The sequence below is a fragment of the Micromonospora sp. NPDC047644 genome (assembly GCF_040704315.1).
In the GTDB taxonomy this organism is placed as follows: domain Bacteria; phylum Actinomycetota; class Actinomycetes; order Mycobacteriales; family Micromonosporaceae; genus Micromonospora.
Genome location: NZ_JBEYSY010000016.1, coordinates 57,250 through 114,159 on the forward strand (window position 1 = coordinate 57,250; position 56,910 = coordinate 114,159).

Genomic DNA, 56,910 nt, shown 5'->3' on the forward strand with positions numbered 1-56,910 from the left:
GTGGCTGTTCAACGCGTTGCCGGACGGGCTCTCGACCGGCCTGTTCGGGCGCAGCGACTGGACCGGCTACGGCTGGTTCAACTCGCCGCTGCTGTTCTTCGCCATCCTCACCCTGGTGGTGGTCTGGCACTCGTTCCCGTTCATCGCGGTGAGTGTGCTGGCCGGTCTCAAGAGCGTGCCGAGCGAGTTGCACGAGGCGGCCCGGGTGGACGGCGCCAGCCCGTGGCGGGTCTTCTGGAAGATCACGTTCCCGCTGCTGCGGCCGGTCTTCGGGATCCTGATCGTGCTCTCCACCATCTGGGACTTCAAGGTCTTCACCCAGCAGTTCGTGCTGGCCGGCGGCACCCAGGACCGGCCGACGTTCATGCTCGCCATCTACTCGTACGCCGAAGCCTTCTCCCCGCCGCCCAAGTACGGGCTCGGCGCTGCCATCGCGGTGATCCTCACGCTGATCCTGCTCGTGGTCACCGGCTTCTACGTGCGGATGGTGCTCAGGCAGGAGGACGAGTCGTGAAGAAAATCGCCCTCAACGGCGCCGGGCTGCTGGTCGCGCTCTTCGCGGCGTTCCCGGTCTACTGGATGATCTCCACCTCGCTGAAGCCGAGCAACGAGATCTTCTCGGCCACCCCGCAACCGGTGCCGACCCATCCGACGTTGGCGCACTACCGGGAGATCCTGACCGGCAACCTGATCCCCGGCGTCAGCTTCCTGGACTTCTTCCTCAACAGCGCGCTGGTCGCCGTCTCCACTGTGGTGCTCAGCGGCCTGGTGGCGTTGCTCGCCGCGACCGCGGTGGCCCGGTTCCGCTTCAAGCTGCGGACCAGCTTCCTCATCATGCTGCTGGTGGTGCAGATGATCCCGCTGGAAGCGCTGGTCATCCCGCTGTTCCTGATGATCCAGCGGCTCGGGCTCTACAACACCCTGCCCAGCCTGATCCTCACGTATCTCGGATTCTCGCTGCCGTTCGCGGTCTGGATGCTGCGCGGCTTCGTCGCCGCGGTGCCGAAGGAACTGGAGGAGGCGGCGGCGATCGACGGGGCCAGCCGGGCCCAGATCTTCCGCCGGGTGCTCTTTCCGCTGGTCGCGCCCGGCCTGGTGGCGACCAGCATCTTCTCCTTCATCACCGCGTGGAACGAGCTGATCTTCGCGTTGACGTTCATCAACGACCAGGGCAGCTACACCCTGCCGGTGGCGATGACCTTCTTCTTCGGTCGGGACGACACCAACTGGGGGCCGGTGATGGCGGCGTCCACCCTGTTCACCCTGCCGGTCATCATCTTCTTCCTGCTGGTGCAACGCAGGATGGTCTCCGGCCTGGTCGCCGGCGCCGTCAAGGGCTGACCCGCCGGCCGCGGACGACTGCCGGGGCCGGTGGTCAGTCCCCGGGCAGGACGGTGAGCCCCGACCGGGCGACGATGTGCTGTAACGCCGCCACGTGCCCGTCGAACGCTGCCCGACCGGCACTGCTCAGGGCCACCGAGGTGCGCGGGCGCTTGCCCACGAAGCTCTTGCGGATCTCGACGTACCCGGCCTGCTCCAGCGTGCTGAGCTGCTTGGACAGCGCCGAGTCGGACAGCCCGATCTGCTCCCGCAGGTAGCGGAACTCCGCCCACTCGGTGGCCGCGAGCAGGCTCACCAGGGACAGTCGCGTCGGCGCGTGGATCAGTTCGTCGAATCGGGAAAGGCTCACTGGCCGCCGCCGAGCGGTCGAGTGATCATCACCTGGCGAAGGTAACGCATCAGGGGCGGCCCGGTGGCGGTCATTGCGCCGGCTGCGGTGATCGCGCCGGTCGTCGCGGGCCAGGCCAGGCCGGCTGCTTCGGCGGCGAAGCCGGTGCTGATGCTGAGCGCGACCAGGACGGACACGTAGGCGGCGATGATGATCGCGCCGTGTGCGCCGATGAGGCTGCTGTGGACCTGGGCGCGATGCCGCACCACGACTCGGCCCACGACAGCGGCCAGACCGATCGCGTACGCCACCGAGCCCGCCGCGACCACCCACGGCCGGTCAGTCTCCACGGCTGCGGTGAAGGCGACTATGAGCCCGCCCAACGCGGGCCAGTACCAGTGCGGAACAAGGGAGGTGCTGACCACCTGGTCGCGGCGGGCGTGGATCTCGGCGAGCGCGTCGGCGGCTGACGCTGGAGTGATGCCAGGCTCGGTCATGACTGCTCCTGAGAGGAAGGCGAGTACTTTCCTGTCAGGCAAGTAGAGCACAACACTTGCCTGACAGGAAAGTACTTTCTTTTTCCGCCGAGAGGTGACCCCTCCCGGCTTCGACGCGCCGTTAGGCTGGTCGCCATGACGGGCAGGGTGGCAGCGGTGAACCTCGGCATCGTGACCGAGGCGGGGTGGGCCGGCGACGCGAGCGGTCGCAGCGGCATCGACAAGCGGCCGGTGGACGGCCCGGTGTCGGTGCTCACCGGCGGCCTCAGCGGCGACTTCATCGGCGAGCGGGCCCATCACGGAGGTCCCGACCAGGCGGTCTACGCCTACGCGGAGGAGGACGCCGCGTGGTGGGCGACCGAGCTGGGGCGGGAGATCGGGCCCGGAGGCTTCGGTGAGAACCTGACGACGTACGCGGTCGACCTCACCGGCGCGGTGATCGGTGAGCGGTGGCAGGTCGGGTCTGCCGTGCTCCAGGTCACCAAGCCGCGCACCCCCTGCACCACCTTCGCGGGGTTCTGGGGCGTACCGGATCTGATCAAGCGGTTCACCGTCCGGGCGTCGCCCGGGGCCTACCTGCGGGTGCTGCACGAGGGAGAGGTCGGCGCGGGCGACCCGGTCGAGGTGGTGGACCGGCCGGCGCACGGCGTGACCATCGGCGAGGTGTTCCGGGCGACCAGCCTGGAGCCGGAGTTGCTGCCTCGGTTGCTCGACGCCGAGGAGCTGCCGGAGCCGATCCGGGAGAAGGCCCGGCGACGTCTCGCCGCCCGGGGCTAGCCGACCCGGCCGCCGCCGACCGTCGTCCTCGACGTACGGAAAGGGCCCCCTGTCATCGCTACCCGCGTGACAAGGGGCCCTTCCGCATCACGTCAGCGGAGCCAGGGGATGTTGCGGTCGAGCAGACCGCGCTCCTTGAGCTCCTTGCGCAGCGGGATCTCGTCGTCGACGTACCCGTCCCAGTTGATGCCCCAGTAGTTGGCGGTGTGGGTGCCCTCACCGATCAGCTGGCGCTGCACCGGAGTGCGGTTGCGGTACCACTCGCCGTTCACGTCGGGGTGCAGCTCGTCCAGCGGACGGATCCACCGGTAGGTGTAGCCGACGAAGAGCATCTTGCGGGTGATGGTCGACAGGTTCGTCGACCGCGAGTGCCACTGCCGGCGGTCGAAGATGAAGGCGTCGCCCGGGTTGGCGGTGATCTCCACCGTGCCCTCCGGGTCGGGGTTCTGCACGGTCAGGTCCGCCGGCCGGGGCAGCGAGTTCTTCAGGTGGCTACCCGGGATGACCTTGGTGGCGCCACGGCCGGTCTCGGAGAGGTCCGACAGCACGTACGCGACCTTCAGCGAGAACATCGGCCGAGGCAGGTTCGGGTCCATCGTCTCCGGGTCGGAGTTCTGCCGGTACCCGTCCTGGTGCCAACCCCAGTACGGCTTCTCCGGCTCGGCGGCCGGCGGGGTGACGTCCAGGTGGTTGTGGTGCGTGTAGATGTTCCAGCCGGCCAGCCCCCACATGTACGGGAAGGCGATCGGGTGGGTCAGCAGCTCACCGAAGAGCTCGTCACGCTCCAGGAAGCCCAGCAGGTGCAGGGTGCCGTCCTTCTTGGTGGTGCCCTTGGCCTGCTCCTCCGCGTAGACGCGGTCGACAGCCGCCTCCAGCGCCGCCCGGTGGTCCTCCGTCAGGACGTTGCGCAGCAGGAGGAAGCCCTGCTCGTGGAACTCCTTGCGGTCAGTGTCGCTGATCGGTTCGTAACCGGTCCGGTCGCCGTAATCGAACACCGCGTCGTACCCCTCCCCATGAGGTGAAACCTTTTCTGGCACAGGCCGCCGATCGTAACGCGGCGGTCCAGGCGTCGGGGAGGGCGTGGTGCGGGATTGGGCCACGGCGGGACCCCATGCAGCGAGAGAAACGCACAGAGTGAGATTTGCGTGATCAATAGTGCGGTTGAGCCTGCATTGCCCGATTGTGCGGTGACTGCCGGTTAAGAGATCCGGGTCGGTCAACCCTCGTTGAACACCTCGGCGACCACCTGGCCGGCCGGGTTCTGTTTCGTGTCCACCCGGCCCCACGAGCCGCCGCGGGCGGTCCACTCCAGGTCGCCGAAGCGGACCCGCTTCACGCCGTGGTCCTGAGCGTGCGAGACCAGCCAGTGCGCGTACCGCCAGCCGTCGCGCTGGTCGCCCGGAGTCACCGCCAACCCGGTCTGGTCGGTCGGGTCGGTGCCCTTGAGCCCCCAGTCCAGCACCAGGTTGCGGGTCAACTGCGCGACCGCTTCCGCACCGTGCATCGCCGGGGTGCGCCCCACCGTGCAGGCGACCGCGCCGCTGGCGTCGCCGAGCAGGGCCCGGCTGAGCACCTCGGAGTCGTCGGCCCACTTCTGGTACGCCTCAGGGAACGCCGAGCGCTGCACCCGCTGGGCGGCGTCGGTGACGCGCATCTTCTCCCAGCCACGCACCTTCTTGAGGGCCGCGTAGAACCGGTTCGCCGCGTACCGAGGGTCGCGGATCTGTGCGGGGGTGCCCCAGCCCTGGCTCGGCCGCTGCTGGAACAGGCCGACCGAGTCGCGGTCGCCGTCGGCGAGGTTGCGCAGCCCGGACTCCTGGTACGCGGTGGCGAGCGCGACCACGACGGCCCGCTCGGGCATTCCGCGCTTCGCGCCGATCGCCGCGATGGTCGCCGCGTTGGCCATCTGGTCGGCGTCCAGCGCGACACGTCCGTCGGCCTGCACCGTGCACTTGCGTGCCACCAGCGGCAACCTGAGGTTGTCGCCGACCTGTCGTACCACGAGCCACATCGCGATCACGGCGACGAGGATGAGCACCACTCCACCCGCCACGGTTGCCCGAGTTCGCACCCACACCCCCAGATCGACAGTCCGACAAGCGTACGTCCCCGCAGGCCCCTTCCGGGTCGTCCGAGCGGTTCGGGCCCGGCTTGGCCGGCTCCGACCGGTTCGGGGCCGGCTCCGCTGCCGCGTACCGGTTGGCGACGTTCCCGCTCCGGTCGCGATCTCACCTGCCACGCCGTTGCGACGCGCAGGGCTGTCGGGCGCGTCACCGGGTACGCGCTATCGGGAAGCGATTGACCGGTCAAGGGCTTAACTCATTTGACATGTCAATCCGACCTACCGCCGCGAAGCCGGGCGCGTTGGTCACCCAGACAAGGAGGAGTTCCATGGGAACGCTCGATGGCAAGGTCGTGCTGATCACTGGCACCGGCGGGGGCCTGGGCCGCGTCGCGGCGCTGACCTTCGCCCGAGAGGGCGCGAAGGTCGTCGGGGCCGACCTCCAGGTCGCCGGTAACGACGAAACCGTCGAACTCGTCCGGCGCGCGGGCGGCGAGATGACCGGCATCGCGCCGGTCGACCTCACCGACCCCGAGCAGGTACGCAAGCTCGTCGACGACGCTGCGGCCGCCTATGGCGGGCTCGACGTGGTCTACAACAACGCCGCCGCGCTGCGCTTCGGCCCGATGCCCGACTTCTCCGTGCAGGACTGGCGCTACACCATCACCGGAGAACTCGACATTCCGTACTTCGTGTCGAAGTTCGCCTGGCCGCACCTGGTCCAGCGCGGTGGTGGCGTCATCATCAGCGCCGCCTCCATGGCCGGGATGATCGGCGGCCACGTCCCGCCGATGGTCGGCCACACCGCCGCGAACGCCGGCATCATCGGCATGACGCGACAGCTCGCCCTCGAAGGCGCGCCGCACGGCATCCGCGCGGTGGCGATCAGCCCCGGGCCGACCCTCACCCCGGCCAGCGAACGCGACCTCGGTGACAACCAGGAGGCCCGCGACGCGATCACGGCCAAGACGCTGCTCAAGCGCTTCGCGCGCCCCGAGGAGGTCGTCGAGCTGGTGGTCTTCCTCGCGTCCGACCGGGCGTCGTACATCACCGGGGCGAACTACCCGGTCGACGGCGGCGCGACCGCCTGGTGACCCGAACCCCGCTGACCGGACCGGAGACCGGGGCGTCGCCAACCGAAGGCGGCGCCCTAGGGCCTGTCGCCGTCCAGGGCGGGCACCCAGCGGGCCGGCCGACGTTCACGGAACGCGGAGACCCCCTCGCGCCCCTCGTCGGAGAGGAAGTAGCCCGTCGAGACGGCGGAGAGCCGGGCCAGATCGGCCCGCAATTCGGCGGTGCCCGGTCGCCGCAGCAGCTCCTTCGCGCCGGCCAGCGCACCGGGCGCGCCGCGCACCAGTGAGTCGCAGTAGCCCCGTACCGCGTCGTCCAACCCGTCCGCCGGGACGGAGGCCGTCACCAGGCCGACCTCGGCGGCCCGGCGGCCGTCGAAGGTGTCCCCGGTCAGGTACAGCTCGGCGGCGGCGCGCGGGTGCAGCCGGGGCAGCACGGTCGCCGAGATCACCGCCGGGATCACCCCGATGCGGACCTCGGTGAACGCGAAGGTCGCCTCGTCGGCGCAGACCGCCAGGTCGGCGGCGGCGATCAGGCCCAGCCCGCCGGCCCGCGCCGGCCCGCCGACCCGGGCCAGCACCGGCTTCGGGCACTCCCAGAGCGCCGCCAGCACGTCACCCAGCATTCCGGCCGGCACCGTCCCGCTGGCGTACGCCGCGGCGGTCTCCTTCAGGTCCGCGCCGGAGCAGAACACCGGGCCGGTGTGGTCGAGCACGATCACTCGCACCGCCTCGTCGGCGACCGCATCCGCCAGCCCGACCAGCAACTGGGTCATCAGGGCGGTGGAGAGGGCGTTGCGGTTGTGCGGGCTGTCGAGGGTGAGGGTGGTCACCCCACGGGCCGTGGCGACCCGCACGAGGACGTCGGGAGAGGTCATGCCGGGCACACTAGTGGCCATGCCCGGCGTCCTTCCAGATGGTGAGACCGTCCCCGTCGACGGATCGTTGCCCGCCACCGCCACCGAGGCGGTCGGCGCGCGCGGCTTCGGCGTGTACGTGCACGTGCCGTTCTGCGCCAGTCGCTGCGGATACTGCGACTTCAACACCTACACCGCCGCCGAGCTGGGCGGCGGCGCGAGCCGCGAGGGGTACGCGGACACGGTGCTGGCCGAGCTGAGGCTCGCCGCCCGGGTGCTCGGCGACACTCCGCCGCCCCGGGTCGACACCGTCTTCGTCGGCGGCGGCACGCCCACCCTGCTCCCCGCCGACGACCTGGCCCGCATCCTCGACGGCATCGACAGCACCTGGGGGCTGGCCGCCGACGCCGAGGTGACCACCGAGGCCAACCCCGAATCGGTCACCCCGGAATCGTTGAAGCTGCTGCGGGCCGCCGGCTACACCCGGATCTCGCTGGGCATGCAGTCCGCCTCCCCGGGGGTCCTGGCGATCCTCGATCGCAAGCACAGCGCCGGCCGGGCCACCGCCGCCGCCCTGGAGGCGCGCGACGCCGGGTTCGAGCACGTCAACCTGGACCTGATCTACGGCACCCCGGGGGAGCGGCCCGAGGACTTCGCCGCCTCGCTGGAGCAGGTCGTCGCCGCCGGGGCGGACCACGTCAGCGCGTACGCCCTGATCGTCGAGGACGGCACCCGGCTCGCCGCCCGGATGCGGCGCGGCGAGCTGGCGTACCCCAGTGACGACGTGGCCGCGGACCGCTACCTGGCCGCGGAGGCCGCGCTCGACGCGGCCGGGCTCTCCTGGTACGAGGTCTCCAACTGGGCCCGCACCGAGGAGGCCCGCTGCCGGCACAACCTGCTCTACTGGACCGGCGCGGACTGGTGGGGGCTGGGGCCGGGGGCGCACAGCCACGTCGGCGGGGTCCGCTGGTGGAACGTGAAGCACCCCTCGGCGTACGCCAAGCGGTTGGCCGCCGGGGAGTCTCCCGGCCTGGCCCGGGAGGTGCTCACCGTCGACGAGGCGCACATGGAGGACGTGATGCTCCGGCTGCGGTTGGCCAGCGGTCTCCCGCTGGAGGTGCTCGACGCGGCCGGGCGGGCCGGCGCCGAGCGGGCCCTGGCCGGCGGCCTGCTGGCAGCCGACCAGTACGCCGCCGGCCGGGCGGTGCTCACCCTGCGGGGGCGGCTGCTCGCCGACGCGGTCGTCCGCGATCTGCTGCCCTGAGCGGCCCGCCACCCGACCGGGACGGCGGTGAATCGGGCCGGCCGGGGGAGCGGCCGGCCCGGTTCACTTGATGAAGTTGGCGGTCATCGGGTAGCGGTACGGGGTGCCCTCGTTGGCTTTGATGCCGGCGATGATCCCGAACAGGATCTGGATCACCACGACGGCGATGCTGGGCAGGAAGAGCAGGCACCAGCTCACGAAGAGCAGCACGAACGCGATGATCGACCAGAGGATCTGGAAGTTCAGGGCGGCCAGGGCGTGCGCCCGGACGGTCGGCGACTGCTGGCCGCGGGCCAGGTAGGCGACCAGCGGTGCGACGAAGCCCAGCGGACCGAAGCTGACCAGCGCGCCGAGCGCGCCGCCGAAGTGCGCGACCAGCGACCAGGTCTTGTCCTCGTTGTTGGCGTAGCCACCGCCGGGGCCGCCGTAGGCCCCACCGGCCGGGTAGCCGCCGGGCGGGGGATAGCCCCCCGGCGGGGGATAGCCGCCTGCCGGAGGGTAGCCGCCTGACGGCGGTTGGTCACCGGTGGGCGGCGGATAGCCACCGGCCGGGGGATAGCCGGCCGGGCCGGGCGCCCCGGACAGTGGTGCGGTGGGCGGCTCGGCCGACGGGTACGGCCCGGGGGAGGTGGGCTCCGGCGGGTAGTTGCCGGGGTCGCCCGACCCGGGAGGGCGAGGAGGTTCAGTCATGGATGTCACGGTAGGTGCCGGTGGCAACGCCGCACCAGAGCGACTTCGCCTCGTCGTGCGGGCCGTTCGGCTCGACGGGGTGTCGTGGGCCGCACCGAAGGGTGTCCGTTGATCATCGCGTCGGCGGGCCCGCCGACGTAGACTGGCACTCGTTACAGTCGAGTGCCAGGACGGCCCGGCCGGCCCGGAGCGCCGGCGGCCGACGTGCGACAGGAGGTGCGGAGGATGGGTCTCGACGACCGGAAACTCGCCGTGCTCCGCGCCATCGTCGAAGACTACGTCTCCACCCAGGAGCCGGTCGGCAGCAAGGCGCTGGTCGAGCGGCACCAGCTCGGGGTCTCCCCGGCCACGGTCCGCAACGACATGGCCGTGCTGGAGGAGGAGGGCTACATCCGGCAGCCGCACACCAGTGCCGGCCGGGTGCCCACCGACCGCGGCTACCGCCTCTTCGTCGACCGGTTGTCCCGGGTCAAGCCGCTCAGCCCGGCCGAACGCCGGGCCATCGAGCGTTTCCTGGTCGGCGCGGTCGACCTCGACGACGTGGTGCACCGCACGGTGCGGTTGCTCGCCCAACTGACCCGACAGGTCGCCGTCGTGCAGTACCCGTCGCTGGCCCGCTCCTCGGTGCGTCACCTGGAGCTGGTGCCGATCTCCACCACCCGGTTGATGCTCGTCATGATCGCCGACACCGGGCGGGTGGAGCAGCGACTCGTGGAGCTGCCCGGCCCGGTGCCCGCCGACGACGTCACCGACCTGCGCCGACTGATCAACGAGAAGCTCGCCAACGCCCGGCTGTCCGAGACGCCCCCACTGGTGCAGGCGCTGGTCGAGGAAGCGCCGACCGGCCTGCGTCCGACCATGACCACGCTCGCCACCGTCCTGCTGGAGACGCTCGTCGAGCGGCACGAGGAGCGGATCGCGCTCGCCGGCACCGCGAACCTCACCCGCGGCGGCCTGCTCGACTTCCAGGGCTCCCTGCGGCCGATCCTCGAAGCTCTGGAGGAGGAGGTCGTGCTGCTCAAGCTCATCGGTGAGACCGAGCCGAGCACGACCCGGGTGCTGATCGGCGACGAGAACGAGTTCGACAACCTGCGAGCCGCCTCGGTGGTCAGCACCGGGTACGGCCCGGGCACCACCATCCTGGGCGGCCTGGGGGTGCTGGGGCCCACCCGGATGGACTACCCCGGCAACATCGCCACGGTGCGCGCCGTGGCACGCTACGTGGGCGAGTTGCTGGCCCAAAACTGATTGGTCAGGGCCGACGCGGCCGGCTGCGGCCGCCGACCGGCGCAACGCGAGACGAACATGAGGACACGGAACGCAGTGGCCAGGGACTACTACGGCATTCTCGGTGTGAGCCGGGAAGCCTCCGATGACGAGATCAAGCGCGCCTACCGCAAGCTGGCGCGCCAGTTCCACCCGGACGTCAATCCGGACCCGGAGGCTCAGGAGAAGTTCAAGGACATCAACGCCGCGTACGAGGTCCTCTCGGACGACCGGAAGCGGCAGATCGTCGACCTGGGTGGTGACCCGCTCGCCCCCGGTGGCGGCGGCGCCGGCGGCCCGGGTGGCCCCGGAGGTGCCGGCCCGTTCGTCGGTTTCCAGGACATCATGGACGCGTTCTTCGGCGGTGCCGGAGGTGGTGCCCGTGGCCCACGGCCGCGTACCCGCCCGGGGGCCGACGCGATCCTGCGGCTCGAACTCGACCTGCACGAGACGGCCTTCGGCGTGGAGGCCCCGATCACCGTCGACACCGCTGTGCTCTGCACCACCTGCTCCGGTGCCGGCACCGCCGCCGGCACGCACCTGGCGACCTGCGAGGCGTGTGGTGGTCGGGGCGAGGTGCAGTCGGTGCAGCGCACCTTCCTCGGCCAGGTGGTCTCCGCCCGGCCGTGCACCGTGTGCCAGGGCTACGGCACCACCGTCCCGCACCCCTGCCCCACCTGCGCCGGCGACGGCCGGGTGCGGACCCGCCGTTCGCTGACCGTCAAGATCCCGGCCGGGGTCGAGGACGGCATGCGGATCCGGCTGGCCCAGCAGGGCGAGGTGGGCCCCGGCGGCGGCACCGCCGGCGACCTCTACGTGGAGATCCACGAGCGTCCGCACGACGTGTACTCCCGCAAGGGCGACGACCTGCACTGCCGGGTCACGGTGCCGATGACCGCTGCGGCGCTGGGCACCCGGCTGACCATCAAGACGCTGGACAGCGAGGAGACCGTCGACGTCAAGGCCGGCACGCAGCCGGCCAGCACCCTGCGACTGCGCGCCCGGGGCGTGCCGCACCTGCGCGGCACCGGCCGGGGCGACCTCTACGTCCACCTGGACGTGCGGACGCCGACCAAGCTCGACCCGGACCAGGAGAAGATGCTGCGCGACTTCGCCAAGACCCGGGGCGAGGAGGTCGCCGAGCTGTCCAAGCAGGGCGGCTTCTTCTCCCGGATGCGCGACGCGTTCAACGGGCACGCCTGAGGTGTCCGCACCGCTGTTCCTGGTGGAGGCGCTGCCCACCGGCGACGCGCTGACCCTGGACGGCCCGGAGGGGCACCACGCCGCCACCGTGCAGCGGTTGCGCGTCGGCGAGGAGTTGCTGCTCGCCGACGGCCGGGGTGGCACGGCCGCCGCCGTGGTCACGGCCGTCGGCCGGGGCACCCTGGAGGTCACCGTCACCTCCCGGGGGTACGCGGACGCGCCCGTACCCCGACTGGTGACGGTGCAGGGCATCGCCAAGGGCGACCGGGGTGAGCTGGCCGTGCAGGCGATGACCGAGGTCGGGGTGGACGAGATCGTGCCCTGGGCGGCGTCGCGTTCGGTGACCCAGTGGCGCGGCGACCGGGGCGTACGCGCCCGGGAGAAGTGGGTGACCACCGCCCGGGAGGCGGCCAAGCAGGCCCGCCGGCCGTGGCTGCCGGTGGTGGCCGGCGCGCCGGACGAGTCCACCGTCACCGTCGCCCGTCGGATCGCCGGTGCCGCCGCCGGGTTCGTGCTGCACGAGGAGGCCGACGACCGGCTCACCACCGCCGAGCTGCCCTCCATCGGCGAGATCGTGCTGGTGATCGGCCCGGAAGGTGGCATCGCCCCGGCCGAGTTGACCGCGTTCGTCGAGGCCGGCGGGCGGCCCGTACGCCTCGGACCGGCCGTGCTGCGCACCTCCACCGCCGGGGTGGCGGCGCTCAGCGTGCTCGCCGCCCGCCTCGGCCGCTGGTGACCGTCAGGGCCTCGGGAACACCGGTACGACCTCTTCCTCCGGCCCCAGGTCCAGCCCGGCGTTTCCGATGATCTGCGGGTCCGGTGTGCCGACCACCGCGGGGTCCTTGCCGGCGTAGTCGAAGCGGTTCAGCACGTGCCGCATCGCCTCGAGCCGGGCCCGCTTCTTGTCGTTGCTCTTCACCACCGTCCACGGCGCGTCGGCCGTGTCGGTCCAGAAGAACATCGCCTCCTTGGCCTCGGTGTAGTCGTCCCACCGGTCGAGTGAGGCGATGTCCATCGGGGACAGCTTCCACTGCCTGACCGGGTCGACCTGGCGGATCGCGAACCGGGTGCGCTGCTCGTTCTGGGAGACGGAGAACCAGAACTTGACCAGCCGGATGCCCGAGCGCACCAGCATCCGTTCCAGCTCCGGGGCCTGCCGCAGGAACTCCAGGTACTCCTTGCGGCTGCAGAAGCCCATCACCCGCTCCACGCCGGCCCTGTTGTACCAGGAACGGTCGAACAGCACGATCTCGCCGGCCGCCGGCAGGTGTGCCAGCCAACGTTGGAAGTACCACTGGGCGGCTTCCCGCTCGTCCGGCTTGGCGAGCGCCACCACCGACGCGCCACGCGGGTTGAGGTGCTCCATGAAGCGTTTGATGGTGCCGCCCTTGCCGGCCGCGTCCCGACCCTCGAAGAGGATCACCAAACGCTCACCGGACTCCTTGATCCAGTCTTGGAGTTTCAGCAGCTCGATCTGGAGCAGCCGCTTGTCACGGTCGTACTCGTCGCGGTCCAGCCGCTCGTCGTACGGGTAGTCCTCGCGCCAGGTCTCGACGGGGGTGCCGTCGGGGCGGAGCAGGACAGGGTCGTCGTCGTGGCCATTGGCCACCCGGTAGTCGGCGGTGAGGTCCAGCAGCGCGGAGTCGGCCATGTCGGTGGGACTTACCCTCCCGCGAACCGCCAACCACCTCCCCGGTCGGGTGATCTGCGGACGGGGTGGACCTCAGCTGCGCAGGTAGGAAGCGCCGTTGAGATCGACGATCGTGCCGGAGGCCCACTCGGCCTGCGGTGAGGCGAGCCAGTGCACGGCGGCGGCGATCTCCTCCGGTCGGCCCACCCGGTCGAACGGGCTCTGCGCCCGGATCGCCGCCCCCTGCTCGCCGTGCAGGTACTCGGTGACCATGTCCGTCGCCACGAAGCCCGGCGCGACGGTGGCGATCGTGATGCCGTAGGGCGCCAGCGCCACGGCGAGGGACTGGCCCAGCGCGTTGAGCCCCGCCTTGCTGGCCCCGTACGCCGGCTGGTGCGGCTCACCGCGGAACGCGCCACGGGACGAGACGTTGACGATCCGCCCGCCGCGTCCGCGCATGTGCTGGGCAGCGCACCAGATGGCGTTGCCGGCGCCGGTCAGGTTGGTCTCCACCACCTGCCGCCAGCGCTGCTGCCACTCCTCGTACGAGGCGCCGAAGATCGGGTGCGGGTCGTCGCGGTCGCCGTACGTCCCGGCGTTGTTGACCAGCACGTCCAACCCGCCGAGCAGGTCGGCGGCCCGGTCGACCATGACCCGGACCGCGTCCGGATCGGTGAGGTCGGCGCGGACCACCACGTGCCCGGTGCCCGGCAGCTGCGCGCGCAGCTCCTCGGCCGCGTCGGCGGAGTCGCGGTGGTGGATGGCCACCCGGTCGCCGCCGGCCGCGAACGCCTCCGCCACCGCGCGGCCGATCCCGCGCGAGGCCCCGGTCACGAGTACCGCCCGATCCGTCATGCCGGTCATCCTGCCTCAGCGAGCCTTGCCCGCGAGCAGGCTGGTGGCGGTCGCCGCGCCGGAGCGTCCCCGGCCCGTCGGTCCCTACACTGCTCCGATGGGATCCGACTGCCTGTTCTGCCGCATCGTCGCCGGGGAGATCCCGGCCACAGTGGTCCGGGAGACCGACACCACGCTCGCCTTCCGCGACATCGACCCGAAGGCGCCGGTGCACGTCCTGGTCATTCCGAAGGAGCACTACGCCGACGTCGCCACGCTCGCCCAGGGCGACCCGGCGCTGGCCGCCGACGTGCTGGCGACGTCCGCCGCCGTGGCCGAGGACGAGGGGCTGCTCGGCGACGGTTTCCGGCTGATGTTCAACACCGGCGCGTACGGCGGGCAGGAGGTGTTCCACGTGCACGCGCACCTGCTCGGTGGTGCGCCGCTCGGCCCGATGCTCGCCCGGGACCTGGCGTGACCCCAGCGGCGGCACCTGGCTCTGGGGTGGATGAGCACCTGGCCCGGCTGGTCCGGCGGGTGCAGGCCGAAGCGCGGGTGCCGGCGGTCTCCGCGGCGCTGCACCGGGCCGACCGACCGCTCTGGAGCTGCACCGTCGGCGAAACCGGCACCGACAGTCCGCTGGGCGCGGGCACCCAGTTCCGGATCGGCTCGATCACCAAGACGTTCACCGCGGTGCTGGTCCTGCAGTGCCGCGACGACGGGCTGCTGGACCTGGACGACCCGGTGGGCCGGCACCTGGACCTCCCGGCGCACGGCGAGCTGACCGTACGCCGGTTGCTGTCGCACACCGGTGGCCTGCAACGCGAGCCGTTCGGCGATGTGTGGGACAGCCTGCGCGCACCGGACGACGACCAACTGGTCGCCGAGCTGGACCGGGCCGAGCGGGTGCTGCCGACCGGCCGGCGGTTCCACTACTCCAACCTGGGCATGGCCGTACTCGGCCAACTCGTCGCCCGGCTCCGGGGCGGCAGCTGGGCGCAGGCGCTCACCGAACGGATCCTGACCCCGCTGGGGCTGACCGACACCACGGTGACCCCGCGCCCGACGGCGGCCACCGGGTTCCTGGTCGACGCGTACTCCGACGAGGCGCACCCGGAACCGCCGACCGACTTCGGCGCGGTCGGCCCGGCCGCCCAGCTCTGGAGCACCGCCACCGACATGGCCCGCTGGGCGGCGTTCCTGGCCGACCCGGCGGCGCTGGACCCGGCCGGCGCGGTCCTCGCTCCGGCCACCCTCGACGAGATGCGCTGGCCGCTGACCACCACCGACGAGACGCTCTGGGGCGCGGGCTTCGGGCTCGGGCTGATTCTGGTCCCGCAGGGGGAGCGGGTGATGCACGTGGGGCACGACGGGGCGATGCCCGGCTTCCTCGCCGGGGCGTACGGCCGCCGTGGCGGTGACGGCACGCCCGCGGCGATGGGCGCGGCCGTGCTCGGCTCGTCCGGCACGGCGACCGACCTGTTCGACCTGTCGCACCGGCTGCTGGCCGCGGCGGTCGAGCGCGACCCGGCCGAGATCGAGCCCTGGCGACCCGGCGCACCCGCGCCGGCGGCCCTGCGGGGTGCGCTCGGCCACTGGTGGGGCGAGGGCTCCGAGTACGTCTTCTCGTGGCACGACGGCACCCTGCGGGCGCGCGGGGTCGGTGACCCGAGCGGACGTCCGCCGGCGATCTTCACCCCGCTGCCGGACCAGCCGGACGTGTTCCGGGTGGTCTCCGGTCGGGAGGTCGGGGAGCTGCTGCGGCTGACCCGGGACGGGGCCGGCGCGGTGGTCCGGATGCACTGGGCGACGTACCGGTTCACCCGCCACCAGGAGACCTTCGACCGGTACGACTTCCGGGCCGGGAGTTGATCGCGGCCAGCGGAAATGGGCGCGATGCGGCCCGCGTTGAACCGATACGATGGGTGTAACGTCCGCACGCCAGGCCAGCAGGCCGGCGCCGAGATCGAGAGCAGGTGGCGCAGGGCCCTTCGGCCCAACCTATGACCGGCACCCCACCTCCCGGCCCGCCCCGGGTGCAGACCAGGATCACCGTGCCCGACCCGAAGATCATGGTCAATCTGCTCGGCGCAGGCGACGAGATCCTCAGACTCGTCGAACGCTCGGTCACCAGTGACGTGCACGTCCGCGGCAACGAGATCACCATCACCGGTGACCCCGCGGACAACGCCCTCGCCGAGCGGGTCTTCAGCGAGCTCCTCGAACTCATCGAGAAAGGCGAGACCCTGACCACTGACGCCGTCCGGCGTACCGTCGGCATGCTCGAGCAGGGCAGCGCCGAGCGGCCCGCCGAGGTCCTGACCCTCAACATCCTCTCCCGACGCGGGCGCACCATCCGCCCCAAGACGCTCGGGCAGAAGAAGTACGTCGACGCGATCGACACCCACACCATCGTCTTCGGCATCGGCCCCGCCGGCACCGGGAAGACCTACCTGGCGATGGCGAAGGCCGTCCAGGCGTTGCAGGCCAAGCAGGTCAACCGGATCATCCTCACCCGTCCGGCGGTCGAGGCGGGCGAGCGGCTGGGCTTCCTGCCCGGCACGCTCAACGAGAAGATCGATCCGTACCTGCGCCCGCTCTACGACGCGCTGCACGAGATGCTCGACCCGGAGACCATTCCTAAGCTGATGGCCCAGGGGACGATCGAGGTCGCCCCGCTGGCGTACATGCGGGGCCGTACGCTCTCCGACGCGTTCATCATCCTGGACGAGGCGCAGAACACCACGCCCGAGCAGATGAAGATGTTCCTCACCCGGCTCGGCTTCAACTCCAAGATCGTCGTGACCGGTGACATCACCCAGGTGGACCTTCCCGGCGGGACGAGCAGCGGGCTGCGGGTGGTTCGGGAGATCCTGGAAAACGTCGAAGACGTGCACTTCTCCCAGTTGTCCAGCTCCGACGTGGTCCGCCACCGGCTGGTCGGGGAGATCGTCGACGCGTACGCCCGCTGGGACGCCGAGCGGGAGAACCAGCAGGCGCAGGGCGTTCACGCCGTGCCTGGGCGACCCGCCCAGGGCGGCCGGGCCGGCCGCCGCCGCTAAAGCAGAGGAAAGCAGTTGTCCATCGAGATCGCCAACGAGTCCGGTGTCGACGTCGACACCGACGCCGTGCTCGCCGTCGCCCGGCACGCCCTCGACGAGATGGGGGTCAACCCCCTCGCCGAGCTGTCAGTGCTGCTGGTCGACATCGACTACATGACCGAGCTGAACCACCGCTGGATGGGTGGCGACGGCCCGACCGACGTGCTCGCCTTCCCCATGGACGAGGGCAGCGTCGACCACGGCCCGGGTGAGTCCGCACCGGCCGGCGGCGAGCCCGCCCTGCTCGGCGACATCGTGCTCTGCCCGGAGGTGGCGGCCAAGCAGGCGGCGACCGCCGGGCATGCGCCGGCCGACGAGCTGCACCTGCTCACCGTGCACGGGGTGCTGCACCTGCTCGGTTACGACCACGCCGAGCCGGAGGAGGAGCGGGAGATGTTCGCGCTCCAGGCTCGGCTGCTGGCGAGCTGGCGGTCGACCCGCACCCAGTGATGTCCACTCCTCCGTTACTCGCGGCCGGCGCCACCGCCGGCCTTCCCGACTTTCAGCTGATCGTCTTCGCCGCCGGTCTGGTGGTGCTGGCCGGCCTGATCGCGATGACCGAGGCGGCCCTCGCCGCGGTCTCACCGGCCCGAGCCGCCGAGCTGGCCCGCGACGGCGTGCGTGGCGCCCGTACCCTCCAGGTCGTGGCCGGCGACGTCGTCCGGCACCTCAACCTGCTCCTGCTGTTGCGGCTGCTCGCCGAGCTGACCGCCACCACACTGGTGGCGCTCGTGGCGGTGGACAGCTTCGGCGCCGGCTGGCGGGCCGCGCTGGTGACCGCCGGCGCGATGACAGTGGTCAGCTTCGTGGTGGTGGGCGTCGCCCCGCGCACCATCGGCCGGCAGCACGCCTACGCCGTGGGTCGTGCGGTGGCACCGCTGGTCCGCTGGCTGGGCCGGGCGCTCAACCCGCTCGCGTCGCTGCTGATCCTGATCGGCAACGCGGTCACCCCGGGGCGCGGCTTCCGGGAAGGTCCGTTCGCCACCCAGGTGGAGCTGCGGGAGCTGGTCGACCTGGCCGAGCAGCGCGGCGTGGTCGAGCACGGCGAACGCCAGATGATCCACTCCGTCTTCGCGCTCGGCGACACCATCGCCCGTGAGGTGATGGTGCCGCGGACCGAGATGGTGTGGATCGAGGAGGGCAAGACGCTCGCGCAGGCGCTGGTGCTCTTCCTCCGCTCCGGCTTCTCCCGCATCCCGGTGATCGGCGAGAGCGTCGACGACGTGCTGGGGGTGCTCTACCTCAAGGACCTGATCCGGCGCTCCCGTGGCGGGGACCCGAGGGCCGAGCAGCTGCCGGTGGCCGAGCTGATGCGCCCGGCGACCTTCGTACCGGAGTCCAAGCCGGTCGACGACCTGCTGTCCGAGATGCAGGCGGCCCGCAACCACCTGGTCATCGTGGTCGACGAGTACGGCGGCACCGGCGGTCTGGTCACCATCGAGGACATCCTCGAGGAGATCGTCGGTGAGATCACCGACGAGTACGATGTCGAGCGCCCGCCCGTCGAACGCCTGGCGGACTCCTCGGTGCGGGTGACCGCTCGCCTACCGGTGGAGAATCTCGGCGAGTTGTTCGACACCGACCTGCCCACCGACGAGGTGGAGACGGTCGGCGGTCTGCTCGCCCAGTCGCTGGGGCGGGTGCCGATCCCGGGGGCCGAGGTCGAGGTCGCCGGTCTCCGCCTGGTCGCCGAGGGCACCACCGGCCGGCGCAACCGGATCGACACCGTCCTGGTCAGTCGGGTGGAGCCGGGCGACGAACAGGACACCGCGGGGCGCGGCGAGCACGCCGGCCCCGGAGACGACACGGACAACCATCGAGACGACGAGAGGCAATCCGCCGATGCCTGACACTCCCGCCGCGCCTGCCGCCCGGCCCACCCCCACCGCGTCGGGCGCGCTGAGCGCCGAGGACGGCAAGCTCGTCGTCCTGGCCCGGGGAGCCCGCGCGCGGGTCGGTGCCGTTGAGGGCGCCGCGGTCCGCGACCAGGACGGCCGGACGTACGCGGCGGCCAGCGTCGCGCTGCCGTCGCTGACGCTCACCGCGTTGCAGCTGGCGGTGGCGTCGGCCGTGGCGGCCGGGGCGAGTCGGTTGGAGGCGGCGGTGGTGGTGACCGAGGCGTCGACGCTGGACGGTGCCGGGCACGCGGCGGTACGAGACCTCGCGGCGGACGCGCCGGTCCACGTGGCCGCTCCGGACGGCACGATCCTCGGCACGGTGACCCAGTGAGCCCGGTGCAGGATCCGCAGGCGCGTCCGTACCGGGCGGGGTTCGGCTGTTTCGTCGGTCGCCCCAACGCCGGCAAGTCGACGTTGACCAACGCCATCGTCGGCACCAAGATCGCCATCACCTCCAACAAACCGCAGACCACCCGGCACGTCATCCGGGCGGTGCTGCACCGACCGGAGTCGCAGCTGGTCCTCGTCGACACGCCGGGCCTGCACCGCCCCCGTACGCTGCTCGGCGAACGTCTCAACGACCTGGTCCGGTCCACCTGGACCGAGGTCGACGTGATCGGCCTCTGCATCCCGGCGAACGAGCCGGTCGGGCGCGGCGACAAGTTCATCACCGGCGAGCTGGCCGAGTTGAAGGCGACAGTGCTGGCGGTGGTCACCAAGACCGACCTGGTGAACAAGCGCCAACTGGCGGAGCAGTTGCTGGCGGTCAGCAAGATGGGGGAGTTCGCCGAGATCGTGCCGGTGAGCGCGGTCTCCGGGCACCAGGTGGACACCCTCGTCGACGTGATGACCACGTACCTGCCGCCGTCGCCGCAGCTCTACCCGGACGACATGCTCACCGACGATCCCGAGCAGGTGCTGGTCGCCGAGCTGATCCGGGAGGCCGCCCTGGAGGGGGTCCGCGACGAGCTGCCGCACTCCATCGCCGTGGTGGTGGAGGAGATGATCCCCGAGGGTCAGGTCATGAAGATCTACGCCGACCTGTACGTGGAGCGGCCCAGCCAGAAGGCCATCGTGCTCGGGCACAAGGCGAGTCGGCTCAAGGAGGTCGGCACCACCGCCCGCAAGCAGATCGAGGAGCTGCTCGGCGGTCGGGTCTACCTCGACCTGCACGTGCGGGTCGCGAAGGACTGGCAGCGCGACCCGAGGCAACTGCGCAAGCTGGGCTTCTGACCCACCTCGTCGGCGGTGCCCGACCGGCGGGACAGCGGTCGTTTGGTACGGGCGCCACGCAGGGTAGGAGAGTCGTGCCCCGCGTCCCCGACCGAGATGCAGGCTGATGCGCAACAGGTACCTCGACCTCCTCCGTGCCCTGGCCATCGTTCGAGTGGTCGTCTACCACGTCACCGGATGGGCGACCCTCACCCTCGTCTTCCCCGCCATGTCGGTGATGTTCGCGCTGGCCGGCTCGCTGATGGCCGCGTCGCTGACCCGGGTCGGCCCGGCGGCGGTCGGGCGTCGGCTGCGTCGGCTGCTGCCGTCGCTGTGGGTGCTCGCGGTGGTCTTCGTGCCGGCCATGCTGTTCAGCGGATTGTCGCTGAGCCCTCGGGTGTTGCTGTGGCTGTTCCCGATCGCCGACCCGCCGGCCAACCACTGGGGCGCGCTGGCGCTGAGCACCATCTGGTACCTGCGCGACTATCTCTGGTTCGTACTCGCCTCGCCGGTCGCGTTCTGGCTCTTCCGGCGTGCCCCGCTGCTGACACTGCTCACCCCGTACCTCCTGCTGGTGACCATCGAGGTGGGGATCTACCCGGCACCGCCGGTGCTGCGCGACTTCGGGCTCTACTTCGGCGCGTGGCTGCTCGGCTTCGCCCACCACACCGGGATGCTGCGCCGACTCTCCGGCCGGCTGCTCTACCCGGTGGCGCTCGCCCTCGCCGTCGCCGGCGGCGCCTGGATCGTCGAGCATCCCGGGCCGCGTGGGTACGACCTGAACGACAACCCCCTGGGCAACGCCCTCTGGTCGGCCGCGTTCATCCTGATCGTGCTGGGCCGGGCGCCGGCCGGGGTGGCCTGGCTGAGCCGGAGCCGACCGGCCGACCGGGCGGTGACGGTGCTCAACCGGCGGGCGCTCACCGTCTACCTCTGGCACATGCCGTTCGTGGTGGCGCTCACCCCACTGGTCGACGTGGTGGGCTGGTCCCACCAGGATCCGGTGGGCCTGGCCATCCGGGTGCTGCTGGTCTTCGCCCTGGTCGGGCTGGTCACCCTGGCCGTCGGGTGGGTCGAGGACGTCGCCGCCCGCCGCCGCCCGGAGCTGATCCCCGGTGGCCCGGGGCCGTCCGCCGACGCGGCAGCCCGTCCGGGCGCCGAAGCCGGGGCGACCGACGCACGAGCGGTGGTGCCGGCCCAGCGGACGGCCGGGGAGGCGGCCGACGTCGAGATCAACGCTCGCTGATCGTGAGGTTGCCGCTGTTGGCCGAACCGTCGAGCACCAGGGACGCCGCCGGGTTGTCGGCGACGGTGACGGTCTCGTCGCCGGAGTCGGCGTTGGACCGGACCCGGTAGCTGCCCTGCGGCACCACCAGCGTGACGTCACCGCTGGAGGCGTGGACCCGGGCCGAGGCGGGCTTGTCCAGCTCCACGTTGACATTGCCCGAGCTGGCCTCGGCGTCGACAGTGCCGCCCAGCCGGCGTGCGGTGATGTCTCCCGACGAGGCGCGCAGCCGTACCGCCGCGGCGGCCTCGTTCACCTCGATGTTGCCCGACCGGGCCTCCACGCCGACCGCGCCCGACGCACCGGAGATCCGCACGTCACCCGAGCTGACCTGTAGCTCCACGGTGCCGACCCGGCTCAGCTCGACGTTGCCGGAGCTGGTCTCGCCCTGCACCGCCACGCCGTCGGGCACCGTCACCTCGTAGGAGATGCTGCATCGCGAGCCACAGTTGGTGTCCAGCACCAACTCGCTGCCCTTGATCTCGTAGCGGGTGTTGTCCGGTTCGCCACCCTGGTAGCGAACGACTCGCTTGATCCGCACCTCGGACGCCGTGCCGGTGCCGCGGACCACCACGTCGCCCGAACCCCCGGAGACCCGGACCGTGGTGATCCGGACCGCCTCGGTGTTGTCGTAGTCGAGCCGGCGGAACGACAGGTTGTCGCACCCGGCGAGCACGATGAGGGTGGTGGTGAGCCCCAGTGCGACGGGAGCGGCGACGCGCCGACGGCGGCGGGCGGGGGTGGTCAGGTGCAGGGCCATGGCCAGCACGCTACGGCCGGGCACGTGGCCGCCGCATCGGGGTTCAACCGCGCTTGCACCCCGAACCAACCCTGATTTCACACCCCGAGGGAGAATGGCCCGATGGCCGGGTATCGCCGACAGCTCTACCGCGACGACGCGGTGGTGCTGCGTGTGCAGAAGCTCGGCGAGTCCGACCGGATCATCACCCTGCTCACCCGCCGGCACGGCCGGCTACGCGCGGTGGCAAGAGGGATCCGCCGCACCACCAGCAAGTTCGGTGCCCGGCTGGAGCCGTTCGGCCACGTCGACCTCCAGCTCGCCGGCGACCCGAAGGGCAACCACGGCAGTTCACTGCACACCGTGAGCCAGGTCGAGGGCATCGACCTGTACGGCAAACGGTTCCTGGGCGACTATCCGCGCTACACGGCGGCCAGCGCGATCGCCGAGACCGCCGAGCGGCTGACCCCGGTGGAGCGGGAGCCGTCGCTGCGGCTGTTCCAGCTCACCATCGGCGCGCTGAAGGCGCTGTCCCGGGGCGAGCACGCCACCACCCTGGTGCTCGACGCGTACCTGCTGCGCGGGATGTCCCTGGCCGGCTGGGCGCCGGCGCTGGTCGCCTGCGCGGTCTGCGGCACGCCCGGGCGGCACCGGGCGTTCTCGGTTCCGGCCGGCGGCGCGGTCTGTCCGGACTGTCGGCCCCCTGGGGCGGCTCATCCCGCCCCGGCCACCATCGATCTGATGTCCGCGCTGACCTCCGGCGACTGGATGATCGCCGACGCCACCGACGCCGCCGTACGTCGGGAGTGCAGTGGGTTGGTCGCGGCTCACCTGCAGTGGCACCTGGAGCGCGCGCTACGCTCGCTGCCGCTGGTCGACCGGGGTCCCTCGGCGGCCGGCACGGCCCCTCCGCCGGAAGGCACCGGGGCCGTGGTGCTCCGGCCACGCGGCGACGTCGAGGCCGGGGCGGACGGCGCGAACAGGGAGTGACCGAGTGATCCGATCGAAGAAGGCCGGCCGGCGCGAGCCGACCCCGCCGGTGCCACACCCGTCCGGGGCCCGACCGCCGGCGCTGCCCACCGACGCGGTGCCCCAGCACGTGGCGGTGGTGATGGACGGCAACGGCCGCTGGGCCAAGGACCGCGGGCTGCCCCGCACCAAGGGGCACGAGGCGGGGGAGCACAGCCTTTTCGACACCATCGAGGGCGCCATCGAGATGGGCATCCCGTACCTGTCGGCGTACGCGTTCTCCACCGAGAACTGGCGGCGTTCGCCCGACGAGGTCCGGTTCCTGATGGGGTTCAACCGGGACGTGATCCGTCGCCGCCGTGACCAACTGGTCGACCTGGGCGTACGGGTGGTGTGGTCGGGCCGACCCGGTCGGCTGTGGAAGAGCGTCATCACCGAGTTGCAGACCGCCGAGGAGATGTCCCGCGACAACTCGACGCTGACTCTGCAGTTCTGCGTCAACTACGGCGGGCAGGCCGAGATCGGTGACGCCGCCGCGGCGATCGCACGGGACGTGGCGGCCGGCCGACTGGATCCGGCGAAGGTCACCGAGAAGACCGTGGCGAAGTACCTCTACCACCCGGAGATCCCGGAGGTCGACCTGTTCCTGCGCCCTTCCGGTGAGGAACGGATCTCCAACTTCCTGCTCTGGCAGACCGCGTACGCCGAGTTGGTCTTCCTGGACACGCTCTGGCCCGACTTCGACCGCCGCCACCTCTGGTACGCGTGCGAGCTCTACGCCCAGCGGGACCGACGCTTCGGCGGCGCGCTGCCCAACCCGGTCGCCCCGGTTATCTGAGCCGACGCGCTTACCCGCACGTCACTCTGGGTATCAGAGACGTCAGAAGCCACTGACGGAGGTGAACCCACATGATCCAGAAGCGCATTGCCCAGTGGGCGGTGATGGCGGTCGCGGTGCCGCTGGCCGCGGCCGGTGCCCGCCGACTCAGCCACACCCTGGAGGCCCGGCGTGGTCCCTCCGGGGCGACCCGGCTGCTGACCAAGGGTGCGGACCTGATCCGCCCGCAGAAGGCCAAGCGCCGCCGCTTCTTCTGACCGTCCCCACCCGTCCCCGGCGCCGCCCGCACGCCCGTGCGGGCGGCGCCATCCCATCTGTGCCCCGTGCGGCTGTTTCGGGGTGCCGTGCAGGAGCGCCGGGTAGGGTCCGGAGGTGGTGGGACGACGGCGGTTGGGGGCCAGATGCGGGATCTCCGCTTCAAGATGATCATGGCGTTGAACGCCGCCGACCTGGGCGACCCGATCTGCGAGCAGGTGGCCGAGATCTGCGCCGAGATCGCCGAGCAGCACTGCGCCGAATTCGGCCACACGCCCCAGCTGCGCACCGGTGAGATCGCCGAACTGGCCAGCGGCGAGCCGGCCCTGACCTGGGCGCCGTCCACCCCCGACGCCGGGCAGCGTGCCTGGTGACCGCACCGGCCCCCGCCGTCGACATCCGCCGTGCCGATGATCGCTTCGCCACCCGGATCTCCTGGCTGGACTCCAAGCACTCCTTCTCGTTCTCCCGGCACTACGACCCGGCCAACACCCACCATGGCCTGCTGCTGGTCAACAACGACGACGTGGTCCGACCGGGCGCCGGCTTCGAGACGCACCCGCACCAGGACATGGAGATCGTGACCTGGGTGCTGCGCGGTTCCCTGGTGCACCAGGACTCCACCGGGCACTCCGGGGTGATCTACCCGGGTCTGGCCCAACGGATGAGCGCCGGCACCGGCATCCTGCACTCGGAGAAGAACGACGCCTGGCGGCTCAACAACCAGGAGCCGCACACCGACCCGGTGCACTTCGTGCAGATGTGGGTGCTCCCCGACGAGCAGGGCGTAGACCCCGGCTACGAGCAGTTGGAGATCGAGGACGAGCTGCTCCGCGGCGGCCTGGTGCCGATCGCCTCCGGGATGGACCGCTACGACGGCGCGTCCGCGATCCGGATCCGCAACCGGTACGCGACCCTGCACGCCGCCCGTCTCGCCCCCGGCGACGAGGTCACCATCCCGGACGCGCCCTACGTGCACCTCTACGTGCCCAACGGCACCGTGACCCTGGAGGGCAGTGGTCCGCTCGGCAGCGGTGACGCCGCCCGGCTCACCATGACCGGCGGCCGGCGGGTGAGCGCCGACGAACCCGCCGAGATCCTCGTCTGGGAGATGCACGCCACGGTCGCCTGACCGCTACCGGTTCGCACCTGCCGTCTCCCTAGATCACGCTCGAACATGGATGTAGTGGCCTCCCACCTCTGGAAGGCCACTACATCATGGATCGAGCACGATCATGCGGTGGTGCGGTGGTGCTGCGCGACTACGCCGGCGACTCGGTGCGGTCGGCGGCCCAGGTGGTGTGGAACGAACCCTCGCGGTCCACCCGCTGGTAGGTGTGCGCGCCGAAGTTGTCCCGCAGACCCTGGATCAGCGCCGCGGGCAGCCGCTCCGCGCGCAACGCGTCGAAGTACGCCAGCGACGACGAGAACGCGGGCGTCGGCACGCCGGCCCGGGTCGCGTCGGCCACCACCCGCCGCCAGCTCGGCACGCCAGCGCTGACCGCCTCGGCGAAGTACGGCGCCACCAGCAGCGTCGGCAGGTCGGGCTGCTCGTCGTACGCCTCACGGATCCGGTTGAGGAAGCGGGCCCGGATGATGCAGCCGCCCCGCCAGATCGTCGCGGTGCCGCCAAGGTCGATGTCCCAGTTGTATTCCTGGCTGCCCGCGCGGATGTGGTCGAAGCCCTGCGCGTACGCGACGATCTTGGAGGCGAGCAGCGCCCGGCGGACGTCCTCGACGAAGGTCTCCCGGTCGGTCACCTGCCACTTCTCACCCGCGTCGGGGAACGCCCGGCGGGCCGCCTCGCGCTGGTCGACGTGCCCCGACAGCGAACGGGCGAAGGTCGCCTCGGCGATCCCGGTGATCGGGATGCCCAGGTCCAGGGCACTCTGCACGGTCCACCGACCGGTGCCCTTCTGCTCGGCCCGGTCCTGCACGATGTCCACGAACGACCGGCCGGTCGCCGCGTCGGTGTGCGCGAGCACGTCGGCGGTGATCTCGATGAGGAACGACTCCAGCTCGCCGTTGTTCCACTCCCGGAAGATCTCCGCGATCTCCGCCGGCGTCGCGTCCAGACCGGCCCGGAGCAGGTCATACGCCTCCGCGATGAGCTGCATGTCGGCGTACTCGATGCCGTTGTGCACCATCTTGACGAAGTGCCCGGCACCGTCCGGCCCGACGTGCGTGCAGCACGGCACGCCGTCCACCTGGGCGGCGATCTTCTCGAACATCGGCCCGAGCTTCGCGTACGACTCGGCGGAGCCGCCCGGCATGATGCTCGGCCCGCGCAGCGCGCCCTCCTCGCCGCCGGAGACGCCGGTGCCGCTGAAGTGCAACCCCTGGGCCCGCAGCGCCTCCTCACGGCGACGGGTGTCGGCGAAGTGGGCGTTGCCACAGTCGACGATGATGTCGCCCTCGTCGAGCAGCGGCACCAACTCGTCGATCACCGCGTCGGTGGGCGCGCCGGCCTTCACCATCACGATGACCGCGCGGGGTCGTTCCAGTGACGCCACGAAATCGGCCATCGTCTCGCCCGGCAGGAACGTGCCCTCGTCGCCGTGCTCGGCAACCAGGCTGCGGGTGCGCTCCGGCGAGCGGTTGTGCACTGCCACCGTGAAGCCGTTGCGGGCCAGGTTGCGGGCCACATTGCGACCCATCACCGCCAGCCCGGTCACACCGATCTGTGCCCTCGCCTGATCAGCCATTCGTGCCGCCACCTCTCGTCACACCACTATCAGCGCTTGGAAACTTACCGTGATGTGAGCCGATACGGACCAGTGATCGACGTCCCGTTACTGCACGTAATGTGGACGTTGCCCCTGGCGGCTGGGCCTCTCGGCGCTGGTCGGTGAGTCCCGCGCAGGGAAACGTGTCGTCATTTCGCGCCGCGCGCGTCAGCCTTCGGCGAGACGGGCTTCGATTCGGGCGATCTTCCCGGTCAGCGCGTCGGTGACCCCGGGCCGGACATCGGCCTTGAGCACCACACTCACCCGAGGCGCCCGCGCGGCGACCACGTCGACCGCCTGCTTCACCACCGCCATCACCTCGTCCCACTCGCCCTCGACGGTGGTGAACATGGCATCGGTCCGGTTGGGCAGCCCGGACGCACGAACCACCCGCACCGCCTCAGCGACCAGGTCACCCACGGAGTCGTCACCGCCGAGCGGGGTGATCGAGAACGCGATCAGCATCTGCCGATCGTGCCAGTAAAACCGGATGCGCGCCGGTCGGGCGGTGGCTACGGTACGAACATGCGTAACTGACGCCCCACTTCCGAGCCGGCCCGCCGTCCCGCGTCGCGGTCCGTGCGCTCCCGGGCGTCCCGCATTCCCTCCCCGCCGTTCGGTGGCGATGGCCCTGCCTGGCCCGGTGAGCAGTCCCTTCCCCACTCGACCGTCGCGCAACGACGGTCACCAGCCGATCCGACCGACCGCCGCAGCGCGGGACCGGCCGTGCCGGTCGGCATTGAAGGAGACCCGGATGCCTGCCAGGCGTAACCCGAAGAAGACCCGTACCCCCGAAGCGACGCCCCTCGGCGTCGACCCGGCGGCCGGCCCGCTGCCAACCACCATCCCGGCCCTCGACCTCGCGGTCGAACCAGCCCTGCCGGCGCCGCTCGTGGAGCCGGCGCTGCGGGCTGGGCCCGCGCTGCCGGCGCTGCTCGTGGAGCCGGCGCTGCCGGCCGCCCTGGCGGAGTCGCCGCTGCCGCCGGCATTGGTGGAGCCGGCGCTGCCGGCCGCCCTGGTGGAGGTGGCACTGCGGGCTGAGTCGACGTTGCCGGCCGCCCTGGACGAGGTGGCGCTGCCGGACGAGGTGCCGGCAGTGGTCGATGTGCCGGCGGTCGTCGACGCGCCCGCCGTTAGTGATCTACCGAAGCCGAGCGGCCGACCGAAAGCACCGACGGCCGGGCCGCCACAGGGCGGCGGCAACCGCTCCGGCGCCGGCCGCAGCCAGCAGGCCGGCCAGGCCCGCCGCTACGCCTTCCGCCGAAGCTGACCCCCCACACCCGCCCACCCCGCCCTACCCCGCTCCGCCCCGCTCCACCCCACGCCGCCCCGCTCCGCTCCGCCCCGCTCCACCCCACGCCGCCCCGCTCCGCTCCGCCCCGCCCCGCCCCGCGATCTTGCACTTTCTGTCCTCGCATAACCGGCATAAATAGACGAATCAACGACAGAATTCGCAAGATCGGCGGGGGATGCGCGTGGGCGTCCGGGCGGCGACAACAACATCAGGGATGTAGTGGCTTCGCTGGCGATGGAGGCCACTACATCCCTGATGTTGTGCGGATCTTGCCGGCGGGCAAGGGGCAGCGGGCAAGGGTCGACGGGCCGCCGGCAGCGGGCGGTGAGCACCGGGGTCGGCGGGTCGTCGGGTCGGCGGGCAGGGGGCGGTTTGCTGTCGGCGGTGGGCGGTGGGCGGTGGGCGGTGGGCGGTGGGCGGTGGGCGGCGGGCCGCTTGCCGGGAGACGGCGGGCTGCTTGCCGGGAGACGGCGGGCTGCTTGCCGGCAGACGGTGGGCTGCTTGCCGGCAGACGGTGGGCTGCTTGCCGGCAGACGGCGGGCGGCTTGCCGGCGGCGGGCAGCAGCCGGCGATGAGGGGCGGGCGTGGCGCGGGTCTCAGCTGATGAGGGGGCGGAAGGTGCCCAGGACGACGCTCGTGGTCAGGGCGGCCGCGGCGAGTACGGCAGCTCCGGCGATGAGGAGGACGTCGGCGCGGGTGAAGTGCTGCTGGCGGGCGACGGTACGGGGTGTGCCGGCGTCGAAGCCGCGGGCGTCCATCGCCACCGCCAGTCGGGTGCCGCGGCGGATGGCCCCGACCAGCAGCGTGAACGCGGTGGAGGCGAAGAGTCGCAGCTTCGCCACCGGGTTGCGTCCCGCGTCGACGCCCCGGGCGCGTCGCGCCATGCTGATCATCTGCCACTCCTGACCGAGCAGCGGCACCAGCCGGAACGCGGCCAGCGCACCGATGGCGAACCGGGCCGGCGCCTTCGCGTTCTGGATCAACGCGTCGGCCAGGTCGGTGGGGTCGGTGGTCGCGAAGACGATCACACCGGGCAGGGCCACCGCGAACACCCGCAGCACCAGGCCGAGCGCGGTGAGCAGGACGCCGGTGCTCACCAGCACCGGTCCCACGTCCAGCAGGACCCGGCCGGACCGGTCGGCGGCGAACAGCACCAGGGTGACCAGGATGCCGACGGCGCTGAGCAGCAGCGGCAGGGCCCGCCGGGCCAGCACCCGGTAGCGGATGCCGAACAGCGGCAGGACGGCCAGTTCGAGGGCGATGGCGATCGCCGGGGCCACCGGGTCCAGGGTCGCCAGCAGGGTGAACGAGAAGAGCAGTGCGGCGGCGACCTTCGCCACCGGGTTGCGGCGGGCCAGCGGCGCATTCGGCGCGGCGACCGGCTCGATGCTGATCATCGGTGGTCGTCCGGGGTTCGGTGCAGGGTGACGGTGCGGTCGGCGAGCGCGCTGACGAAGTCCGCGTCGTGGGTGACGGTGACCACGGCGTGCCCGGCGTCGCGCAGGTCGGCGAAGAGGTCGACCAGCTCCCGCCAGGTTCGCCGGTCCTGACCGAAGGTGGGTTCGTCGCAGATCAGCAGGCGTGGCGCGGTGGCGAGGGCGGTCGCCACGCTCAGCCGCCGCGCCTCACCACCCGAGAGGGTGTACGGGTTGGCGGCGGCGAGTCGGGCCAGCCGTAGCCGTTCCAGCAGCCCGGCCACGGACTCCTTGACGGCGGCCTCGGGTTGACCGGTGCGGCGCGGGCCCAGCGCCAGCTCGTCGAAGACGGTGCTGGTGACGAACTGGTGCTCCGGGTCCTGGAAGACCGACCCGATGCGTCGGGCCAGCGCGGGTGCCCGCCACCGGTGCGGAGGAGTGCGGTGGTCCGCGCCGGCCAACTCGGCGGTCGCGGTGACCTGCCCGCTACCCGGCCGGAGCAGACCGCCGAGCAGCAACGCCAGCGTGGACTTGCCGGCACCGTTCGGTCCGCGTACGGCGAGTGCCTCGCCGGCGCGTACCGCCAGGTCGGTAAGGCCCAGCCGGGGCGGCAGGCCGAGCCGGTCGGCGGTGAGCAACAGCTCTCCGGGCCCGGCGGTGGCCGGTCGGGGCGCGATGGGGTGACCGGGCACCCAGACCCCCTCGGCGGCCAGGGCGGCGCCGTGGGCGGCGAAGACCGCCTCGGGCGGGCCGTCCGCGCGGACGCCGCCACCCGGTTCCAGGACGACCACCCGGTCGACAAGTGGCAGTGCCTCGGCGACCCGGTGCTCGACCAGGATCAGCGTGGTGTCGGCGTCCAGCGCGCCGGCCACCGCGTGCCGGACCAGCTCGGCCCCGGCCGGGTCGAGGTTGGCCGTCGGCTCGTCGAGCAGCAGCAGAGCGGGGCGCAGGGCCAGCGCGCCGGCCAGCGCGAGGCGTTGCTGCTCGCCGCCGGAGAGCGCGGCGGTGTGGCGATCCCTGGAGTACGGGAAGCCGACCCGGTGCAGCGCCTCGTCGACCCGGGGCCAGATCTCGTCGGCCGGTACGCCCCGGTTCTCCAGCCCGAACGCGACGTCGTCGCCGCAGCGCGCCATCACCAGTTGGGTCTCCGGGTCCTGGAAGACGAGGCCGACCCGTTCCCGCCCCTTGCGGGGGTCGAGCCCGTCGATCTCGACGGTGCCCTCCTGCTCGCCCGAGTCCTCCGCCAGCAGCCCCGCCAGAGCGCTGAGCAGGGTGCTCTTGCCGGCCCCGGACGGCCCGAGAAGCAGAACTCGCTCCCCAGCCTCAATCCGCAGGTCAACTCCCCGCACGGCCCAGGCGCGCCGCCCAGCGTGCCGCCACCCGAACCCCCGCAGCAGTACCCCGCCCACCAAACCACCCCCTCCAGCCGCGCGCCCCCGCTCCACCCTGCACGGTCGATCATGAGGTTGACGGTGGTTGTGGAGATCCATCCGCCCGTCAACCTCATGATCGACGCGAGGTGGTGGGGGTCAGATCAGGGCTCGGTTGCGGCCGGCCGGGAAGCGGTCCAGGACGCCGGTGTTGGCCAGGGCCTGGGTGAGCAGCCAGCCGCCCAGGCCGGCGATCACCGTGGCGCTGACGATGGTGAGCAGCGCGTACGGGATGCGGTAGTCGGTCAGCGCGTAGTCGACGTTCCAGACGAAGAAGTCGAACAGCGCCGCGCTGAGGCCGGTAAGGGCGCCCGCGAACACCGCGGTCGGCAGGCGGAACGACCGGTACCGGAAGGCGGCGAACGCCAGCTCGGCCCCGATGCCCTGCACGATGCCCTGCGGAATGACCGTGCCGGCCCACTGGCTGCCCAGCAGCGCGGACAGGACCGCGGCCACGGTCTCGCAGTAGAGCGCGGCACCGGGCTTGCGGATGACCAGCCCCCCGATCACCGCCGGCATCAGCCAGACGCCGTAGAGCAGCGTCTGCGCCGGTGGGAAGAAGGCGAACGCGCCCTCGGTGGCGCTCCAGACCAGGCCCCAGGCCCAGAAGATGACGCCGAAGGCGACCGCGATCACCGAGGCGACCACGATGTCGATGGTGCGCCAACGGTGTGTGTCGGTGGTGGATGTCATGTGGTGCTCCCAGTTCGTGAGTGCGAACCAGGAGAAGACGCACGCCGCGTCCGGTGGCACCGGACTGCGGCGCGGCTGGAGGTCGACCGAACTCCCTGCGCTGGCATTACCCAGATCAGGTTCGAGGGTCTGCGGGCGTGCCCGCACTCTCAGCGCTGTGCGCTCCCCTGTCGGATATGAAGTTGTCTCGCTGACGCTAACACCGACCAGGGGCGCGGGCCCAGCAGGGCATCCGCCTGACCTGCGGGAGCGAGTGGCCGATCGCCGGCTGGGTACGCTTCCGATCATGCGGGTTGACGCGCGAGGCTTCACGTTCGAGGTGACCGTCGGTGGTCCGACGGACGGCGTACCCGTCCTGCTGCTGCACGGTTTCCCGCAGCACAGCGGCGAGTGGGACGACGTGGTGCCGGCGCTGCACGAGGGCGGGCTGCGCACGTACGCGCTGGACCAGCGCGGTTACTCACCCGGCGCGCGGCCCACGGTGGTGGCCGACTACCGGATCCCCGAACTCGTCACCGACGTGGTGGCGGTGCTCGACGCGCTCGGTCTGGACGCCGTGCACCTGGTCGGCCACGACTGGGGCGCGATCGTGGCCTGGGCGGTTGCCGCCCGGCACCCCGAGCGGGTCCACACGCTGACCGCCGTGTCCGTACCGCATCCGGCGGCCATGGCGCACGCCCTGAGCACCGACGCCCAACAGAAGGCCCGCTCGTCGTACATCACCCTGTTCCGCAAGCCCGACAAGGCGGAGAAGGTCCTGCTGGCGTGGCATGCCACCGCGCTGCGCAAGCTGCTCGGCGGGGTGGGCGACACGTCCCGGGTGAACCGGTACGCCGACCCGATGCGTGAGCCGGGTGCGCTGACGGCCGCGCTGAACTGGTACCGGGCGATGTCCCGCGCCGACCTGGCCGGCGTCGGCCCGGTCGCGGTGCCCACCACGTACGTCTGGAGTGACCGGGACGTCGCCATCGGCCGGACCGCCGCCGAGGCGTGCGCGCCCAACGTCACCGGCGACTACCGCTTCGTGCAGCTGCCCGGGGTGAGTCACTGGATCCCGGACGCCGCGCCGGCCCCGCTCGCCGAGGCGATCCTGGCCCGAGCCGGCGGGACGGCCTGAGCACTGGACAGCAGCGGGCTGGCTGGCCCGCGATCGAACGACGGAGGACGTATGACGGTGAGTGCCGAGGACTATCTGGCCGTGGTGACCGAGACGATCGGCCGGGTGGCCGACAGCCAGCGGGAGGCGGTGGGGCGGGCCGCCGACCTGATCGCCGAGGCTGTCCGCGCCGACGGCGTGGTGCACGCGTTCGGCACCGGGCACTCGGAGGCCCTCGCCATGGAGATCGCCGGACGGGCGGGCGGTCTGGTACCGACCAACCGGATCGCGCTACGCGACCTGGTGCTGCTCGGCGGTGAACCGGCCGACCGGCTGGGCCCACTGCTGGAACGGGACCCGGCCGTCGCGCACCGCCTCTACGAGCTGGCCCCGGTGCGCCCCACCGATGTCTTCGTGCTCGCCTCGAACTCCGGGGTCAACGGCGCGATGGTGGAGTTCGCCACGCTGGTGAAGGAGCACGGGCACGGGTTGGTGGCCATCACCTCGGCGCGGCACTCCGGCCAAATGGCCTCCCGGCACCCGTCCGGGCGCAAGCTGAGCGAGATCGCCGACGTGGTGCTCGACAACGGCGCGCCGTACGGCGACGCGACGCTGCCCCTGCCCGGTGGTGGCGCGGTCGGCGCGGTCTCCTCGATCACCGCGGCGCTGCTGGCGCAGCAGGTGACAGTGGAGGTGGTGGCGCGGTTGCTGGCGGCGGGGGAGCGGCCCCCGGTCTACCTGTCGGCGAACATCCCCGACGGCGACGCGCACAACAACGAGCTGGAAGCGCGGTACGCGGGCCGGATCCGGCGTGGGTCCTGACGCCGCCGGCGGCCGACATGCGTCGCCGAGATGAACGCCAGGTGTCGTGAACCTGTTTCGCGCTCGGCCGGGTGGGGCATTGGCGTTGCTGCCGGCGGGCGGGACCGCCGGCAGTAGCGTCTCACCGGAGGTAGCGCGTGTCCAAGGAGACCGAGAAGCAGCGCTGGCAGCGCAACTTCGCCGACCTGCTGCAGGAGTTGCGGGTCGCCCAGACCGGCGTGCAGATTCTCTTCGCCTTCCTGCTCACCCTGCCGTTCAGTAACGGGTTCACCGAGACCACGGAGTTCCAGCGCGACGTCTACATCGTGGCGTTGCTGGCGGCGGCCGCCGCCACTGCGATGATCATCTCGCCGGTGGCGTTCCACCGGGCGTTGTTCCGGCAGGGGCGCAAACCGGAGCTGGTTCGTTTCGCGCACCGGATGGCGACCGGTGGCCTCGCCTTCATGCTGATCGCGATGGTCAGCGCGGTGCTGCTGATCACCGACTTCGTGCTGGACCGGCCGATCGCCTTCCTGCTCAGCGCCCTGACCGGGCTCTGGTTCCTCACCTTCTGGATGCTGCTGCCGTTCGCCCGGCGCAACTGGGGTGAGGACGACATCGACGACGATGACGACGACCCGGACACGACCATCGGCCGCTGAGCGCGTCGATCTTCACGCTGCGCTACCCCTGGGTAACAACCGGGGGTAGCGTGGTGGTAGTCGCGCACGTCGACGCAGCCGCACCGAGCTTTCGAGGGGGCAGCCGTGACCACGACGCAGAACGGCCGACCGGCACCGGACGGCCCCGACTCCGAAACCACGGCCGGCACCGCCGCGCCGCTGCCCGCCGAAGCCGGGCAGGTCACCGAGAAGGAAGCCCGGCAGGTCGCCGAGGCCGCCCGCGAATCCACCTGGGACCGGCCCAGCTTCGGCAAGGAGCTGTTCCTCGGTCGGTTCCGGCTCGACCTGATCGACCCGTGGCCCCGATCCGACCCGGACGACGTGGCTCGCGCGGAGGAGTTCCTTGGTCGGTTCCGCGCCTTCCTGACCTCCGAGGTGGATGGTGAGGCCATCGAGCGGGACGCGTCCATACCCGACTCGGTGTTCCACGGCCTGGCCGACCTCGGCGCGTTCGGCATGAAGATCGACCGGACGTACGGCGGGCTCGGGCTGAGCAACCTGCACTACTGCCGGGCGCTCATGCTGGCCGGCTCGGTCAGCCCGGCCATCGGCGCGCTGCTCTCGGCGCACCAGTCGATCGGGGTGCCGCAGCCACTGAAGATGTTCGGCACCCCCGAGCAGAAACAACGCTTCCTGCCCCGGCTCGCCGCCGGTGAGGTGTCCGCGTTCCTGCTCACCGAGCCGGACGTCGGCTCCGACCCGGCCCGGCTGGCCACCATCGCGGAGCCCACCGAGGACGGCACCGGTTACCGGCTCAACGGGGTGAAGCTCTGGGCCACCAACGGCATCGTGGCCACCCTGCTGGTGGTGATGGCCCGGGTGCCGGCCACGCAGGGACGTCGAGGCGGCATCACCGCGTTCGTGGTGGACGGCGACAGCCCCGGCATCACCGTCGAGCGGCGCAACGAGTTCATCGGCCTGCGCGGCCTGGAGAACAGCCTGACCCGGTTCCACGACGTGATCGTCCCCGCCGAGAACGTCATCGGCGGCGAGGGCAAGGGGCTGAAGATCGCCCTGACCACCCTGAACACCGGCCGGCTCTCACTGCCGGCCATGTGCGTGGGCGCCGGCAAGTGGGCGTTGAACGTGGCCCGAGGGTGGGCCGCCGACCGGGTCCAGTGGGGACGGGCGGTGGGCGAGCACGAGGCGGTCGCGCAGAAACTCTCCTTCATCGCCGCCACCACGTACGGCATGGAGACGATGCTCGACCTCTGCTGCCTCCTCGCCGACGACGACCGCAACGACATCCGGATCGAGGCGGCACTGGTCAAGCTGTACGCCAGCGAGATGGCCTGGAAGATCGCCGACGAGCTGGTCCAGATCCGCGGTGGGCGCGGCTACGAGACGGCCGACTCACTGGCCGCCCGCGGCGAACGCCCGGCCGCCGTCGAGCAGATGCTGCGCGACCTGCGGATCAACCGGATCTTCGAGGGTTCCACCGAGATCATGCACCTGCTGATCGCACGGGAGGCGGTCGACGCCCACCTGTCGGTGGCCGGCGACATCATCGACCCGGACGCGGGGCTGGGCCGCAAGGCCCGAGCCGGTGCGCGAGCGGGCGCCTTCTACGCGAAGTGGCTGCCCACGCTCGCCGTCGGTCGGGGGCAGAGCCCTTCGGCGTACGCCGAGTTCGGCCCGCTCGCCGCGCACCTGCGCCAGGTGGAACGGTCGTCGCGCAAGCTGGCCCGGTCGACGTTCTACGCGATGTCCCGCTGGCAGGGAAAGATGGAGCGTAAGCAGGCGTTCCTCGGCCGGGTGGTGGACATCGGCGCCGAGTTGTTCGCGATGTCCGCGGTCTGCGTCCGGGCCTCCGCCGAGCGCGACAGTCGCCCGGAGAACATCGAGCTGGCCGACCTGTTCTGCCGGCAGGCGCGGGTGCGGGTGGACGCCCTGTTCGCCGGCCTCTGGGACAACACCGACTCGGTCGACACCGCTGCCGCCAAGCGCATCCTCGCCGGCCGCTACGCGAGCCTGGAGGAGGGTGTGCTCACCCCGTCCGAGGAACTGCCCTGGGTGGCCCGCTGGTCGCCCGGCCCGTCCACCTCCGAGGATGTCCGCCGCCGCATCCCGCCGAAGCCCTGAGCCCTGTCGCGCGGCCTCGCCGCCGGGTGGGTCTGCCGCTGTCCGGGCGGTGCCGTGTGGGCTCGCCGCCGTACCGGCGCTGGTGCCGTGGGCTCCCACGTCAGTCAGCGGGCCACCGCCCAGGCCAGCACCCCCGCCAGGATCAGACCGTTGAGCCCGGCCAGGGCCAGGTATGCCGCGGGTGGGATCTTCTTGCCGCGGCGCAGGAAGGAGACCAGGACAGCGGCGTAGCCGAGCAGCAGGACGGCGATGACGACGAGGAAGTAGAACACCCGACGACCTTAGCGGCCCCGGCCGCGTAGACCGAGTTGGCGCAGCTCCAGGGCGGCCAGGGCGTCGACTGTCGCGTCGTCGCCGCGCCGCCACGCCTCGGCGACGTCCGGGCCGATCCGGCTCAGTTTGCCCAGCGGCTGGGTGGCCAGGGCGCGCAGGGCGAGCAGGTCCCGGCCGGCCGGCCCGACGGCCAGCTTCGCGGCCGACCCGGCTCGGCGCATCCAACGCAGCCGCAGCGGCAACCAACCGAGGAGCACGATGCCGAGCGGGAAGATCAGCACCGCGATGGCGAGGGCGAGGGCGAGCTGATCGACCAGGTGCTGCTGGTCGCGGCCGGCGTCGGCCAGCCCACGGGCCGCGTCGGCGGCCTGCCGGAACGGGGCGGTCAGCTCGTCGCCGACCAGTGGCACCCGGCGAACCTTCCCGCCGGCGTCGGCGAGGTTGTCGGCGAGGCCGCTGCCCGCGCCCTCCAGCTTCTGTCCGGGTACGGCGAGCTTCTGCACCAGGTCGTGCAGCCACAGCGCGCCGCGGATCGCCGCGTACACCCAGGCGACGACGAGCAGGTCGGTGAGCAACTGACGGGCGGCGGTCGGAAACCGATCGGCATAGATCTTCACGCTGGTCAGCGTGCCACGAACGTGTCCCGCGGTGTAGCCGTGACGTGAGCCCGGATCGCGATCGGCCGGGCTGGCGGATCAGCGTGGGCAGGTCGGGCAGGTGCCGAAAATCTCCAGGGTGTGGCTGACGTCGGCGTAGCCGTGCTGCGCGGCGACCCGGTCGGCCCAGCTCTCCACGGCCGGTCCGGCCACCTCGACCGTACGCCCGCACACCCGGCAGACCAGGTGGTGGTGGTGCCCCTCGCTGCACCGGCGGTAGAGGTGCTCGCCGCCCGGCGGACGCATAACGTCGATCTCACCGGCGTCGGCGAGCCCCTGGAGGGTGCGGTAGACGGTGGTCAGGCCGACTCGCTCGCCGCGCTGGCGCAGCATCGCGTGCAGGTCCTGGGCGCTGTGGAAGCCCTCCATCTCGCCCAGCAGCGCGCTCACCGCCGAACGCTGCCGGGTGTTGCGCACCGCGGCGCTGCTCTCGCTCATGATCCCTCCCCGGCGTGGCTGACCGCGTCCGCCACGATGTGCGCGACGTGCTCGTCGACCAGGCTGTAGGCGATCTCCCGGCCTCGGCGGGAGCCGCGCACCACGCCCGCTCCGCGCAACACCCGCAGGTGCTGGGAGACCAGTGGTTGTGCCGCGCCGAGCTTCTCCACCAACTCGTGCACGCACCGCTCGCCGTCGGCCAGCTCGCTGACGATGGCCAGCCGAATGGGAGCGGACAGGGCGCGGAGCAGTTCGCTGGCCCCGTCGAACCCGTCGTAGCCCGTCGCGCTGGTCATCCTGCAACGGTAACCAATACCACCGACGTCGCGCCGACCAGGATCAGCTCAGCACGACCTCGTGAGGTTCCGGCGTCGGTGCGGCGGCCGGCGTCCTCCGACGGCGTACGACCCGCCAGACCGCGCCGGCCACGGCCACCACCAGGAACGAGGCGATCGCCACCAGCACCACCGAGGCGCCCGGTGCGGTGTCCGCCGTGGCCGCCATCCAGACACCCGAGCCGGCGGCGAAGAGCCCGAGCGTCATCGCGGCGGCCATCGTGCTGCGGAAGCCCCGGGTGACCTGCTGGGCGGTGGCGACCGGCACCACCATCAACGCGCTGATCAGCAGCACGCCGACGGCCCGCATGGCGATGGTCACGGTGATCGCCGTGGCGACCGCGATCAGCAGGTTCAGCGTGCGGACCGGCAGGCCGGAGACCCGGGCGTACTCCTCGTCGTGGCTGACCGCGAAGAGCGCCGGCCGCAACGCGATCATCGTGACCAGGATCGCCGCGCCGAGCACCGCGATGGTGGTCAGATCGGCCGGCGAGATGGTGGTCAGCGACCCGAACAGGTAGGCGTTGAGGTTCGCGCTGGTCGCGTCGGAGAGGCCGACCAGGAGTACGCCGCCCGCGATGCCGCCGTAGAAGAGCAGAGCCAGAGCCAGATCACCGGAGGTACGCCCGCGGGCCCGGACGGTCTCGATGGCGACCGCGCCGATGGTGGCGGCGATCACCGCGACCAGCACCGGCGAGCGGTTGAGCAGCAACCCCGCGCCGACGCCGGTCAGCGCCACGTGCCCCACCCCGTCGCCGATCAACGCCAGCCGGCGCTGCACCAGGTAGATGCCGAGCGCCGGCGCGGCCAGCCCGATGATCAACGCGCCGATCAGGGCGCGCTGCATGTAGGGGTACTGGAAGAGTTCCATGGGTCAGTTGCTCCACAGCCCGGCGGGCTCGTCGTAGCAGTGCGGGTGCACGTGGTCGTGGTCGGGTTCCGCGTGGTGGCCCGCCGGGTCCGGCACCGCGCCGTCGTGGGCGATGCGACCCTCGTGGACGACGACGGCCCGGCTGATCACCGGTCGCAGCGGGCCCAGCTCGTGGGCGACGAGCAGAACCGTTCCGCCGTCGCCGACGAAGTCGCGCAGCGCGCCGGCGAAGGCCTCCTGGCTGGCCGCGTCCACCCCGGCGGTGGGCTCGTCGAGGACCAGCAGCTCCGGTTTGCCGGCCAGGGCGCGGGCGATCAGGGTGCGCTGCTGCTGGCCGCCGGAGAGCGTGGACACCGGGTCAGCGGCCCGGTCGGCGAGCCCGACCGCGCCCAGCGCGGCGTCGACGGCGGCCCGGTCGGCTCGACCCGGCGGACGAAGCACCCCCCGACGGGCCAGCCGGCCGGAGGCCACCACCTCCCGGACGGTCGCCGGTACGCCGCCGCCGGCGCCCAGGCGTTGCGGGACGTACCCGATGCGTGCCCACTGCCGGAACCGGCGCAACGGCCGGTCGAAGAGGGTGACCGAGCCGGCGCTGATCGGCACCAGCCCGAGCACGGCGCGGATCAGGGTGGACTTGCCCGAGCCGTTGGCGCCGAGGATCGCGACCACCTCGCCGGCGGTCACGGTGAGCGAGATGTCCCGGAGCACGGGGCGGCCGTCGTAGCCGACCACCCCGTGCTCGACGGTGATGACAGGTGAGGTCACGAGCAGCTCAAGGCCGTCTGCAGGGTCCGCAGGTTGGTGCGCATCACCGAAAGGTAGTCCCCGTCGCTGCCGGCGGCGAGCCCTTCGATCGGGTCGAGCACGGCGGTCTTCGCGCCCACCTGACCGGCGATGGTCTCGGCCACCTTGGGGCTGACCAGGGTCTCGAAGAAGATCGTGGTGGCCTGGTGCTCCTTGGCCTCCTCGATCACGTGCGCGAGGCGCTGCGGCGAGGGCTCGACGTCCGGGCTCAGCCCGGTGATACCGACCTGGTCGAGCTGGTAGCGGTCGGCGAGGTAGCCGAACGCGGCGTGGCTGGTCACGATCTCCCGTCGCTGGCAGGTCGCCAGACCGTGCTTGAACTCGCCGTCCAGTGTCGTCAGGTCGGCGCGCAGGGCAGTCGCCCGGGCGGTGTAGTCGGCGGCGTGGTCCGGGTCGGCCTTGCCGAGCCGCTGGGCGAGCTGGTCACCGATGCCGGCCAGCCGGGTCGGGTCGAGCCAGACGTGCGGGTCCTTGCCGCCGCCCTCCTCGGCGTGCCCCTCCTCCTCGCCCTCGTGGTTGTGCCCGCCGGCGGACGCGTCCAACAGCGGCTGCACGCTCGTCACGTCGAACGCCCGGTCGCCGCCGTTCTGGGCCACGGCGTCGTCCACGGCCGGCTGGAATCCCTTGAGGTAGACGATCAGCTCAGCGTCGCTGACCTCACCGACCTGGCTCGGGTTGAGCTCCAGGTCGTGCGGCTCGGCGCCGGGCTTGGCCAGGTTGGTGACCCGGACCGCGTCGCCGCCGATCCGTTCGGCCAGGAACTGGAGGGGGTAGAACGCGGCCACCACGTCGACTCGCTGGGGGTCGGCGCCGGCGGAGTCACCGGTGGAGCAGCCGGCCCCGGCGCCCAGGGCGAGCAGGGCGGTCGCGGCGGCCAGGACACGGTACGGGGCGCGGTTGTTCATGTCATCAACTGTCCGTGGCAACGATAATGATTGTCAAAAACGCATGAACGCATGATTTCATTTCAGAGCAGCTTCGCGAGGCCCACCGTCACCAGCAGGGTCAACATCAGCAGTCGGATCAGCCGGGTCTGCGGCGCCTGAACCGCCCAGGTCGTCGCCAACAGGGCGATCAGGACCCCGGCGAGCGCGAGCGTGAGCAGCCCGCCGATCACCCCGGGCGTGAAGAACGCCACCAGCACCACCACCAGGGTGAGCAGGAACACCGACGTCGGGTTCGCCCCGGCCAACCGGGCGAGCAGAGGGCGCTGCGTACGCTGCATCCCACAGACTCTACGAGGAGGAACCCCCGGTGCTGGTGACCAACCGGTTCGTGGTCGACGTCGATGCCGCCGACGGCTTCACCGAACGGGCGCACGCCGCCCTCACCGCGCTGGCCGCCCGGCCCGGCTACCTGCGCGGTCAACTGGTCCGGGCGCTGGACGACCCCCGGCACTGGTCACTGGTCACCGAGTGGGAGTCGGTCGGCACCTACCGGCGGGCGCTGGGCGGCTTCGAGGTCAAGGTCAGCGCCGTGCCGCTGCTGGCCGAGTCCGTCGACGAGCCCTCCGCGTACGAGGCGCTGGCCACCGCCGCCCCCGGCGGGGCCGTGGTCGTCGCCGAGAGTGATCGGGCTGCGGGTCCTTACCGCTGAGCCGCCGGACACTACGCTGCTCCTATGACCGCACCCGCCCCGCCACCCGGTCCCGGGGTGGCTCCGCCGTTCGCCGCGCCGCCCACCGAGGGCCGCCGGACCCGGCTCTGGATCGGCCTCGGCGTCGGCGCGCTCGCCGTGGTGCTCTGCTGCGGCGGTGGTGGCACCGCCGTCGTCGGCCTGGCCGTCAGCGGAGTCCAGGCCATCCGCGAACAGGCCCGCACCGTGACCGGCGACTACTACCAGGCGCTGGTCGAGCGGAACTACGGGCGGGCGTACGACCAGCTCTGCGACGACGCGCAGCGGCGGGAGTCCCGGCCGGAGTTCGAACGGCGCGCCGCCGCCGAACCGCAGGTGACAGCGTTCCGGGTGGGCGAGGTGGACACCACCTACCTGACCGTGCCCGTCGACGTGACCCTCGACGGCGGCGACCGGGAGCGGCAACAGGTCAGCCTCGGGCAGGACGGGCAGACCGGTGGCGTGGAGGTCTGCGAGGTCAGCTGACCCGTCCCCGGTATTCTGCTGGGCTCGGGGCGACGGTGGTCGTACCGTTGTCCCGAACCGACCGTTCAGTCCACATCTCGCCCCCGCCGACCGCCAGCCGGCGTAGGAGGAAACATGCCAGCCGACCGTATCGACGCCGTCGTCAGCCTCGCCAAGCGCCGAGGCTTCGTCTTCCCCTCCAGTGAGATCTACGGAGGCACCCGATCGGCGTGGGACTACGGTCCGCTCGGCGTGGAGCTCAAGGAGAACGTCCGCCGGCAGTGGTGGAAGACGATGGTCCAGCAGCGCGACGACGTCGTCGGCCTGGACTCCGCGGTGATCCTGTCCCGCAAGGTGTGGGAGGCGTCCGGCCACATCGCCGAGTTCGTCGACCCGCTCACCGAGTGCCAGTTCTGTCACAAGCGGTTCCGGGCGGACCACCTGGAAGAGGCGTACGCCGAGAAGCACGGCAAGCCGCTCACCTCGCTGGCCGAGCTGAACTGCCCCAACTGCGGCAACAAGGGCACCTTCACCGAACCGAAGATGTTCAACGGCCTGATGAAGACCTACCTGGGCCCGGTGGAGAGCGATGAAGGGCTGCACTACCTGCGCCCGGAGACCGCGCAGGGCATCTTCGTCAACTACAAGAACGTCGAGACGGTCGCTCGCAAGAAGCCCCCGTTCGGCATCGCGCAGACCGGCAAGTCGTTCCGCAACGAGATCACCCCGGGCAACTTCATCTTCCGGACCCGCGAGTTCGAGCAGATGGAGATGGAGTTCTTCGTCGAGCCGGGCACCGACGAGCAGTGGCACGAGTACTGGCTCCAGGAGCGCTGGAACTGGTACCTCGACCTCGGCCTCTCGGCGGACAATCTGCGCCTGTTCGAGCACCCCAAGGAGAAGCTGTCGCACTACTCGAAGCGGACCGTGGACATCGAGTACCGCTTCCAGTTCGGTGGCACCGAGTTCGCCGAGCTTGAGGGTGTCGCCAACCGCACCGACTTCGACCTCTCCACGCACAGCAAGCACTCCGGCGTCGACCTGTCGTACTTCGACCAGAGCAAGAGTGAGCGCTGGATGCCGTACGTCATCGAGCCGGCCGCGGGTCTGACCCGCGCGGTGCTCGCCTTCCTGCTGGAGGCGTACGACGAGGACGAGGCGCCGAACACCAAGGGCGGCGTGGACAAGCGCACCGTGATGCGGTTCGACCCGAGGCTCGCCCCGGTCAAGGTGGCGGTGCTGCCGCTGTCCCGCAACGAGGCCCTGTCGCCCAAGGCCAAGGACCTCGCGACCCTGCTGCGCAAGCGCTGGGTGGTGGAGTTCGACGACTCGCAGGCGATCGGGCGTCGCTACCGCCGGCAGGACGAGATCGGCACCCCGTTCTGCGTCACCGTCGACTTCGACACCCTGGACGACAACGCGGTGACGGTGCGCAACCGGGACACCATGGTCCAGGAGCGGGTCTCCCTGGACCAGGTCGAGCGCTACCTGATCGAGCGCCTCCCCGGCTGCTGACGCTGGTCACGGGGCCCTGACCGTCCGGTCGGGGCCCCGTACACTTGGGCGGTGACCGCCCCAACCCTGCCCGCGCTGCGCCCGTTGACCCTCGGCCCCCACCAGGTGTGGCCGCCGGTCGTGCTCGCGCCGATGGCGGGGATCACCAACGTCGGGTTCCGTCGGCTCTGTCGCGAGCAGGGCGGCGGCATCTACGTCTGCGAGATGATCACCACTCGGGCGCTTGTCGAGCGCAACCCGAAGACGCTGCGCATGATCGCGTTCGGCGACGACGAGAAGCCCCGCAGTCTCCAGCTCTACGGCACCGATCCGGAGATCACCGCCGCCGCCGTGCGGATCGTCGTCGAGCGCGACCTGGCCGATCACATCGACCTCAACTTCGGCTGCCCGGTCCCGAAGGTCACCCGGCGCGGCGGCGGCGCGGCGCTGCCGTGGCGGCGGCGGCTCTTCGCGCGGCTGGTGCGGGCCGCGGTGGCCGCCGCGGCACCGTCCGGCGTGCCGGTCACTGTCAAGATGCGCAAGGGCATCGACGACGACCACCTGACGTACGTCGAGGCTGGGCTCGCCGCCCAGGAAGCCGGCGTGGCAGCGGTGGCCCTGCACGGGCGCACTGCCTCGCAGCGCTACTCGGGCACCGCCGACTGGGACGCGATCGCCACCCTGAAGCAGGCCCTCGATGTGCCGGTGCTCGGCAACGGCGACATCTGGGAGGCCGACGACGCGCTGCGCATGGTGGCCCACACCGGTGTCGACGGCGTGGTCATCGGGCGCGGCTGCCTGGGCCGACCGTGGCTCTTCGCCGACCTGGAGGCCGCCTTCAACAGTCGGCCGGAGCGCCGGCTGCCCACCCTCGGCGAGGTGGCCGTGACCATGCGCCGGCACGCCGAGCTGCTGGTCGACCAGTTCACGGCCGGCGCCCGCAATCCGGCCCGAGGTGAACGGGACGGCTGCACCGACTTCCGCAAGCACGTCGCCTGGTACCTCAAGGGCTTCCCCGTCGGCGGCGAGCTGCGGCGCTCGCTGGCGATGATCGAAAGCCTGGCCCAGCTCGATGACCTGCTGGGCAAGCTCGACCCGGCGGAGCCGTTCCCGATGACCGCCCTCGGGCAGCCGCGCGGGCGCACCAACTCGCCCGGCAAGGTCTTCCTGCCAGAGGGCTGGCTGGCCAGCCGGGACGACGACACGGTCCCCGAGGGCGCCGAGATGGACGACTCGGGCGGCTGAGTCCTCGACCCTACGGGGGTCGTCGCCGTCGGAGCTTCTTCGCAGGGTGCCGGCCCCGTATCGGCCCAGCTCCGGCCCTGTGTCGGGCCAGCTCCGGCCCTGTGTCGGGCCAGCTCCGGCCCGGTTCGGCCGGGAGCAGGGGGCGGACGTAGGGGTGCGGCACGCTATCGAGCTGATGTCGTAAACGAGTCATGACCTAAGCTCGGCCGTGCGACCATCGGCGGTGCCACTGACTCGCACTGCCCGGCGGTCGCTACCACGGCTTGCTGCTCTGTGGTGGCCACGGCTGTGTTGCCGTCACCGTGTTGCTCTGTGGTGGCCACGGCTGTGTTGCCGTCACCGTGTTGCTCTGTGGTGGCCACGGCTGTGTTGCCGTCACCGTGATGCCCTGTGGTTGCCGTGGCGAGTTGCCCTGCAGGTGCCGCACCCGGTTGCCCTGTAGTCGCATTGCGACGTTCCTTCACGGCTGCCGTGGCGACGCTGATTCGTTTACGACATCAGCTCCAAAGGACCCGTGACGCAACCAAGGGACCCCGCCGGGTACTCGGCGCCGAGATCCGCTCAATATCAGGGATGTTGGTGTCTCCGTGCGTGTCGGAGGCAGCAGCATCGGGGATGTTGTGAGGATCTTGGGCGCGGGGCGCGGGGCGCGGGGCGCGGGGCGCGGGGCGCGGGGCGCGGGGGCGCGAGGGCGCGGCATGCGGAAGGGCCGAACCCTGGGTGGGGTCCGACCCTTCGGCGGTGGGTGGTACTCAGCTGGTGGCGTAACCGCGGGTGGCGATCCAGTCCGCGAGGTGCTCGATGGTGACCTCGTACGAGGCGGTGTTCGGGTCGGCGGAGTCGGCGATCTTGACGATGTTGCCGCTGTCGCGGTAGCCGACGACGCTGATGTAGTGCCCACCCTCGAAGGAGTGGATACCACCGTCGGTGTCGGTGGTGGTGCCGGCGATGTTGGCGACCACGGCCCGGCCGTCGTCGACCGTCTTGACGACGTCGGCGCGCAGCTTGTCGGTCTGCTTCTCGTCGGCCTTGGGGGTGCTGATCTCGACGGAGCGGTAGGCGTCCTTCTTGCCGGTCTCCTTGTTCAGCACCGGGGTGATGTCGTTGATGGAGTTGGTGCCGGCCTCGGTGGTGCCCATCTCCTTGGCCATGGCGTCCACGCTGATGTCCTTGCCCTGGACGGACAGGGCGTTGCGGGCGGCGGCGGGGCCGCAGTAGTAGAAGTTCGGCTGCGCCTCGTAGCGGACGCCGAGCTGACGCTCACCGTGACCCTTGCGGTCGGTCTGCGCCTGCGACGCCGGCTTGCCGGTGCTCGGGGCGGCGAACGCGGTGGTGACGGGTCCGGCGATGGCACCACCGGTGAAGGCGAGGCCAGCGGCGGTCAGGGCGGTCTTACGGATCAGATCGGTACGCATGATGGCGTGCTCCTCTGCCTTGGGGGAAACCCACACCACACCCGGGGGTAGTTGGTGATGCGGGGAAAGTTCGTCTGCCCGGCGACCCAGCTACGGGTCGGCGTCGGGACGTGGTGTAACCGTTCGCGGTGGCAGGTCATTCCGCCCACCCCGCGAGGGGATCAGCCGTCGTGGTGCTCGGCCGATCGGGGGTGTAACCGGCGCGGGCTGCCAGGTGTTCCCGGCGGCTGTTCCGTCAGGCCCCGGCTCGGAGTTGAACCGGGCTGCTGCGGTGGTCTACCAGGTATAACGACCCGGCCTGGCCCACCATTCCGCCGCCAGGGTGGCCCCAACCACCCGACACCAAGCGTCAAACCGGACAAACGGCGGTCCTCGTCGAGCGGGCGACACGGACCCGCCGAGCGAGCTGAGGTGATCAACTCAGGGTCCTGAAAGTGGCGTGCATGGCCAGGGGGCATCGCCCATCAGGGGGGGCATAGCGGGGGTGCCAACGTGAATTGGTCGGCCATGTCGGCCTGTGTCATTGCTGGCCGGGTCGGGCCAGCGCGGGGGCAGGGTGCCGTGTGGGCCGGGTCGGTCTCGGGCAGCCAGCCGTGACCGAGCCCTTCGTGATGTGCGAATTGGTCCCATTGGTGCGGGCGACAGCGGATTGCGCCACGCGAGGTACGGCGCGACCAATTTGCGTATCCGACACTGTTCCGCTGCCGGAACGCGTTTCGCCGCGTCACGCGCCAGGCCGTCGGAAACGGTCGAATTCGAGCGATTCGCACTGTGGGCGCTTACGGCGGAGCGCCAGCCGCCGCGCCTGGCCATCGTTGCCAACCGGCCAAAATGGTCGATCTACTCTGGATTCGTCCTTAATATGTGTTGCCGAAACTGCGTATGGTTAAACACAGTGGATCTATGTATTGTCTGCCGCAAGACTTCTTGGGCTGCTCTACGGGGGTGTGCGGCTGTGGTTCTACTTCGTCATGCCTGGCTGGCAAATATTACGGCCGGCACACTTCTGGCGGGCGCGATAGCGGTTGTCGGGACGAGCGGTCAGGCCGCCGCTGCCCCCGAATCGGACCGTTGTTCCGCAGCCGCCACCGGCGGTGCGGCGATGGCGCCGTCCGAGGATGCGGCGATCTCGCTCGCGCGTACCTGCGACACGGCGGTCGAAGTCCTGGCGGCAGCCTCGGAGACCACGAGGGTCTTCGCGCAACCCTCCGGTGAGCTCACCCTGGAGTCATGGGCCGAGCCGCAGTGGGCGAAGGTGGGTGGTCGTTGGCGGGGGATCGATACGACGCTGGTGGTCGGCGGCGACGGTCGCGTCCGCCCGGTCGCCTCCACGGCCGACGTGGTCTTCTCCCAGGGCGGGCAAGGCCCGTTCGCCTCCATGACCGGCGCTGGCGCGGACTTCTCGCTCGGGTGGCCGAGCGCGCTGCCGCAGGGCGTCATCCAGGGCGACACGATCACCTATCCGAACGTCTATCCGGACGTCGACCTGGTGGTACGGGCCGAACGCGGCGGTTTCTCGCACCTGCTGGTGGTCAAGAGTGCTGTGGCGGCGAAGAACCCGGCAGTCCGGGAGACGCGGTTCGTCCTCGACGGATCGGCCGACGTGGCGGTAACCGACAATCGCGTCACCATCTCCGGTCCGGGTGGGTTGTTCGCGGCTGCCCCGCCGGCGATGGCGTGGGACTCGACGCCGGCGACTGGTGAGCCCTCCGCCGGGAAACGGGGTGCCGGGACCCTCGACCGCAGCGGGGAACGCGCCGTGACCCATTCCAGTGTCAACGGTCCGTCCGACGCCGCTGCGGTGGCTCGGGTCGACGTTCGTGTCGACGAAGGATCACTCACGGTGGCCGTGGACCCGGAGGTGCTGAGCGGCAGCCAGTTTCCGGTCTTCATCGACCCGAGCTATGACATGAAGTGGGCCAGGTGGGCCCCCGTGAACGATTCCAACGCAGGCACGCAGTGGACCTCTGGTAGTTCCTGGCCTCGCGAGGTGGCCCGCGTCGGCTCAAATTGGGACAACCACGGGGACATCTGGCGGTCGCATTTCTACTTCGACATCTCGGCGATGTCGGGCCGGCGCCTGGTGAACACGACGAGTGTCGACGCGTACCTGGTGCACACGGGGAACTGTAATGAGTCCCTGGGCATCTGGCAGACGAATTCATTGGCCAGCAGCACACCCAGCTGGGATGGCATGGCCGGTACGTGGCTGCATGGAGGGCCGCTGCAGACAAAGACCGTCGGGGCCAACTGCGGTCAGTCGGCCAATTGGCAGAGTTTCAACGGAGGAAACGTCGGCTACCACGTCCAGCGGCACGCGAATGCGGGCGCTGCCTCGATAACCTTCGGCCTCAGGATGGTCAACGAGAGTGGTGGACACTGGGCGAAGTTCGATCCGGCCAACGTCAGGTTGAAGGCGACGTACCAGTCCCGGCCCTCCTCGCCGGTGGCGATCCGCACGTCGCCCGGAGGCAACTGCAGCACGTCGTCACCGGGGCCATGGGTCAACGTCCCCACGCCGACTCTCTACGGCAAGGCCAACGACGGCGACGGCTCGGTGAAGGTGCAGTTCGACATCAACGGCCCGACCAACCCCCCTGACCACACCTCGGCATGGACCACCTCCGGCGCCGAGCGTGGCTGGACGGCCCCCGCTCTCGTGGACGGTGCCTACAACTGGCGGGTACAGGGTTATGACGACGTGGCCGGCGAGGGCACCGGCTGGACGGGGTACTGCTACTTCCGGGTCGACCACACCGCCCCCACCACGCCGGTGGTCACCCGGGTCTCGGGCACCCCGGTCGCAGGCGCGCCCGTGACACTCAGCTTCACCGCCGCTGACGCCATGTCCGGCGTCAAGCAGTTCGCCTACGGCATCGGCACCGACGCGATGCAGGCCTTCCAGGCGTCCAGCGGCACGACGACCGTCACCTTCACTCCGGAGGTCGGCCGGACTGTCGTCTATGTCTGGGCGCAGGACAATGCCGGCAACTACTCGGCGCGGACCGCGTTCAACTTCTTCACCGGCCGGATCACCCAGGCCCAGCCGCAGGCCACCTGGAGGCTCGATGGGGACGGATTCGACGACTCGGGACAGGGACGCGATCTGACCCTCGGCAGTGGGGTCAGCTATGGCGCCGATCGCAAGGGCGTGCCGGGTGCCGCGCTCGCCATGAACGGTGCGGGTTGCGCGAAGAGCGCGCCCACGGTTCGCACCGACGCGGAGTACACCGTCTCCGGTTGGGTGAACCTGGCCGACAAGTCTTCCCTGCGTACCGTTTTCGCTCAGGTCGGTACGGCGCGGCCCTCGTTCTACCTGCTCTACCACCACGTACAGGATCGTTGGGAGTTGGTCGTGACCGGCGGCGACTTCGACGGGTCGCCCTTCGTCAGCGTCTTCGCGCCGACGTCGACGCCGCTGGGGCAGTGGCAGCATGTAGCGGCCACCGTCGACCCGGTGGCGCGGATCATGCGGCTGTACGTGAATGGGCAGTTCGCGTCCGAGGGTGAGATTCCGTTCACGCCGTGGAACGCGACGAGCCAATTCCTTGTCGGTTGCTTCGGGAGCGCGAATTCGGAGTTGTACCACCTGATCGGCGGGATCGACCACGTCGGCGTCTGGCAGGGCCTGCTCTCCGACGAACAGATCGCCCGCGCCGCCACCGAACTGCCCGCCGGCCTGGTCGGCGACTGGCAACTGCGCGGTAGTGGTGCCGAAAGCACAGGCCGATCCTCCGACGCGGTGGTGCCGGAGGACGTGCCGTGGGTCGAGGACCAGCACGGCCGGGTCGCGTCCGCACTCCAACTGAACGGCCGGCAACAGTGCGCGACGACGAGCGGGCCCGCGGTGCGAACCGACGAGTCATTCACGATCGCGACGTGGGTCAAGGTGGACGACAAGGGCCTGGGCAACCAGACGGTCATCGGTCAGGACGGCGAACGTCAGAGCGGCTGGTATCTCGGCACGCGGGTGTTGGACGGCACCCACTACTGGGGCTTCCTGATGATGGACGTCGATGCTGACGATTCCTCGGCGCCGTGGGCGAGATCCCCCGCCGGCATGGCCGCCGACGTGGGTAGGTGGACCCATCTGACTGGCGTCTACGACGCCACAGCCCAGCGGATCACTCTGTATGTCAACGGTGTCCTGGCCTCGTCGGCCCCCAGGCTGGCGACACCCTGGCAGGCCAACGGGCCGGTCACCATCGGCTGTGCGAGGTACACGGGTATTCCGGTGGACCACGTCGTGGGGTCGGTCAGTGGCGTGCAGGCCTGGCAGGGAGCCCTCACCGCCGCCCAGGTGGCCGCCGCGCACGGCGGTAACCCGGGGGTGAAGCTGGAGGGTCTGTGGCCGCTGGACGGCCCGGCCAGCGACACGCCGACATACCTGACCGACACGTCCGGCAACGGCCGCGACCTGACCATCACCGGCCCGTACGCCTGGGCCCGCGATCGGGGCTTCGGTCGCGACGGGGCCCTGGGGCTGGAGTTGGCCGAGAACTCCTGCGCCGAGGCTCCGGGTCCGCTCGTGCGTACCGACGCCTCGTTCACCCTGACCGCCTGGGTGCTGCTCGAGAAGACCACCGGGCACCACACGGTGATGTCGCAGATATCCAGTGGAAATACCCCCTTCTATCTCGGCTACCACCCGGGCGTCAATCGCTGGCACTTCGGAATGCCGGACTCGCCCGCGAGGGATGCCGTCTGGCGCAACTCGGAGTCGCAGCAGCCACCGGCGCTCGGCAAGTGGACGCACCTCGCCGGTGTCTACGACCTCGGCGCCGGCAAGGTCCGCCTGTACGTCGACGGCGTCGCGCAGGGCGAGGTCGACGGCCCGGTCACTCCCTGGATGGCCCCCGGCCCCACCCTGATCGGCTGCGTCGGGGAGACCAGCGGGAGCCGGCACTCGCGGCTCGGTGGTGTCGTCGACGACGTACGGATCTGGACCTCCACGCTCGCCCCGGAACGGATCGCCGACCTCGCCGCCGGCTGACCGCCCTGACGAGGTTTGACCGCCGTCTTCATCACCTCGCTTGCACCCGAACTCTCCTGTTCCTCTCTTGTGTCAGGAAGGTGCCATGTCGCAGCTGCGTGCGGTTCCGTCCCGTCCACGCCGGATGATCGCCCTGAGCATGGTCGCGGTGCTGGTGGCATCGACACTGACCGTGACGCGGCCTGCCCGGGCCGCCGAGGTGCCGTCGGGTGACCGAGCGGTGAAGGCTGCCAAGGCGGCTTCGGCCCGCCCGGTGCCCGTCGACCGCACGCCGCTGCCCGACGACGGCGGCAGGTGGACCACGCCGAAGGACGCTGTGTGGCCGGCGGCCGGCCAAGCGACGCTTGCGGTCGCCGGCAGTCCGGGGAAGAGGGCCAAGGGCCTGGCCGGTCAGCTACCCGTCACGGTCTCGGCCGCGCCGGACGCCCAGGCTCCCCACCGAGTCCAGGTGCGGGTGCTGGACGAGCGGCACTCGAGTCGATTGGGCATTACTGGCCCTGTTGTCGTCGTCGAGGGCGACGCCGGGGCGGCTGAGGCGACGTTCGACTACGCCGGGATCCGGCAGTTGTACGGTGCGGGCTGGGGCGAACGGCTGACCCTCAAACGGCTGCCGGCCTGCGCGGCGACCACTCCCCAGCTGTCGGACTGTCAGCAGGTCGTGTCGGTGGAGACGACCAACGATGGGACCGCGAAAACCCTGTCGACCGAGCTGGCTCTGTCCGGCGCGGCCCCGATGGTGTTCGCCATCACCGCTGAGGACGCGTCGGCGGAGGGCGACTACAAGGCCACGGACCTGAAGGCGTCCGGGTCGTGGACCGCGGGTGATGGTGCCGGGGGCTTCTCGTACGCCAACGCGGTTCGGCTCCCTCCGGCGGAAGGGCCGCTCCCGGAAGTTTCCCTCAACTACTCGTCCCAGGTCGTGGATGGCCGGATGGCCGGTGCCAACAACCAGGCCTCGTGGATCGGCGACGGCTGGGAGTACGCGCCAGGTTTCGTCGAACGCACCTACGTCACCTGCACGGATGACCGCGACGCTGTCGCCGGGAAGGATCCGAACAACAAGGACAAGAAGACCGACGACCAGTGCTGGAAGGGCGATTCGCCGAACGTCACCATCTCGCTCAACGGCGTCAACGCCTCCCTCATCAAGGACGACTCGACGGGTGTCTGGCGCGCACAGAGCGACAGCAACTGGAAGATCCAACTCGCGGGCACCCCGGCCGCAGCGAGCAGCGCGACGTCCGAGCGGTGGACCGTCACCACGCCGGACGGCACACAGTACTTCTTCGCCAGCGAGGTCGCCTCGGCGAACTCCCGGTGGACGGTCCCCGTGTTCGGCAACCACTCCGGCGAGGATTGCCACGTCAGCGCGTTCAAGGATTCGTCGTGCAAGCAGGCGTGGCGCTGGATGCTCGACAAGGTTGTGGACGTGCACGGCAACACGGTCCGCTACTACTACGCGCCGGGCGAAACCGGCTACTACGGTGCCGCGGGCGACAAGGACAACCGGGTGTCGTTCACCCGGGGCGGAAACCTAGCCAAGATCGAGTACGGATTGCACGCGGATCACCCCACGGTCGCTGCCACCGCTCGGGTGCTCTTCAGCACGGCTGACCGCTGCCTCGTCGCGGAATGCTACAAGGATGGCAAGCCGGTCAAGGCGAACTGGCCGGACGTGCCATGGGACCGGGAGTGCGCCGAGGCCCCCTGCACGGACAAGCTGGCACCGGTCTTCTTCAGCACCAAGCGACTGACGAAGGTCACCACCCAGGTACGTGAGGGCAGCGCGTTCGCCGACGTCGAGTCGTGGAGTCTGAGCCACGAGTTCAAGGCGCCGAAGGTGGCCGGTTCGGCGTCGCTGTGGCTCAAGGATCTGGTCCACGCCGGGCACGTCGGTGGCACGGTCACGGATCCGCCGGTGCGGTTCACCGGGGTGGAGTTGGTGAACCGGGCCAATGTCCTGGCGGGTGCGCCGTTGTTTTCTCGGTGGCGGATCCAGAACATTCGCACCGAGTCGGGTGCTGACATTCACGTCACGTACTCCGAGGCTGACTGTGATCTGAACGATCTGCCGGGTTCGCCGGAGGCCAACTCGCGGCTGTGTTACCCGGTGTACTGGACTCCGGACGGGTACGCGGACCCGAAGCGGGACTGGTTCCACAAGTACGTTGTCACGGAGATTTCGGAGATCGACCGGACGGCTGATCAGCCGGCGATCACGACGCGGTACGAGTACAGCACCGACGGGGGTGGCACGAGCGTTCTGTGGGGCTACGACGACGGTGAGTTCACGAAGAAGAAGCACCGCACCTACGGGCAGTGGCGTGGCTATTCGCAGGTGGTCACGAAGGTCGGTGAGCCGGGTCGGGGCGTACCGCTGACGACTCGCAAGCGGTTCTACCGGGGCCTGGACGACCAGCCGTTGCCGAATGGCACCAGGCGTAGCGTCGAGGTTTTCGACTCGGAGTCCAACAGGCACACGGACCATCCGGCGTTGGCCGGTTCCCCACTCGAGGAGGCGACCCTCGACGGGTCGACCATCGTCGAGGCGTCCACCACGCAGTACTGGACCCGCCAAACGGCGGCGCGGACCCACACCGGGGGCACCGACCGGGCGTACCTCAGCCGCCCGTCGGTCGAGAAGACCCGCAAGTTGCTCGCGCCGAACAAGTGGGCGCGGACCGAAACGCTGACCACCTACAACTCCGACGGCCTGCCAGAGGCGGTCTCCGACCTCGGCGACGCAGGCCGGGCGGGCGACGACACCTGCACTCGCACCACGTACGTCACGAACACCGACAAGTGGATCCGTGAGGCCGTGTCCCGGGTGGAGACGGTCGCCAAGGCCTGCGCCGACGCCCCGTCCCGCCCGGCTGACGTCATCTCCGACGTGAAGACCTACCACGACGGGTCGGACACTCACGGCGCCGCTCCCAGCAGGGGCCTGGTGACCCGCGAGGACACCCTCGACACCTGGGGGAGCGGCCCCAGCTACGCGGTCACGTCCCGCAGTTCCTACGACGCGCTGGGCCGGAAGCTGACCGCCACCGACGCGCGGGGCGGCGTGACCACCACCACCTACACTCCGGCTGGTCCCGGCCCGGTGACCGAGACCGTCACCCTCAACCCGCTCCAGCACAAGACGACCACCACCCAGCAGCCGGCCTGGGCCGAACCAACCGTGATCGTCGACGCCAACAACAAGCGCACTGTCCTCGCGCACGACCCGCTCGGCCGGTTGGCCAAGGTGTGGCTCCCCGGCCGCGCTGAGCTGGCCCAGACCCCGAACATGGAGTTCGGGTACGTGGTCCGCAACGACGGGCCGCTGGCGGTCACCACCAAGCGACTCGGACCCAACGGCACCTACCTCACCGAGGTTGGTCTCTTCGACTCGCTGTACCGGTCCGTCCAGACACAGGAGGACGCCCTGGGCGGGCAGCGCCTGGTGGAATCGACCGGCTACAACGACCGAGGTCTGGAGGCGTACAAGTCCGGGCCTAATTACCTCACGGGAGCGCCTTCCACCGCCTTCGTGCTGCCCACTCTCGGTGGGGATCGCGTGCGGACCGTATTCAGCCACGACGCGCTGGGGCGGGTGACCAACGAAGGCACCTGGTCGAGCAGCGGCCAGTTGTGGGCGACAGCCACCACCTACGGCGGCAACCCCGACGGCTGGCAGGTCGCCGTCACACCACCGCAGGGCGGCACCGCCACCGTCACGATCAGCGACGTCGACGACAAGACGACCGAGCTGCGGCAATATCGCGGTGCGACCCCGAGTGGTGACTTCGACGCCACGACATACACCTACACCCCGCGTGGCGATCTGGCGAGCGTCAAGAATTCGGCAGGCAAGGTCTGGCGCTACGAGTACGACCTGCGCGGCAGGGAGGTGAAGACCACCGACCCGGACAAGGGCGAGACCACCCTCACCTACGACAACGCGGACGACGTGACGTCGTCCACCAACGCCCTGGACGAGGTGGTATCCACCGAGTACGACGCCCTGGGGCGTCAGAAGCTCCGTCGAGTCAATGGTCAGCTGACCGCCGACTGGACCTACGACACCGTCGCGAAGGGGCACCTGACCAAGCAGCGCTCGATCGTCGGCGGGCATCAGTTCACCCGTGAGGTGTTCGCCTACAGCAGCGCGTACCAGGTCGCGGACGAGGAGTCGGTCGTGCCGGCCATGCCCGGCCTGGAGGCTGCCGCCGGCACCTATGTCTCCACCTACACCTACAAGGCCGACGGCTCACCCGACCGGATGAACGTTCCGAAGGTCGGCGCGCTCGAACGGGAGACGATCGCCCACACCTACGACGACCTGGGCAACGTGACCCGACTGGTCGGCACCTCGTACCCGTCGGGGACGAACACCGTCTACGTCGACACCGCCACCTTCTCGCCCTACGGTGAGGTGCTGAAGCGCAAGCTCGGCGTCAACGACAAGCCGCAAGCCCACCAGACATACGTCTACGACGACGTCACCCGTCGGCTTCAGGAGTTCTACTTCGACCGCGACGCCACGGTGACCAATGTCGCCGCGCTCAGCTACCGCTACGACGCGGCGGGCAACGTGCTGTCGATGGCCAACCGTCCGCTGGACAACGCTGACAACCCGCGGTCCGCCGACAGTGACGTCCAGTGCATGAAGTACGACTACCTGCGGCGACTCACTCAAGCGTGGACGCAGGCGCTTCCCACCTGCGCGGACGGGGTGACCGCCGGGGACGTGGGCGGCGTCTCCCCGTACTGGAAGTCGTACGAGTACCACAAGTCGGGCTCCCGGAGTGCGGTGACCGACAAGCGCACCGGGGTGACCTCCAGCTACGGCTACGGCCAGGAGGGCGCCGACAAACCGCAGGCAGTGCGGACGGTGACAACGGGCGAGCGGGTCGATCACTACGACTGGGACGCGACCGGCAACCTCACCTACCGCCGGGTCGACGGGGTCAGCGAGACGCTCGACTGGAGCCCGCAGGGCAAGCTGACCGAAATCACCGGAGCCGCCGGCACCACACGGATGGTCTACGACGTCGACGGCAACCGGATCGCCCGGATCGATCCGAACGGCCAGGCCACGGTGTTCGTCGCCGGGCACGAGCTGAGCGTCGCGGGGCAGGACAAGACGGCGACCCGCTACTACGACCATGCTGGTGACACGGTCGCCTCCCGCACGTCGTCCACCGCCACCGGTCCAAAGGACATCGTCTGGCTGGCCTCCGACCAGCACGACTCGGCGAACTGGGCGGTCAACTCGGTCACCCGGGTCGACACGATCAGATACTCCGACCCGTTCGGTAACTCCCGATCCGGCGGCGTTGGTGGTACCTGGCCCGCGGGACAACGTGGCTTCGTCGGAGGTATCAGCGACCCGACCGGGCTGTCGTTGCTCGGCGCCCGGTTCTATGACGCGGCGCTCGGCGCGTTCATCTCGGTGGATCCAGAGACGGACGAGTACGACCCGCAGCGCCTGCACCCGTACGCGTACGCGAACAACAACCCGGCCACGTTCGCCGACCCGGACGGCCTCTTCTGGGGCAAGATCAAGAATGCGGCGAGCCGGGCCGGCAATGCGGTGGCCAGCGCCACCAAGTCGGCGGCCAGGGCCGTGGTCAACAACGCGGGCACCATCTCAACGGTTGCCAGCACGGTCGCGATGGTGGCCGCCGTGCTACCACCACCGGCGCAGGTGGTGGCGGTCGCCGCCGGTGCGGTGGCTGCGGTGGCGGGGGCTATCGACACCGCCAAGACCTGTGCGGGTGGGGACACCGCGGGCTGCGCCATGGGCATCGCCTCGATGGTCCCGGGTGTCCGGCAGGCCAAGACCGCCGCGCGAGGTGCAGGCGCGGTGAAGAACGCCGCCAAGAACAGGCCGGGCCCCCTCGACAGCTGTCTGACCCCCAACAGCTTCCTGCCAGGCACTGCCGTGCTGATGGCCGATGGTACGTACAAGGCCATCGAGAAGATC

Annotated in this window: 55 protein-coding genes and 1 riboswitch (2 of these 56 cut by a window edge); of the genes, 32 read left to right on the forward strand and 23 right to left on the reverse strand. The window is 70.9% G+C overall.

The window, feature by feature from the left end; genetic code table 11:
* Together AB0877_RS25185 and AB0877_RS25190 are read left to right on the forward strand one after the other, a co-directional pair.
* Positions 1–514, forward strand: partial view of a sugar ABC transporter permease gene (locus AB0877_RS25185; protein WP_366611928.1) — the 3' portion only. The gene continues 473 nt to the left of window position 1, outside the view; only the last 514 of its 987 coding nucleotides appear in the window; its start codon lies off the left edge, out of view; its stop codon occupies positions 512–514.
* Positions 511–1,341: a carbohydrate ABC transporter permease gene (locus AB0877_RS25190; protein ID WP_238678492.1), complete on the forward strand. Its 831-nt coding sequence runs from the start codon at positions 511–513 to the stop codon at positions 1,339–1,341. The genes AB0877_RS25185 and AB0877_RS25190 overlap by 4 nt, the downstream gene beginning before the upstream one ends.
* 34 nt (positions 1,342–1,375) lie before the next feature.
* On the opposite strand, the gene AB0877_RS25195 is transcribed toward AB0877_RS25190, so the two are convergent.
* Both AB0877_RS25195 and AB0877_RS25200 read right to left on the reverse strand, forming a co-directional pair.
* Complete coding sequence (locus AB0877_RS25195; RefSeq protein ID WP_366611930.1) at positions 1,376–1,690, reverse strand: transcriptional regulator; 315 nt, start codon at positions 1,688–1,690, stop codon at positions 1,376–1,378.
* Positions 1,687–2,166 (reverse strand): hypothetical protein, encoded by a 480-nt coding sequence (locus AB0877_RS25200; RefSeq protein ID WP_366611932.1) that lies wholly within the window; start codon positions 2,164–2,166, stop codon positions 1,687–1,689. Before AB0877_RS25200 ends, AB0877_RS25195 begins: the two co-directional genes overlap by 4 nt.
* 135 nt (positions 2,167–2,301) lie before the next feature.
* On the opposite strand from AB0877_RS25200, the gene AB0877_RS25205 reads away from it, so the two are divergent.
* Positions 2,302–2,943, forward strand: coding sequence for an MOSC domain-containing protein (locus tag AB0877_RS25205; protein ID WP_366611933.1), 642 nt, complete (start codon positions 2,302–2,304; stop codon positions 2,941–2,943).
* 92 nt (positions 2,944–3,035) lie between these two features.
* Here AB0877_RS25205 and AB0877_RS25210 read toward each other — a convergent pair whose 3' ends face one another.
* Together AB0877_RS25210 and AB0877_RS25215 are read right to left on the reverse strand one after the other, a co-directional pair.
* A complete protein-coding gene (locus tag AB0877_RS25210) occupies positions 3,036–3,938 on the reverse strand; it encodes a phytanoyl-CoA dioxygenase family protein (RefSeq protein ID WP_091409805.1) in 903 nt (300 codons plus the stop codon).
* A gap of 221 nt (positions 3,939–4,159) precedes the next feature.
* Entirely contained in the window at positions 4,160–5,020 is an 861-nt protein-coding gene (locus AB0877_RS25215) for a hypothetical protein (RefSeq protein ID WP_366611935.1), read from the reverse strand.
* A gap of 314 nt (positions 5,021–5,334) precedes the next feature.
* Between AB0877_RS25215 and AB0877_RS25220 the strand changes: the two genes are divergently transcribed.
* Positions 5,335–6,099, forward strand: a complete 765-nt coding sequence (locus AB0877_RS25220; protein ID WP_366611936.1) for an SDR family NAD(P)-dependent oxidoreductase — start codon at positions 5,335–5,337, stop codon at positions 6,097–6,099.
* Between the two features lie 56 nt (positions 6,100–6,155).
* On the opposite strand, the gene AB0877_RS25225 is transcribed toward AB0877_RS25220, so the two are convergent.
* Positions 6,156–6,953, reverse strand: coding sequence for an enoyl-CoA hydratase-related protein (locus AB0877_RS25225; protein WP_366611938.1), 798 nt, complete (start codon positions 6,951–6,953; stop codon positions 6,156–6,158).
* 19 nt (positions 6,954–6,972) lie between these two features.
* Here AB0877_RS25225 and hemW point away from each other — a divergent pair, with 19 nt between their 5' ends.
* Positions 6,973–8,196 carry a radical SAM family heme chaperone HemW gene (gene hemW, locus AB0877_RS25230; RefSeq protein WP_366611939.1) on the forward strand — a complete coding sequence of 408 codons (1,224 nt, stop codon included), beginning with the start codon at positions 6,973–6,975 and terminating at the stop codon, positions 8,194–8,196.
* A gap of 63 nt (positions 8,197–8,259) precedes the next feature.
* Here hemW and AB0877_RS25235 read toward each other — a convergent pair whose 3' ends face one another.
* Positions 8,260–8,886 carry a DUF4870 domain-containing protein gene (locus tag AB0877_RS25235; protein WP_366611940.1) on the reverse strand — a complete coding sequence of 209 codons (627 nt, stop codon included), beginning with the start codon at positions 8,884–8,886 and terminating at the stop codon, positions 8,260–8,262.
* A gap of 225 nt (positions 8,887–9,111) precedes the next feature.
* Here AB0877_RS25235 and hrcA point away from each other — a divergent pair, with 225 nt between their 5' ends.
* The 3 genes from hrcA (at position 9,112) to AB0877_RS25250 (ending at position 12,091) form a co-directional block, all read left to right on the forward strand.
* Positions 9,112–10,134 carry a heat-inducible transcriptional repressor HrcA gene (gene hrcA, locus AB0877_RS25240; protein WP_354946410.1) on the forward strand — a complete coding sequence of 341 codons (1,023 nt, stop codon included), beginning with the start codon at positions 9,112–9,114 and terminating at the stop codon, positions 10,132–10,134.
* 75 nt (positions 10,135–10,209) lie between these two features.
* Positions 10,210–11,355, forward strand: coding sequence for a molecular chaperone DnaJ (gene dnaJ, locus AB0877_RS25245; RefSeq protein ID WP_366612036.1), 1,146 nt, complete (start codon positions 10,210–10,212; stop codon positions 11,353–11,355).
* Between the two features lies 1 nt (position 11,356).
* A complete protein-coding gene (locus AB0877_RS25250) occupies positions 11,357–12,091 on the forward strand; it encodes a 16S rRNA (uracil(1498)-N(3))-methyltransferase (RefSeq protein WP_366611941.1) in 735 nt (244 codons plus the stop codon).
* A 3-nt stretch (positions 12,092–12,094) separates the two neighbouring features.
* Here AB0877_RS25250 and ppk2 read toward each other — a convergent pair whose 3' ends face one another.
* On the reverse strand, positions 12,095–13,006 hold the full coding sequence (gene ppk2 / locus AB0877_RS25255) for a polyphosphate kinase 2 (protein ID WP_366611942.1): 912 nt from the start codon (positions 13,004–13,006) through the stop codon (positions 12,095–12,097).
* Positions 13,007–13,078: 72 nt separating this feature from the next.
* A complete protein-coding gene (locus AB0877_RS25260) occupies positions 13,079–13,840 on the reverse strand; it encodes an SDR family oxidoreductase (RefSeq protein ID WP_366611943.1) in 762 nt (253 codons plus the stop codon).
* A gap of 97 nt (positions 13,841–13,937) precedes the next feature.
* On the opposite strand from AB0877_RS25260, the gene AB0877_RS25265 reads away from it, so the two are divergent.
* The 8 genes from AB0877_RS25265 to AB0877_RS25300 all read left to right on the forward strand — a co-directional run bounded on the left by AB0877_RS25265 (position 13,938) and on the right by AB0877_RS25300 (position 21,276).
* On the forward strand, positions 13,938–14,297 hold the full coding sequence (locus tag AB0877_RS25265) for a histidine triad nucleotide-binding protein (protein WP_088988083.1): 360 nt from the start codon (positions 13,938–13,940) through the stop codon (positions 14,295–14,297).
* Positions 14,298–14,323: 26 nt separating this feature from the next.
* The gene (locus AB0877_RS25270) at positions 14,324–15,691 is read left to right on the forward strand and encodes a serine hydrolase domain-containing protein (RefSeq protein WP_366611944.1); all 1,368 of its coding nucleotides are present in this window, start codon (positions 14,324–14,326) and stop codon (positions 15,689–15,691) included.
* Positions 15,692–15,822: 131 nt separating this feature from the next.
* Complete coding sequence (locus tag AB0877_RS25275) at positions 15,823–16,881, forward strand: PhoH family protein (RefSeq protein WP_366611945.1); 1,059 nt, start codon at positions 15,823–15,825, stop codon at positions 16,879–16,881.
* Between the two features lie 15 nt (positions 16,882–16,896).
* Positions 16,897–17,370: an rRNA maturation RNase YbeY gene (gene ybeY / locus AB0877_RS25280; RefSeq protein ID WP_030491788.1), complete on the forward strand. Its 474-nt coding sequence runs from the start codon at positions 16,897–16,899 to the stop codon at positions 17,368–17,370.
* Positions 17,346–18,770 (forward strand): hemolysin family protein, encoded by a 1,425-nt coding sequence (locus AB0877_RS25285; protein ID WP_366612037.1) that lies wholly within the window; start codon positions 17,346–17,348, stop codon positions 18,768–18,770. The genes ybeY and AB0877_RS25285 overlap by 25 nt, the downstream gene beginning before the upstream one ends.
* A complete protein-coding gene (locus AB0877_RS25290; protein ID WP_366611947.1) occupies positions 18,763–19,149 on the forward strand; it encodes a cytidine deaminase in 387 nt (128 codons plus the stop codon). Before AB0877_RS25285 ends, AB0877_RS25290 begins: the two co-directional genes overlap by 8 nt.
* Positions 19,146–20,051 (forward strand): GTPase Era, encoded by a 906-nt coding sequence (gene era / locus AB0877_RS25295; RefSeq protein ID WP_366611948.1) that lies wholly within the window; start codon positions 19,146–19,148, stop codon positions 20,049–20,051. The genes AB0877_RS25290 and era overlap by 4 nt, the downstream gene beginning before the upstream one ends.
* Positions 20,052–20,157: 106 nt before the next feature.
* On the forward strand, positions 20,158–21,276 hold the full coding sequence (locus AB0877_RS25300) for an acyltransferase (RefSeq protein WP_366611949.1): 1,119 nt from the start codon (positions 20,158–20,160) through the stop codon (positions 21,274–21,276).
* On the opposite strand, the gene AB0877_RS25305 is transcribed toward AB0877_RS25300, so the two are convergent.
* A complete protein-coding gene (locus AB0877_RS25305; protein ID WP_366611950.1) occupies positions 21,263–22,075 on the reverse strand; it encodes a DUF4097 family beta strand repeat-containing protein in 813 nt (270 codons plus the stop codon). The two genes, AB0877_RS25300 and AB0877_RS25305, sit on opposite strands and share 14 nt — an antisense overlap.
* 102 nt (positions 22,076–22,177) lie before the next feature.
* Between AB0877_RS25305 and recO the strand changes: the two genes are divergently transcribed.
* From recO to AB0877_RS25330, 5 genes are all read left to right on the forward strand, one after another.
* Complete coding sequence (recO, locus tag AB0877_RS25310; protein ID WP_366611951.1) at positions 22,178–23,044, forward strand: DNA repair protein RecO; 867 nt, start codon at positions 22,178–22,180, stop codon at positions 23,042–23,044.
* Positions 23,045–23,048: 4 nt separating this feature from the next.
* Positions 23,049–23,861: an isoprenyl transferase gene (locus AB0877_RS25315; RefSeq protein WP_366611952.1), complete on the forward strand. Its 813-nt coding sequence runs from the start codon at positions 23,049–23,051 to the stop codon at positions 23,859–23,861.
* Positions 23,862–23,932: 71 nt separating this feature from the next.
* On the forward strand, positions 23,933–24,118 hold the full coding sequence (locus AB0877_RS25320) for a hypothetical protein (protein ID WP_030491795.1): 186 nt from the start codon (positions 23,933–23,935) through the stop codon (positions 24,116–24,118).
* Positions 24,119–24,262: 144 nt separating this feature from the next.
* A complete protein-coding gene (locus AB0877_RS25325) occupies positions 24,263–24,490 on the forward strand; it encodes a thioredoxin reductase (protein WP_357227752.1) in 228 nt (75 codons plus the stop codon).
* Entirely contained in the window at positions 24,487–25,248 is a 762-nt protein-coding gene (locus AB0877_RS25330) for a pirin family protein (protein WP_366611953.1), read from the forward strand. The genes AB0877_RS25325 and AB0877_RS25330 overlap by 4 nt, the downstream gene beginning before the upstream one ends.
* Before the next feature lie 130 nt (positions 25,249–25,378).
* Here the strand turns inward: AB0877_RS25330 and gndA are convergent, their stop codons facing one another.
* Entirely contained in the window at positions 25,379–26,821 is a 1,443-nt protein-coding gene (gene gndA / locus AB0877_RS25335; protein WP_355009268.1) for an NADP-dependent phosphogluconate dehydrogenase, read from the reverse strand.
* 189 nt (positions 26,822–27,010) lie between these two features.
* Positions 27,011–27,307: a thiamine-binding protein gene (locus AB0877_RS25340; protein WP_196919265.1), complete on the reverse strand. Its 297-nt coding sequence runs from the start codon at positions 27,305–27,307 to the stop codon at positions 27,011–27,013.
* A 289-nt stretch (positions 27,308–27,596) separates the two neighbouring features.
* Here AB0877_RS25340 and AB0877_RS25345 point away from each other — a divergent pair, with 289 nt between their 5' ends.
* A complete protein-coding gene (locus AB0877_RS25345) occupies positions 27,597–28,112 on the forward strand; it encodes a hypothetical protein (RefSeq protein WP_366611954.1) in 516 nt (171 codons plus the stop codon).
* A gap of 620 nt (positions 28,113–28,732) precedes the next feature.
* On the opposite strand, the gene AB0877_RS25350 is transcribed toward AB0877_RS25345, so the two are convergent.
* The 3 genes from AB0877_RS25350 to AB0877_RS25360 form a co-directional block, all read right to left on the reverse strand.
* Positions 28,733–29,533, reverse strand: coding sequence for an energy-coupling factor transporter transmembrane component T (locus AB0877_RS25350; RefSeq protein ID WP_366611955.1), 801 nt, complete (start codon positions 29,531–29,533; stop codon positions 28,733–28,735).
* Positions 29,530–30,960, reverse strand: coding sequence for an ABC transporter ATP-binding protein (locus AB0877_RS25355; RefSeq protein ID WP_366611956.1), 1,431 nt, complete (start codon positions 30,958–30,960; stop codon positions 29,530–29,532). The genes AB0877_RS25350 and AB0877_RS25355 overlap by 4 nt, the downstream gene beginning before the upstream one ends.
* A gap of 120 nt (positions 30,961–31,080) precedes the next feature.
* On the reverse strand, positions 31,081–31,674 hold the full coding sequence (locus AB0877_RS25360) for an ECF transporter S component (protein WP_366611957.1): 594 nt from the start codon (positions 31,672–31,674) through the stop codon (positions 31,081–31,083).
* 74 nt (positions 31,675–31,748) lie between these two features.
* Positions 31,749–31,853, reverse strand: a riboswitch (TPP riboswitch).
* Between the two features lie 107 nt (positions 31,854–31,960).
* On the opposite strand from AB0877_RS25360, the gene AB0877_RS25365 reads away from it, so the two are divergent.
* The 4 genes from AB0877_RS25365 (at position 31,961) to AB0877_RS25380 (ending at position 36,336) form a co-directional block, all read left to right on the forward strand.
* Positions 31,961–32,791, forward strand: coding sequence for an alpha/beta fold hydrolase (locus AB0877_RS25365; protein WP_366611959.1), 831 nt, complete (start codon positions 31,961–31,963; stop codon positions 32,789–32,791).
* A 51-nt stretch (positions 32,792–32,842) separates the two neighbouring features.
* Positions 32,843–33,592 (forward strand): SIS domain-containing protein, encoded by a 750-nt coding sequence (locus AB0877_RS25370; RefSeq protein ID WP_366611960.1) that lies wholly within the window; start codon positions 32,843–32,845, stop codon positions 33,590–33,592.
* Between the two features lie 137 nt (positions 33,593–33,729).
* The gene (locus AB0877_RS25375; protein WP_366611962.1) at positions 33,730–34,233 is read left to right on the forward strand and encodes a DUF6328 family protein; all 504 of its coding nucleotides are present in this window, start codon (positions 33,730–33,732) and stop codon (positions 34,231–34,233) included.
* Positions 34,234–34,338: 105 nt separating this feature from the next.
* Entirely contained in the window at positions 34,339–36,336 is a 1,998-nt protein-coding gene (locus tag AB0877_RS25380; RefSeq protein ID WP_366611963.1) for an acyl-CoA dehydrogenase family protein, read from the forward strand.
* Between the two features lie 104 nt (positions 36,337–36,440).
* Here AB0877_RS25380 and AB0877_RS25385 read toward each other — a convergent pair whose 3' ends face one another.
* From AB0877_RS25385 to AB0877_RS25420, 8 genes are all read right to left on the reverse strand, one after another.
* Positions 36,441–36,608 (reverse strand): hypothetical protein, encoded by a 168-nt coding sequence (locus tag AB0877_RS25385; RefSeq protein WP_355009250.1) that lies wholly within the window; start codon positions 36,606–36,608, stop codon positions 36,441–36,443.
* A gap of 9 nt (positions 36,609–36,617) precedes the next feature.
* Complete coding sequence (locus tag AB0877_RS25390) at positions 36,618–37,226, reverse strand: hypothetical protein (RefSeq protein WP_366611965.1); 609 nt, start codon at positions 37,224–37,226, stop codon at positions 36,618–36,620.
* Between the two features lie 78 nt (positions 37,227–37,304).
* Positions 37,305–37,703: a Fur family transcriptional regulator gene (locus AB0877_RS25395; RefSeq protein ID WP_091409697.1), complete on the reverse strand. Its 399-nt coding sequence runs from the start codon at positions 37,701–37,703 to the stop codon at positions 37,305–37,307.
* Entirely contained in the window at positions 37,700–37,999 is a 300-nt protein-coding gene (locus AB0877_RS25400; RefSeq protein WP_088988100.1) for a metalloregulator ArsR/SmtB family transcription factor, read from the reverse strand. Before AB0877_RS25400 ends, AB0877_RS25395 begins: the two co-directional genes overlap by 4 nt.
* Before the next feature lie 43 nt (positions 38,000–38,042).
* On the reverse strand, positions 38,043–38,909 hold the full coding sequence (locus tag AB0877_RS25405) for a metal ABC transporter permease (protein ID WP_366611966.1): 867 nt from the start codon (positions 38,907–38,909) through the stop codon (positions 38,043–38,045).
* Between the two features lie 3 nt (positions 38,910–38,912).
* Complete coding sequence (locus AB0877_RS25410) at positions 38,913–39,674, reverse strand: metal ABC transporter ATP-binding protein (protein ID WP_366611967.1); 762 nt, start codon at positions 39,672–39,674, stop codon at positions 38,913–38,915.
* The gene (locus AB0877_RS25415; RefSeq protein ID WP_366611969.1) at positions 39,671–40,618 is read right to left on the reverse strand and encodes a metal ABC transporter substrate-binding protein; all 948 of its coding nucleotides are present in this window, start codon (positions 40,616–40,618) and stop codon (positions 39,671–39,673) included. The genes AB0877_RS25410 and AB0877_RS25415 overlap by 4 nt, the downstream gene beginning before the upstream one ends.
* Before the next feature lie 62 nt (positions 40,619–40,680).
* Positions 40,681–40,938 (reverse strand): hypothetical protein, encoded by a 258-nt coding sequence (locus AB0877_RS25420; protein ID WP_366611970.1) that lies wholly within the window; start codon positions 40,936–40,938, stop codon positions 40,681–40,683.
* Positions 40,939–40,967: 29 nt separating this feature from the next.
* Here AB0877_RS25420 and AB0877_RS25425 point away from each other — a divergent pair, with 29 nt between their 5' ends.
* The 4 genes from AB0877_RS25425 (at position 40,968) to dusB (ending at position 44,531) form a co-directional block, all read left to right on the forward strand.
* Complete coding sequence (locus tag AB0877_RS25425; RefSeq protein WP_366611971.1) at positions 40,968–41,309, forward strand: antibiotic biosynthesis monooxygenase; 342 nt, start codon at positions 40,968–40,970, stop codon at positions 41,307–41,309.
* 24 nt (positions 41,310–41,333) lie between these two features.
* Positions 41,334–41,813: a hypothetical protein gene (locus AB0877_RS25430; protein WP_112589144.1), complete on the forward strand. Its 480-nt coding sequence runs from the start codon at positions 41,334–41,336 to the stop codon at positions 41,811–41,813.
* A 114-nt stretch (positions 41,814–41,927) separates the two neighbouring features.
* Positions 41,928–43,307: a glycine--tRNA ligase gene (locus AB0877_RS25435; RefSeq protein WP_366611973.1), complete on the forward strand. Its 1,380-nt coding sequence runs from the start codon at positions 41,928–41,930 to the stop codon at positions 43,305–43,307.
* A 51-nt stretch (positions 43,308–43,358) separates the two neighbouring features.
* A complete protein-coding gene (dusB, locus tag AB0877_RS25440) occupies positions 43,359–44,531 on the forward strand; it encodes a tRNA dihydrouridine synthase DusB (protein ID WP_366611975.1) in 1,173 nt (390 codons plus the stop codon).
* A 752-nt stretch (positions 44,532–45,283) separates the two neighbouring features.
* Here the strand turns inward: dusB and AB0877_RS25445 are convergent.
* The gene (locus tag AB0877_RS25445; protein WP_366611976.1) at positions 45,284–45,946 is read right to left on the reverse strand and encodes a C39 family peptidase; all 663 of its coding nucleotides are present in this window, start codon (positions 45,944–45,946) and stop codon (positions 45,284–45,286) included.
* Between the two features lie 1,102 nt (positions 45,947–47,048).
* Here AB0877_RS25445 and AB0877_RS25450 point away from each other — a divergent pair.
* On the forward strand, positions 47,049–50,939 hold the full coding sequence (locus AB0877_RS25450) for a LamG-like jellyroll fold domain-containing protein (RefSeq protein WP_366611978.1): 3,891 nt from the start codon (positions 47,049–47,051) through the stop codon (positions 50,937–50,939).
* 85 nt (positions 50,940–51,024) lie between these two features.
* A protein-coding gene (locus AB0877_RS25455) for a polymorphic toxin-type HINT domain-containing protein (RefSeq protein WP_366611980.1) crosses the window boundary here: on the forward strand, positions 51,025–56,910 show its 5' portion. 777 nt of this gene lie beyond the right edge of the window; the window shows 5,886 of its 6,663 coding nt (coding positions 1–5,886); it begins with the start codon at positions 51,025–51,027; its stop codon lies beyond the right edge, outside the window.

Bases quoted from the DNA above. Each gene is read 5' to 3' on its own strand.
- AB0877_RS25200 (WP_366611932.1), bottom strand. From the start codon at position 2,166: ATGACCGAGCCTGGCATCACTCCAGCGTCAGCCGCCGACGCGCTCGCC.
- AB0877_RS25205 (WP_366611933.1), top strand. From the start codon at position 2,302: ATGACGGGCAGGGTGGCAGCGGTGAACCTCGGCATCGTGACCGAGGCG.
- AB0877_RS25220 (WP_366611936.1), top strand. From the start codon at position 5,335: ATGGGAACGCTCGATGGCAAGGTCGTGCTGATCACTGGCACCGGCGGG.
- AB0877_RS25225 (WP_366611938.1), bottom strand. From the start codon at position 6,953: ATGACCTCTCCCGACGTCCTCGTGCGGGTCGCCACGGCCCGTGGGGTG.
- hemW (WP_366611939.1), top strand. From the start codon at position 6,973: ATGCCCGGCGTCCTTCCAGATGGTGAGACCGTCCCCGTCGACGGATCG.
- AB0877_RS25235 (WP_366611940.1), bottom strand. From the start codon at position 8,886: ATGACTGAACCTCCTCGCCCTCCCGGGTCGGGCGACCCCGGCAACTAC.
- hrcA (WP_354946410.1), top strand. From the start codon at position 9,112: ATGGGTCTCGACGACCGGAAACTCGCCGTGCTCCGCGCCATCGTCGAA.
- ppk2 (WP_366611942.1), bottom strand. From the start codon at position 13,006: ATGGCCGACTCCGCGCTGCTGGACCTCACCGCCGACTACCGGGTGGCC.
- AB0877_RS25260 (WP_366611943.1), bottom strand. From the start codon at position 13,840: ATGACGGATCGGGCGGTACTCGTGACCGGGGCCTCGCGCGGGATCGGC.
- AB0877_RS25265 (WP_088988083.1), top strand. From the start codon at position 13,938: ATGGGATCCGACTGCCTGTTCTGCCGCATCGTCGCCGGGGAGATCCCG.
- AB0877_RS25275 (WP_366611945.1), top strand. From the start codon at position 15,823: ATGACCGGCACCCCACCTCCCGGCCCGCCCCGGGTGCAGACCAGGATC.
- AB0877_RS25290 (WP_366611947.1), top strand. From the start codon at position 18,763: ATGCCTGACACTCCCGCCGCGCCTGCCGCCCGGCCCACCCCCACCGCG.
- AB0877_RS25300 (WP_366611949.1), top strand. From the start codon at position 20,158: ATGCGCAACAGGTACCTCGACCTCCTCCGTGCCCTGGCCATCGTTCGA.
- AB0877_RS25305 (WP_366611950.1), bottom strand. From the start codon at position 22,075: ATGGCCCTGCACCTGACCACCCCCGCCCGCCGCCGTCGGCGCGTCGCC.
- recO (WP_366611951.1), top strand. From the start codon at position 22,178: ATGGCCGGGTATCGCCGACAGCTCTACCGCGACGACGCGGTGGTGCTG.
- AB0877_RS25320 (WP_030491795.1), top strand. From the start codon at position 23,933: ATGATCCAGAAGCGCATTGCCCAGTGGGCGGTGATGGCGGTCGCGGTG.
- AB0877_RS25325 (WP_357227752.1), top strand. From the start codon at position 24,263: ATGCGGGATCTCCGCTTCAAGATGATCATGGCGTTGAACGCCGCCGAC.
- gndA (WP_355009268.1), bottom strand. From the start codon at position 26,821: ATGGCTGATCAGGCGAGGGCACAGATCGGTGTGACCGGGCTGGCGGTG.
- AB0877_RS25340 (WP_196919265.1), bottom strand. From the start codon at position 27,307: ATGCTGATCGCGTTCTCGATCACCCCGCTCGGCGGTGACGACTCCGTG.
- AB0877_RS25345 (WP_366611954.1), top strand. From the start codon at position 27,597: ATGCCTGCCAGGCGTAACCCGAAGAAGACCCGTACCCCCGAAGCGACG.
- AB0877_RS25350 (WP_366611955.1), bottom strand. From the start codon at position 29,533: ATGATCAGCATCGAGCCGGTCGCCGCGCCGAATGCGCCGCTGGCCCGC.
- AB0877_RS25360 (WP_366611957.1), bottom strand. From the start codon at position 31,674: ATGACATCCACCACCGACACACACCGTTGGCGCACCATCGACATCGTG.
- AB0877_RS25365 (WP_366611959.1), top strand. From the start codon at position 31,961: ATGCGGGTTGACGCGCGAGGCTTCACGTTCGAGGTGACCGTCGGTGGT.
- AB0877_RS25370 (WP_366611960.1), top strand. From the start codon at position 32,843: ATGACGGTGAGTGCCGAGGACTATCTGGCCGTGGTGACCGAGACGATC.
- AB0877_RS25395 (WP_091409697.1), bottom strand. From the start codon at position 37,703: ATGAGCGAGAGCAGCGCCGCGGTGCGCAACACCCGGCAGCGTTCGGCG.
- AB0877_RS25400 (WP_088988100.1), bottom strand. From the start codon at position 37,999: ATGACCAGCGCGACGGGCTACGACGGGTTCGACGGGGCCAGCGAACTG.
- AB0877_RS25405 (WP_366611966.1), bottom strand. From the start codon at position 38,909: ATGGAACTCTTCCAGTACCCCTACATGCAGCGCGCCCTGATCGGCGCG.
- AB0877_RS25415 (WP_366611969.1), bottom strand. From the start codon at position 40,618: ATGAACAACCGCGCCCCGTACCGTGTCCTGGCCGCCGCGACCGCCCTG.
- AB0877_RS25420 (WP_366611970.1), bottom strand. From the start codon at position 40,938: ATGCAGCGTACGCAGCGCCCTCTGCTCGCCCGGTTGGCCGGGGCGAAC.
- AB0877_RS25430 (WP_112589144.1), top strand. From the start codon at position 41,334: ATGACCGCACCCGCCCCGCCACCCGGTCCCGGGGTGGCTCCGCCGTTC.
- AB0877_RS25435 (WP_366611973.1), top strand. From the start codon at position 41,928: ATGCCAGCCGACCGTATCGACGCCGTCGTCAGCCTCGCCAAGCGCCGA.
- AB0877_RS25445 (WP_366611976.1), bottom strand. From the start codon at position 45,946: ATGCGTACCGATCTGATCCGTAAGACCGCCCTGACCGCCGCTGGCCTC.
- AB0877_RS25450 (WP_366611978.1), top strand. From the start codon at position 47,049: ATGGCGCCGTCCGAGGATGCGGCGATCTCGCTCGCGCGTACCTGCGAC.